Annotated in this window: 58 protein-coding genes (2 of these 58 running past the window's edge); 23 read left to right on the top strand and 35 right to left on the bottom strand. The window is 61.8% G+C overall.

Translation table 11 applies throughout. The annotated features are described in order from the left end of the window. A protein-coding gene (locus F812_RS0110750) for a response regulator transcription factor (RefSeq protein WP_026868035.1) crosses the window boundary here: on the bottom strand, positions 1-423 show its 5' portion. It extends 231 nt beyond the left edge of the window; 423 of the gene's 654 nt are visible here — the first part of the coding sequence; it begins with the start codon at positions 421-423; its stop codon lies off the left edge, out of view. Between F812_RS0110750 and F812_RS26510 the strand changes: the two genes are divergently transcribed. The 12 genes from F812_RS26510 (at position 422) to F812_RS0110820 (ending at position 12,997) form a co-directional block, all read left to right on the top strand. After that, a complete protein-coding gene (locus F812_RS26510; protein WP_020085985.1) occupies positions 422-571 on the top strand; it encodes a hypothetical protein in 150 nt (49 codons plus the stop codon). The genes F812_RS0110750 and F812_RS26510 overlap by 2 nt on opposite strands. A 37-nt stretch (positions 572-608) precedes the next feature. Beyond that, a complete protein-coding gene (locus F812_RS0110760) occupies positions 609-1,658 on the top strand; it encodes an efflux RND transporter periplasmic adaptor subunit (RefSeq protein WP_020085986.1) in 1,050 nt (349 codons plus the stop codon). Positions 1,659-1,663: 5 nt separating this feature from the next. After that, complete coding sequence (locus F812_RS0110765) at positions 1,664-4,825, top strand: efflux RND transporter permease subunit (protein WP_020085987.1); 3,162 nt, start codon at positions 1,664-1,666, stop codon at positions 4,823-4,825. Further along, on the top strand, positions 4,756-5,109 hold the full coding sequence (locus tag F812_RS23490; RefSeq protein ID WP_083929164.1) for a DUF3240 family protein: 354 nt from the start codon (positions 4,756-4,758) through the stop codon (positions 5,107-5,109). Before F812_RS0110765 ends, F812_RS23490 begins: the two co-directional genes overlap by 70 nt. Beyond that, entirely contained in the window at positions 5,106-5,333 is a 228-nt protein-coding gene (locus F812_RS0110775; RefSeq protein WP_020085989.1) for a hypothetical protein, read from the top strand. Before F812_RS23490 ends, F812_RS0110775 begins: the two co-directional genes overlap by 4 nt. An 890-nt stretch (positions 5,334-6,223) precedes the next feature. Then, a complete protein-coding gene (locus F812_RS0110790) occupies positions 6,224-7,210 on the top strand; it encodes a Bug family tripartite tricarboxylate transporter substrate binding protein (RefSeq protein ID WP_026868037.1) in 987 nt (328 codons plus the stop codon). A gap of 6 nt (positions 7,211-7,216) precedes the next feature. Then, positions 7,217-7,756: a tripartite tricarboxylate transporter TctB family protein gene (locus tag F812_RS23495; protein ID WP_020085993.1), complete on the top strand. Its 540-nt coding sequence runs from the start codon at positions 7,217-7,219 to the stop codon at positions 7,754-7,756. After that, positions 7,753-9,255 (top strand): tripartite tricarboxylate transporter permease, encoded by a 1,503-nt coding sequence (locus F812_RS0110800; protein ID WP_020085994.1) that lies wholly within the window; start codon positions 7,753-7,755, stop codon positions 9,253-9,255. The genes F812_RS23495 and F812_RS0110800 overlap by 4 nt, the downstream gene beginning before the upstream one ends. A 16-nt stretch (positions 9,256-9,271) precedes the next feature. Then, a complete protein-coding gene (locus F812_RS0110805; RefSeq protein ID WP_083929159.1) occupies positions 9,272-10,519 on the top strand; it encodes an aconitase X in 1,248 nt (415 codons plus the stop codon). Further along, the gene (locus F812_RS0110810) at positions 10,516-10,944 is read left to right on the top strand and encodes an aconitase X swivel domain-containing protein (RefSeq protein WP_020085996.1); all 429 of its coding nucleotides are present in this window, start codon (positions 10,516-10,518) and stop codon (positions 10,942-10,944) included. The genes F812_RS0110805 and F812_RS0110810 overlap by 4 nt, the downstream gene beginning before the upstream one ends. Beyond that, complete coding sequence (locus F812_RS23500; protein ID WP_020085997.1) at positions 10,941-12,479, top strand: gamma-glutamyltransferase family protein; 1,539 nt, start codon at positions 10,941-10,943, stop codon at positions 12,477-12,479. The genes F812_RS0110810 and F812_RS23500 overlap by 4 nt, the downstream gene beginning before the upstream one ends. Positions 12,480-12,517: 38 nt before the next feature. Next, a complete protein-coding gene (locus tag F812_RS0110820) occupies positions 12,518-12,997 on the top strand; it encodes a RidA family protein (protein ID WP_020085998.1) in 480 nt (159 codons plus the stop codon). A gap of 384 nt (positions 12,998-13,381) precedes the next feature. On the opposite strand, the gene F812_RS0110825 is transcribed toward F812_RS0110820, so the two are convergent. The 13 genes from F812_RS0110825 to F812_RS23505 all read right to left on the bottom strand — a co-directional run bounded on the left by F812_RS0110825 (position 13,382) and on the right by F812_RS23505 (position 27,064). Then, entirely contained in the window at positions 13,382-14,134 is a 753-nt protein-coding gene (locus F812_RS0110825; RefSeq protein WP_020085999.1) for an ABC transporter ATP-binding protein, read from the bottom strand. Positions 14,135-14,140: 6 nt separating this feature from the next. After that, positions 14,141-14,980, bottom strand: coding sequence for an ABC transporter permease (locus F812_RS0110830; RefSeq protein ID WP_020086000.1), 840 nt, complete (start codon positions 14,978-14,980; stop codon positions 14,141-14,143). 13 nt (positions 14,981-14,993) lie between these two features. Beyond that, positions 14,994-15,974 carry an aliphatic sulfonate ABC transporter substrate-binding protein gene (locus tag F812_RS0110835; RefSeq protein ID WP_020086001.1) on the bottom strand — a complete coding sequence of 327 codons (981 nt, stop codon included), beginning with the start codon at positions 15,972-15,974 and terminating at the stop codon, positions 14,994-14,996. A 164-nt stretch (positions 15,975-16,138) separates the two neighbouring features. Beyond that, positions 16,139-17,077, bottom strand: coding sequence for an ABC transporter substrate-binding protein (locus tag F812_RS0110840; protein ID WP_020086002.1), 939 nt, complete (start codon positions 17,075-17,077; stop codon positions 16,139-16,141). A 21-nt stretch (positions 17,078-17,098) separates the two neighbouring features. Then, positions 17,099-17,890 carry an ABC transporter permease gene (locus F812_RS0110845; protein ID WP_020086003.1) on the bottom strand — a complete coding sequence of 264 codons (792 nt, stop codon included), beginning with the start codon at positions 17,888-17,890 and terminating at the stop codon, positions 17,099-17,101. Continuing rightward, complete coding sequence (locus tag F812_RS0110850; RefSeq protein ID WP_245257666.1) at positions 17,887-18,831, bottom strand: ABC transporter ATP-binding protein; 945 nt, start codon at positions 18,829-18,831, stop codon at positions 17,887-17,889. The genes F812_RS0110845 and F812_RS0110850 overlap by 4 nt, the downstream gene beginning before the upstream one ends. An 88-nt stretch (positions 18,832-18,919) precedes the next feature. After that, on the bottom strand, positions 18,920-20,092 hold the full coding sequence (locus F812_RS0110855; RefSeq protein ID WP_020086005.1) for a metallophosphoesterase: 1,173 nt from the start codon (positions 20,090-20,092) through the stop codon (positions 18,920-18,922). A 304-nt stretch (positions 20,093-20,396) separates the two neighbouring features. Continuing rightward, positions 20,397-21,191, bottom strand: coding sequence for a sulfurtransferase (locus tag F812_RS0110860; protein ID WP_020086006.1), 795 nt, complete (start codon positions 21,189-21,191; stop codon positions 20,397-20,399). A gap of 249 nt (positions 21,192-21,440) precedes the next feature. Continuing rightward, positions 21,441-22,232 (bottom strand): ABC transporter ATP-binding protein, encoded by a 792-nt coding sequence (locus tag F812_RS0110870; RefSeq protein ID WP_020086007.1) that lies wholly within the window; start codon positions 22,230-22,232, stop codon positions 21,441-21,443. After that, positions 22,229-22,900 carry an ABC transporter permease gene (locus tag F812_RS0110875; protein WP_020086008.1) on the bottom strand — a complete coding sequence of 224 codons (672 nt, stop codon included), beginning with the start codon at positions 22,898-22,900 and terminating at the stop codon, positions 22,229-22,231. The genes F812_RS0110870 and F812_RS0110875 overlap by 4 nt, the downstream gene beginning before the upstream one ends. A 155-nt stretch (positions 22,901-23,055) precedes the next feature. After that, the gene (locus F812_RS0110880) at positions 23,056-24,126 is read right to left on the bottom strand and encodes a putative urea ABC transporter substrate-binding protein (protein WP_020086009.1); all 1,071 of its coding nucleotides are present in this window, start codon (positions 24,124-24,126) and stop codon (positions 23,056-23,058) included. Between the two features lie 39 nt (positions 24,127-24,165). Continuing rightward, on the bottom strand, positions 24,166-25,602 hold the full coding sequence (locus tag F812_RS0110885; protein ID WP_020086010.1) for an NtaA/DmoA family FMN-dependent monooxygenase: 1,437 nt from the start codon (positions 25,600-25,602) through the stop codon (positions 24,166-24,168). Beyond that, the gene (locus F812_RS23505; RefSeq protein ID WP_198011173.1) at positions 25,562-27,064 is read right to left on the bottom strand and encodes a tetratricopeptide repeat protein; all 1,503 of its coding nucleotides are present in this window, start codon (positions 27,062-27,064) and stop codon (positions 25,562-25,564) included. The genes F812_RS0110885 and F812_RS23505 overlap by 41 nt, the downstream gene beginning before the upstream one ends. A gap of 586 nt (positions 27,065-27,650) precedes the next feature. On the opposite strand from F812_RS23505, the gene F812_RS0110895 reads away from it, so the two are divergent. Next, positions 27,651-27,938 carry an NAD(P)H-dependent oxidoreductase gene (locus F812_RS0110895; RefSeq protein ID WP_083929161.1) on the top strand — a complete coding sequence of 96 codons (288 nt, stop codon included), beginning with the start codon at positions 27,651-27,653 and terminating at the stop codon, positions 27,936-27,938. A gap of 43 nt (positions 27,939-27,981) precedes the next feature. Here the strand turns inward: F812_RS0110895 and F812_RS0110900 are convergent, their stop codons facing one another. Continuing rightward, positions 27,982-28,557, bottom strand: coding sequence for a cupin domain-containing protein (locus tag F812_RS0110900; RefSeq protein ID WP_020086013.1), 576 nt, complete (start codon positions 28,555-28,557; stop codon positions 27,982-27,984). 191 nt (positions 28,558-28,748) lie between these two features. Between F812_RS0110900 and F812_RS27120 the strand changes: the two genes are divergently transcribed. Next, positions 28,749-28,877 carry a hypothetical protein gene (locus F812_RS27120; protein ID WP_020086014.1) on the top strand — a complete coding sequence of 43 codons (129 nt, stop codon included), beginning with the start codon at positions 28,749-28,751 and terminating at the stop codon, positions 28,875-28,877. A 73-nt stretch (positions 28,878-28,950) separates the two neighbouring features. On the opposite strand, the gene F812_RS27285 is transcribed toward F812_RS27120, so the two are convergent. From F812_RS27285 to F812_RS0110925, 6 genes are all read right to left on the bottom strand, one after another. After that, complete coding sequence (locus F812_RS27285) at positions 28,951-29,397, bottom strand: E2 domain-containing protein (RefSeq protein WP_425337462.1); 447 nt, start codon at positions 29,395-29,397, stop codon at positions 28,951-28,953. 653 nt (positions 29,398-30,050) lie between these two features. Then, positions 30,051-31,064, bottom strand: a complete 1,014-nt coding sequence (locus F812_RS25450) for a hypothetical protein (RefSeq protein WP_051113799.1) — start codon at positions 31,062-31,064, stop codon at positions 30,051-30,053. Continuing rightward, entirely contained in the window at positions 31,051-31,812 is a 762-nt protein-coding gene (locus F812_RS25455; protein WP_051113800.1) for a hypothetical protein, read from the bottom strand. The genes F812_RS25450 and F812_RS25455 overlap by 14 nt, the downstream gene beginning before the upstream one ends. Continuing rightward, positions 31,809-33,524 (bottom strand): hypothetical protein, encoded by a 1,716-nt coding sequence (locus F812_RS0110915; RefSeq protein WP_020086015.1) that lies wholly within the window; start codon positions 33,522-33,524, stop codon positions 31,809-31,811. Before F812_RS0110915 ends, F812_RS25455 begins: the two co-directional genes overlap by 4 nt. Before the next feature lie 23 nt (positions 33,525-33,547). After that, complete coding sequence (locus F812_RS0110920) at positions 33,548-34,051, bottom strand: PIN domain-containing protein (RefSeq protein WP_020086016.1); 504 nt, start codon at positions 34,049-34,051, stop codon at positions 33,548-33,550. Further along, entirely contained in the window at positions 34,048-35,130 is a 1,083-nt protein-coding gene (locus tag F812_RS0110925) for a helix-turn-helix domain-containing protein (RefSeq protein ID WP_026868041.1), read from the bottom strand. The genes F812_RS0110920 and F812_RS0110925 overlap by 4 nt, the downstream gene beginning before the upstream one ends. Before the next feature lie 98 nt (positions 35,131-35,228). Between F812_RS0110925 and F812_RS0110930 the strand changes: the two genes are divergently transcribed. After that, positions 35,229-35,453, top strand: a complete 225-nt coding sequence (locus F812_RS0110930; RefSeq protein ID WP_020086018.1) for a DUF2188 domain-containing protein — start codon at positions 35,229-35,231, stop codon at positions 35,451-35,453. 29 nt (positions 35,454-35,482) lie between these two features. Continuing rightward, entirely contained in the window at positions 35,483-35,893 is a 411-nt protein-coding gene (locus tag F812_RS0110935) for a hypothetical protein (protein ID WP_020086019.1), read from the top strand. Between the two features lie 368 nt (positions 35,894-36,261). Here the strand turns inward: F812_RS0110935 and F812_RS26515 are convergent, their stop codons facing one another. Continuing rightward, positions 36,262-36,666 carry a hypothetical protein gene (locus tag F812_RS26515; RefSeq protein ID WP_156827362.1) on the bottom strand — a complete coding sequence of 135 codons (405 nt, stop codon included), beginning with the start codon at positions 36,664-36,666 and terminating at the stop codon, positions 36,262-36,264. Between F812_RS26515 and F812_RS0110945 the strand changes: the two genes are divergently transcribed. After that, on the top strand, positions 36,658-37,566 hold the full coding sequence (locus F812_RS0110945) for a hypothetical protein (protein ID WP_156827363.1): 909 nt from the start codon (positions 36,658-36,660) through the stop codon (positions 37,564-37,566). The genes F812_RS26515 and F812_RS0110945 overlap by 9 nt on opposite strands. Before the next feature lie 246 nt (positions 37,567-37,812). Here the strand turns inward: F812_RS0110945 and F812_RS0110950 are convergent, their stop codons facing one another. The 5 genes from F812_RS0110950 to trbL are packed head-to-tail and all read right to left on the bottom strand — an operon-like array spanning position 37,813 to position 42,450. Continuing rightward, positions 37,813-38,136, bottom strand: coding sequence for a DUF736 domain-containing protein (locus F812_RS0110950; RefSeq protein WP_020086022.1), 324 nt, complete (start codon positions 38,134-38,136; stop codon positions 37,813-37,815). A 53-nt stretch (positions 38,137-38,189) separates the two neighbouring features. Beyond that, positions 38,190-39,455 carry a TraB/TrbI/VirB10 family type IV secretion system protein gene (locus F812_RS0110955; RefSeq protein ID WP_020086023.1) on the bottom strand — a complete coding sequence of 422 codons (1,266 nt, stop codon included), beginning with the start codon at positions 39,453-39,455 and terminating at the stop codon, positions 38,190-38,192. Next, positions 39,452-40,450: a P-type conjugative transfer protein TrbG gene (trbG, locus tag F812_RS0110960; RefSeq protein ID WP_020086024.1), complete on the bottom strand. Its 999-nt coding sequence runs from the start codon at positions 40,448-40,450 to the stop codon at positions 39,452-39,454. The genes F812_RS0110955 and trbG overlap by 4 nt, the downstream gene beginning before the upstream one ends. Then, entirely contained in the window at positions 40,447-41,145 is a 699-nt protein-coding gene (gene trbF, locus F812_RS0110965; RefSeq protein ID WP_020086025.1) for a conjugal transfer protein TrbF, read from the bottom strand. Before trbF ends, trbG begins: the two co-directional genes overlap by 4 nt. A 15-nt stretch (positions 41,146-41,160) precedes the next feature. Next, entirely contained in the window at positions 41,161-42,450 is a 1,290-nt protein-coding gene (gene trbL / locus F812_RS0110970; RefSeq protein ID WP_020086026.1) for a P-type conjugative transfer protein TrbL, read from the bottom strand. A gap of 368 nt (positions 42,451-42,818) precedes the next feature. Here trbL and F812_RS25460 point away from each other — a divergent pair, with 368 nt between their 5' ends. Together F812_RS25460 and F812_RS0110980 are read left to right on the top strand one after the other, a co-directional pair. Continuing rightward, positions 42,819-43,358 carry a hypothetical protein gene (locus tag F812_RS25460; protein ID WP_156827364.1) on the top strand — a complete coding sequence of 180 codons (540 nt, stop codon included), beginning with the start codon at positions 42,819-42,821 and terminating at the stop codon, positions 43,356-43,358. 124 nt (positions 43,359-43,482) lie between these two features. Continuing rightward, on the top strand, positions 43,483-43,932 hold the full coding sequence (locus F812_RS0110980; RefSeq protein WP_020086028.1) for a flavodoxin domain-containing protein: 450 nt from the start codon (positions 43,483-43,485) through the stop codon (positions 43,930-43,932). 198 nt (positions 43,933-44,130) lie between these two features. Here the strand turns inward: F812_RS0110980 and F812_RS23520 are convergent, their stop codons facing one another. The 3 genes from F812_RS23520 to F812_RS0111000 form a co-directional block, all read right to left on the bottom strand. After that, positions 44,131-44,778 (bottom strand): hypothetical protein, encoded by a 648-nt coding sequence (locus F812_RS23520; RefSeq protein WP_020086029.1) that lies wholly within the window; start codon positions 44,776-44,778, stop codon positions 44,131-44,133. Positions 44,779-45,182: 404 nt separating this feature from the next. Then, positions 45,183-45,845 carry a hypothetical protein gene (locus tag F812_RS0110995; RefSeq protein ID WP_020086031.1) on the bottom strand — a complete coding sequence of 221 codons (663 nt, stop codon included), beginning with the start codon at positions 45,843-45,845 and terminating at the stop codon, positions 45,183-45,185. Next, positions 45,811-46,713: a DNA-processing protein DprA gene (locus F812_RS0111000; RefSeq protein ID WP_020086032.1), complete on the bottom strand. Its 903-nt coding sequence runs from the start codon at positions 46,711-46,713 to the stop codon at positions 45,811-45,813. Before F812_RS0111000 ends, F812_RS0110995 begins: the two co-directional genes overlap by 35 nt. Positions 46,714-46,943: 230 nt before the next feature. On the opposite strand from F812_RS0111000, the gene F812_RS0111005 reads away from it, so the two are divergent. The 4 genes from F812_RS0111005 to F812_RS0111020 are packed head-to-tail and all read left to right on the top strand — an operon-like array spanning position 46,944 to position 49,792. Then, a complete protein-coding gene (locus F812_RS0111005; protein ID WP_156827365.1) occupies positions 46,944-47,516 on the top strand; it encodes a hypothetical protein in 573 nt (190 codons plus the stop codon). Between the two features lie 13 nt (positions 47,517-47,529). Continuing rightward, the gene (locus F812_RS0111010) at positions 47,530-47,877 is read left to right on the top strand and encodes a hypothetical protein (protein WP_020086034.1); all 348 of its coding nucleotides are present in this window, start codon (positions 47,530-47,532) and stop codon (positions 47,875-47,877) included. Next, a complete protein-coding gene (locus F812_RS23525; RefSeq protein ID WP_020086035.1) occupies positions 47,874-48,980 on the top strand; it encodes a hypothetical protein in 1,107 nt (368 codons plus the stop codon). The genes F812_RS0111010 and F812_RS23525 overlap by 4 nt, the downstream gene beginning before the upstream one ends. Next, positions 48,977-49,792: an ATP-binding protein gene (locus tag F812_RS0111020; protein WP_020086036.1), complete on the top strand. Its 816-nt coding sequence runs from the start codon at positions 48,977-48,979 to the stop codon at positions 49,790-49,792. Before F812_RS23525 ends, F812_RS0111020 begins: the two co-directional genes overlap by 4 nt. 595 nt (positions 49,793-50,387) lie before the next feature. Here the strand turns inward: F812_RS0111020 and trbJ are convergent. The 5 genes in view from trbJ to trbB are tightly spaced (at most 16 nt apart) and all read right to left on the bottom strand, a layout consistent with a single transcriptional unit that may run on beyond the window. Beyond that, positions 50,388-51,113: a P-type conjugative transfer protein TrbJ gene (gene trbJ, locus F812_RS0111030; RefSeq protein WP_020086038.1), complete on the bottom strand. Its 726-nt coding sequence runs from the start codon at positions 51,111-51,113 to the stop codon at positions 50,388-50,390. Next, on the bottom strand, positions 51,110-53,740 hold the full coding sequence (trbE, locus tag F812_RS0111035; protein WP_020086039.1) for a conjugal transfer protein TrbE: 2,631 nt from the start codon (positions 53,738-53,740) through the stop codon (positions 51,110-51,112). The genes trbJ and trbE overlap by 4 nt, the downstream gene beginning before the upstream one ends. Further along, positions 53,734-54,006 carry a VirB3 family type IV secretion system protein gene (locus tag F812_RS0111040; protein WP_020086040.1) on the bottom strand — a complete coding sequence of 91 codons (273 nt, stop codon included), beginning with the start codon at positions 54,004-54,006 and terminating at the stop codon, positions 53,734-53,736. Before F812_RS0111040 ends, trbE begins: the two co-directional genes overlap by 7 nt. Before the next feature lie 16 nt (positions 54,007-54,022). Next, positions 54,023-54,349: a TrbC/VirB2 family type IV secretion system protein gene (locus F812_RS0111045; protein ID WP_020086041.1), complete on the bottom strand. Its 327-nt coding sequence runs from the start codon at positions 54,347-54,349 to the stop codon at positions 54,023-54,025. A 12-nt stretch (positions 54,350-54,361) separates the two neighbouring features. After that, positions 54,362-55,318, bottom strand: the 3' portion of a protein-coding gene (trbB, locus tag F812_RS0111050; RefSeq protein ID WP_020086042.1) for a P-type conjugative transfer ATPase TrbB. 33 nt of this gene lie beyond the right edge of the window; the window shows 957 of its 990 coding nt (coding positions 34-990); its start codon lies beyond the right edge, outside the window; its stop codon occupies positions 54,362-54,364.

Below are 55,318 nucleotides of genomic sequence, written 5' to 3' on the forward strand. Positions count from 1 at the left end.
GGCCATTCCTGCACCGGTATCGAGCGTGATTCCCCTGTGCGTGAGCGTGGCGCTCGCCAGACCCGCGGAACGCCTTATGAGAGCATTGAGACGCGCGGCCACCTCGGGGATGTGGAACGGCTTGGTGATGTAATCGTCGGCGCCAGCGTTGAGGCCATCCACTTTCTCAGGCCAAGAGCCGCGTGCCGTCAGGACGAGGACCGGCATCTTGTGGCCGCCGGCGCGCCATTTGCGCAGAACATCGAGCCCCGACATCTGCGGAAGTCCGAGATCCAAAACAACGGCATCATACGTCTCTTCCGTTCCCATGATGTAGCCGTCGGCGCCGTTGTCGGCTCGTTCGACGGCAAATCCCGCCGAATCCAGCCCTTCTGCGAGGCGTTTGGCTATTTCCGGGTCATCCTCGATGAGGAGAATGCGAATGGCGCACTCCTTTGGCGATCTCTATCGCGAGGTTGATAGCACAGCCCTCCTGAACTGGCGCTTAAAAGACCGGTCGTTCAGCCAGCCCGCAGCTTCGGTTCAGGCCGATTTCAGCTTGGCACAGCACATCCTGGGTCAGGAATTGTAGTCGGATCGGGGAGTTCGAAATGCGCAGGACTTTGATAATGGCAGCGGCCATCTCGCTCCATTCCGCGGGCGTTGCCGTGAGCGCATCCTTGCCCGCACCAGCCCGCGATCTTGCCGTCTCGCCGACCCAGATCGAGCGCATGGCAATTGAAATCGAGCCTGCGACACCGACAGCCGAGCAGGTTGTAGCGCTGCTGCCGGGAACAGTCATCCCGGCGCTCAATGCCCGGATCGTCGCAGCCGCGCCTTTTGGCGGCACGGTCGCGCAGCTCCACGTGCTGCCGGGCGAGCGCGTCAGCAAGGGCCAGGATCTGGCCACAGTATCCAGCCGCGAATTGCTGGAAGCGGCTTCGAACCTCGCTCAGGCGGAAGCGGAGCTTCAAGCCGCCGAAGCCGTTGCTCGCCGACGGCGGGATCTTGCCGAGAAGAACATCCAGAGTCCCACCATGGCCGAAGAGGCCGAGGCACAGGTCACCAAGATCAAGGCCGTCATTGAGCAGCACAAGCGAATGCTGGTTCTCGGCGGCATCAGCAGCACGAGCCCAGGCCAGTATACCATCAAGGCACCGGAAGCAGGGCGCGTCGTTGAGGCCAGCGTCACGCCCGGCGACAAGATCGAAGCCATGGCTCCCGCGGTCACGATCGATACGAGTGATGAGCTATGGATCGAGGCGCAGCTGCCCGCCAACCTCGTGAGCCGTATCGCGCCTGGAGACCGCATCAAGGTCATGGACGGCCCGGAAGGCAAAGTTGTTTCGGTGGGCGGGTCGCTCGACAAGCTGACGCGCTCGACCAAGCTGATCGCGAGCGTCCCTTCCGAGAGCGGTCTTCTGCCGGGGCAGATGGTGACTCTCAGCATCGTCCAGAAAGCCGTGACGGGCGCGCTCTCGGTTCCCGCAAGCGCGGTGGCTCGTATCAACGGGGTTGAAGGCGTGTTCGTACGCAACGACACGGGCTTCACGCTCGTGCCGGTCGAGGTCGCAGGGCGCTCACCCGCGGCGGCAACGGTGCTCGGCAACCTGCCCAAGGGCGCCGCGGTCGCAGCGAGCGGCCTGCCGCAGCTCGAGCAGATGCTGGGGGCGGAATAGCCCACATGCTCGACCGCCTGATCAGTTTTTCTCTGACGCAACGCGTCTTCATCCTGCTGTCTGCGGTTGCTGCGGCCGTGGCCGGGGCGTGGGCCTTTCGCACAATTCCGATCGACGCCTTTCCCAATATCTCGCCTGTTCAGGTCAAGATGATCCTCAAGGCACCCGGCATGACGCCGGAAGAGGTCGAGACGCGCGTCATCACCCCAATCGAGATGGAGCTGCTCGGCATCCCGAAGCAGACCATCCTTCGTTCGGCGGCCAAATACGCCATCGCCGACATCACGCTCGACTTCGAGGACGGCACCGACATCTATTGGGCGCGTCAGCAGGTCGCCGAGCGTCTCAACGGCGTGCGAGATCAATTGCCGTCGAACATTTCGGGCGGCCTCGCCCCGGTGTCGACGCCGCTCTCCGACGTCTTCATGTTCACCATCGATGGCGGCAACCTCTCGCTGGAAGAGCGGCGCAGCCTGCTCGACTGGACCATTCGCCCGGCGCTGCGCACCCTTCCGGGCGTCGCGGACGTGAACGCGCTCGGCGGTATGGTCCGCACGTTCGAGGTCATCCCTGACGCAAAAGCGCTCGCAGGGGCCCGCCTCGGCGTCGAAGATATCCTGAAAGCCATCGACGAGGCCAACCGCAACGACGGCGCGGGGCGGCTGAGCGAGGGAGAGAAGGCTCTCGTCGTGCGTGCTGCCGGCGCTATTCAGAGGCCACAGGATCTCGAGCAGATCGTTCTCAAGACCGAAGGTGAGTATGTCTTGCGCCTCGGTGATGTTGCGAACATCGGAATTGGAAGCCTCACCCGCTATGGCGCGGTAACCATGGACGGGCAAGCCGAGGCAGTTCAGGGGCTGGTGCTTTCTCTACGGGGAGCCGATGCAAGCGCAATCGTGGCAGCTGTAAGGGCGCGCCTCGACGAGTTGAAGCCGAGCCTGCCGGAAGGCGTGAAAATCAACGTCTTCTACGACCGCTCGGACCTGATCGAAAAGGCCGTCGGCACAGTGAGCAAGGCACTCATCGAGGCGACAGTGCTCGTCGTCGTGCTGCTGCTCCTCTTCCTCGGCAACCTGCGGGCCGCCATCGTCGTGGCTTTGACGCTGCCGTTCGCCGCTCTCGCCACCTTCGTCATGATGAAGGCTTTCGGCATGTCCGCGAACCTCATGTCGCTCGGCGGACTGGCGATTGCCATCGGACTCATTGTCGATGCGGCCGTCGTTGTCGTCGAGAACACGGTCGAGCGGCTCCACCACGAGGGGGACAGCGACATTCCTCTCCTCCACAAAGTTTACCGCGCGGCAGGCGAGGTGGCGATGCCGGTGGCCTCGGGAATACTTATCATCTGCCTCGTGTTTCTGCCTCTGCTGTCACTTCAGGGCCTCGAAGGCAAGCTGTTCGCCCCGGTCGCGCTTACCATCATCTTCGCGCTCGGCGCCTCGCTCATTCTTTCGCTCACGCTCATTCCGGTGCTGTCCTCTTACCTGCTTCGCGGCGGCAGTCACGGCGAGCCGCTGCTGATGCGCATTCTCGCGCGTGGCTACAGAACACTCCTCAAGGGATGCCTGGCCTTTCCGATCGCCGCGTATCTTGTGGCCGCAGCCGGGATCGTCGCAGTGGTCTTTGCCTACGGCGCCGTCGGCAAATCGTTCATGCCCACCATGGACGAAGGCTCCGTGATCATGCAGATCACCAAGCTGCCCTCCATCAATCTCAAGGCCAGCATCGAGGGCGATCTTCGCATCCAGAGGCTCTTGAAGGAGAAGGTGCCGGAGGTCGAGCGCATCGTCGCGCGCGTCGGATCGGACGAGCTGGGTCTCGACCCCATGGGTCTCAACGAGACGGATACTTTCCTCGTCCTGAAGCCCAAAGATCAATGGCGCGTACCGAACAAGGAGTGGCTGATTGAGCAATTGCGCCAATCCATGGCCGATATGCCGGGCGTCGAGTTCGCGTTCACGCAGCCGATTGAGATGCGCACCGCCGAAATGCTGACGGGTGCGCGGGGCGATCTTGCCATCAAGATCTTCGGCCCCGACCTCGCGACGCTTTCCGGCCTCGCCGGCAAGATCCAGGGCGCGCTTCAGAGCGTCACCGGCGCATCCGAGGTCTCGACCGTCGCCAACGACAACGTCGAGTACCTTCAAATCGATCTCGACCGTCTTGCTGCAGGCCGAACGGGTCTCGCTGTCACGCGCGTCGAGGACGAACTCCGGGCGATGCTCGAAGGGGCGCCTGCCGGTCTCGTCTCGGAGCCCGGCCGGCGCACGGAGATCGTTGTTCGCGGTGCCGAGGATATCCGCGATAATCCTCAGGCCTTCACATCGACCCAGATCGCAGCAGGCGACGGCGGCGTGGTGCGCGCGGGCGACATCGCAAAACTCGAGCGCGTGAGCGGGCCAGTCAAGATCGAGCGAGAGAATGCCTCCCGTTTCGCCATCGTGCAGGCATACGTGACGGGGCGGGATCTCGTCGGCTTTGTCGAGGACGCCCAGCGTGCCGTAGCCGAGAAGGTGGAACTGCCGCCGGGCTACCGCCTCGTATGGGGTGGCCAGTTCGAAAATCAGCGCCGCGCTGCTACCCGGCTTTCGGTCGTCGTGCCCATCGCGCTGCTGCTCATCTTCGGCGTTCTGTTTGCGACGCTGCGTTCGATGCGTCAATCCCTGCTCATTCTCGCCAACGTGCCCTTCGCGTTGGTGGGCGGCGTGCTCTCACTCTGGATCTCTGGCGAGTATCTGTCGGTGCCGGCCTCCGTCGGCTTCATCGCGCTGCTCGGCATCGCGGTGCTCAACGGGCTCGTCCTCGTCACCCACTTCAACCAGCTGGCCGCAAGCGGCATGCCCATTGGGCAAGTCGTGTTCGATGGTGCCGTCCGGCGTCTACGTCCGGTGATGATGACTGCAAGCATCGCCGCGTTCGGCCTCGTGCCGCTCCTGTTCGCCACAGGGCCCGGGTCGGAGATCCAGCGGCCGCTCGCGATCGTCGTAATCGGCGGTCTCGTCACCTCGACCGCTCTCACCCTGCTGCTTCTGCCCATTCTCTTCCGCCGCTTCGGGTTGAGTGGCGACAGGGACAGCAAAGAAATCCGGAGTCCCCAATGGATCAATCCCTTTGCAAGCTCACGCTCGTCTACCCGATCAGCGCCGCAAATGACCTCATCGAGCTGATTATGTCTTCAAAGCCTGCAGTCGGTGGTTTCACGACCTTCAAAGCGGAGGGCCACGGCTTCGATTTCTCGCGCGCAAGCATCAGCGAGCGGGTGCGCGGCCGCGTCGAGCGAGGCGTGCTCGTGGCGGTGATGCCGCGACGGAACGCGTCCCTCCTGCTCGAATCCGTCCGCAAGGCGCTGCCGGTACCGCACATGGCCTACTGGATCGAGCCTGTCATCGAGGTCGGCCGTCTGGTGGAGGGCAGCGAGTCGCAGTCCGGGCCGTCGGGAGCGGCACCATGATCGTATCCGCCAGCGCGTACCCTCTCACGGCACTGATCCTGCCGCTGCTCACCTCGGGAGCCGCATGGGCGATTGCCGTTTGGGCCCTGAAGCAGGGCGGCGCACGGATCGATTTCCTTCGGAAAATGAAGCCGCCGACAGGTGCAGGCGGGTATCCGCCTCGTGCAACGCCGCCCGAACGCATACGCACTGACAACACGAAGGAAAGAGAGGACCAGTCATGAGACAATTCGTGTTTGCTACCCTCGCGGGCGCGCTGATCGCCTTCGGAGGCCCGGCCTCGGCCCATGAGATCCCGTGGAGCAATGGGGCCGCGCGCATCACGGGCTTTGGCCACTGCGCGAAGGGGGCGTGCCAGCGGCGCGCGTCATTCGAGAGCAGTGTTCCGCACCGCCATGTTGGGAAAGGCAAATGCGCGGGGTTAGGCGCAGGGGGATACGCTTTTGGCAGCAAGTTTGCCTGCTAGCAGCCGCCTTCCACTCTGCTCGCCAATTCCAATCTGCGCAGCGGTATCGAGACGCCACCGAGCACTCGGCACCGGTCGCCAGGTTGACCGCATTCCGAACAGCCTATTGGTGGTATGCTGTCGGCCCAAAGGTCGAATGGCGCGCCCGAAAGTACGGCGATGGCGATGATGATTCAGATGGTTATTTCGCCAACTTCGGTCATCCTCGAGCCTATGTTTTCATAGGTTTTCGCGACGGATTCCCAAACTCGTTTGATCTGGTTTCAGCTTGGACGATGTCGCATATGCCGAGTTTGCGGACGGTCAGTCGATGGCGAGGATTTCATTGCGCTTCTCACGGAAGTGCATCCGTGTACGCACTGCCGCCAGTCGTGGCTCGACGAGCTGCCGCGGAAGACCACGACTGACCATCCTTAGACATCCCCGGTATCTCGAGAGCGACGAGTTGCTTCGTCGTGGAGTGCAATTAGTTGCTTTATTTTTCTGCTGCGCTTGATCTCCGGCCGCACTGAATAAGCTTCTCATTTTTAGTTTCTTGGTCGCGTGTTGATTTTGTCTAAGCCTCCAGCGTCGAGACGGCGCACACGGCATCATCGCCTCGGCATTCTTACGAGCTCCATTGCCGCTAAACTTCTCGGGGGGATTTCAATGAGACCGGCACTTCGCCATATCGTGTTGACGGCTGGTGCCGTCGCTATCGCCGCAACCGCGGCTTTCGCTCAGTCGGCAGACACCTATCCGAGCGCTCCAATCAAGCTCGTTCTTCCGCTTGGGGCAGGTGGCGCCACGGACAACCTTGCCCGCATTTCGTCGGGTCCTGTCGAAACCAAATTCGGACAGCCGATCGTCATCGAGAACCGTCCCGGTGCGGGCGGGTCGCTCGCGTCCGCGGTGGTCGCGCAGTCAGAGCCCAATGGTCAGACGCTGCTGTTCGCGAACTTCGCGACCCACGCCGTTACCCCGACGCTGTTCACCAACCTCTCTTACGATCCGGTTAAGGACTTCAAGCCTGTGACGCTGATCGCCTCGCAGCCGCACTTCGTGCTGGTCAACCCCGATCTCGGAATCAATACGCTGGCCGAACTGATCGACTACGCCAAGAAGAACCCCGGCAAGCTCAACTTCGCGTCCGCCGGCGTCGGCAGCCCGCTTCATCTCGCGGCCGAATACTTCAAGATCAAGGCCGGTGTCGATCTCGTGCACGTGCCCTACAAATCGAGCGCGCCGGCATTGCTCGACCTGATCGCCGGCCGCGTGCAGGTGTTCTTCGACAACGTGTCGACCGCTCTTCCCCACGTTCAGGCCGGTAAGCTCAAAGCCCTGGCCATCACCAGCTCCAAGCGCTCGCCGCTGGCGCCCGAAATTCCGACGGTGGCCGAAGCCGGGCTCCAGGATTTCGAAACCTACGGCTGGTGGGGTGTGGCCGCGCCGGCCAAGACTCCGCCGGCGGTGATCGCGAAGCTCAACGCGGCCTATGTCGAGGCACTCAAGTCGCCTGAGGTTTCGACCAAGCTCGCGAGCCAGGGCTACGACGTGATCGCCAGCACGCCGGAGGAGTTCGAAGCCTACATCGGCAGGGAAATCGCAAAGTGGGCGCCGGTCATTAAGGCCGCCAACCTGAGCCCGACGAACTGAGACGGCATGGGCAGCGTTTTGCCAAATAAAGACACGTCATCCGTTCCAGAAAATGGTGCAACCGAAGCAAAGTCCTGGGTTCCGACCCAGGACTTTGCTGCTGGTATCGCTCTGCTCGCGCTCGGGGGCTTCGCGCTCTATCAAGGCGCGAGCCTGCCGGCGGGCTCGCTGAACGCGGTCGGTCCTGGGCTACTGCCGCGCGGCCTAGCGTTCGGGATCGTCTTCATGGGCGTCCTGATCATCCTGCTGGATTTCACACGTCCGGGGGAGCAACTGGGATTTGTCAATCTGCGGCCGCCGATCTTCATCTTCGCTGCATTGATGGCGTTCGCGCTGACGATCAAACCGCTAGGCTTGCTAGGCGCGGTTCCGATCACTGTCGGGTTGGCTGGCTTTGCCAGTGCCGAGACGCAGTGGCGTGAAATCGTCGTTCTCGCTGCGGTATTGACGGTCGCGTGCATCGCGGTGTTCGGATACCTGCTGACACTCAGCATCCCTGTTGGACCGAGCGGGTCGGCGGCGGCGTTTGCGGCGTTGTGGAAATGACCGAGCTGCTCGACCATCTGGTGTTCGGGCTCGCGGTCGCAGTGTCGCCCACCAACGTGTTTCTGTGCCTTGCGGGGTGTTTTCTCGGAACGCTGATCGGGGTTCTGCCGGGGATCGGCAGCATCGCCACCATCTCGATGCTGTTGCCACTGACATACAGCCTCGATCCGGTCGGCTCGCTGATCATGCTGGCGGGTATCTACTATGGCGCCCAGTACGGCGGGTCCACCGCCTCCATTCTCGTGAATGTCCCGGGCGAGGCGACCGCGATCATCACGGCGATCGACGGTCATCAAATGGCGCGGCAGGGGCGGGCAGGCGCGGCGCTCGGCATCTCGGCGATCGGGTCGTTCATCGCCGGTACGATCGCCACCGTGTTCATCGCGGCGCTCGCGATACCGCTGACGCGGGTGGCGCTGGAGTTCGGTCCCGCCGACTATTTCTCACTCCTTCTGTTGGGGGTGCTGGCCTCGGCGCTGCTCAATCGCGGCGCGGTCAGCAAATCCATTGCGATGATCCTGCTCGGAATGCTGCTCGCGACAGTCGGCATGGATCTCGAGACCGCGGCGCCGCGCTTGACGCTGGGCTATCCGCAACTGATGGAGCAGATCCCGTTCGCGGTGCTGGCGATGGGTGCGTTCGGCCTGGCCGAACTAGGCCGATCACTGGAAACGCCGGAAAACCGCGATGTGATCTCCAAGCAGATCGGAGGGCTGCTGCCGAGTCTTTCGGAGCTCAGGCAATCCGTAGCGCCGATCCTGCGCGGCACCGCGCTCGGAGGCTTGCTCGGGGTGCTGCCGGGTAACGGCGCGCTGCTGGGGCCGGTTGCGTCCTACGGCGTTGAAAAGCATCTGGCGAAAGAGCCCCAGCGTTTCGGAAGAGGCGCCATCGAAGGCGTGGCCGGGCCGGAGTCCGCCAACAACGCAGCGGCGCAGACCTCGTTCATCCCACTCTTGACGCTCGGCGTGCCCGCCAACGCGGTGATGGCGCTGATGCTCGGTGCCATGACCATGAACGGCATCGTCGCCGGTCCGCAGGTGATCGAGCGCAGCCCGGAGTTCTTCTGGGGCATGATCGCCTCGATGTGGATCGGCAACCTCATGCTGCTGGTCATCAACCTGCCGATGATCGGCATCTGGGTGAAGCTGCTCAAGGTGCCGTTCCGCATCCTGATGCCGTCGATCGTCGTGTTCTGCGCGATCGGCGCCTACTCGATGCGCAACGAGCCGTTCGACGTGGCGCTGGCCGGCTTCTTCGCGATTGGCGGCTACGTGCTGATCAAGCTCGGGTTCGAGCCGACTCCGCTGCTGCTCGGCTTTGTCATCGGCGACATGATGGAGGAGAAGTTCAGACAAGCTCTGATCATGTCGCGCGGCAGCCTCGCGATCTTCGTCGAGCAGCCGATCAGCGCGGGGTTGCTGGCGGTGACGCTGGCGTTGCTGTCGGTGCTGCTGTTGCCGCGCGTGCGGCGCAAGCGGGATGAGGTGATCGTCGAATGAGGTTGGGAACCGCGGAATGTTGAGATTAGACGATCATGAACAAGCCATGCTCGCCGGAGTGGAAGGTCGTGCGCGCCAGTGGGCCATGCAGCAGCTGATCCAGGTCGGCCGGTTCTTCGACGCCAAAGACCTAGTCAAGGTCTCGCAGGTGCACCTTATGGCGGACACCGAAGCGCTGGGCGAGGAGGGTATTCGCTTTCTCGAGGGTATTGCCGCCTATCCAGAGGCGGAGCGCCGGGTTCGGGTGCCGACGGTGACCGACCCGCGCGGCGCCGATTTCGCCGCCTACCGGCGCATCAGGCAGAAAGAGGAATTCGTCGCGTTGGAGAAGCGCGCCGCGGACGCTTTGCGTTCGCTCGGCATTCTCATGACCGATACCTGCATCAATTATCAAACCATCCTGCCGCCGGTTAAGGGCGAGCATCTGGCGTTTGGCGATACCGGATCGACGATCTACGCCAACTCGGTGCTGGGCGCGCGGACAAATTTCGAGGGCGGGCCGTCGGCGCTGTCCGCGGCGCTCACCGGCCGGGTTCCGCGCTACGGCTTTCATCTCGATGAACACCGGCGAGGGACGACGCGGTTCGCGGTCGAGGCCCGGCTCGCGGACTACTCCGACTGGGGTGCGCTTGGCGCCGTGATCGGCCGGCGCATGCGCTCGTACTTCGAGGTGCCGGTCGTCGAGGGCATCGCGTCGGCACCGACCTCGGACCAGATCAAGCATTTCGGGGCGGCACTCGCGAGCTACGGATCGACGCCGTTGTTTCATATGGTGGGCGTCACGCCCGAGGCGGGGCGGCTCTCCGACGTGATCGACGACCGCGCGCCGGCGATTTCGATAACGGACGCGGACCTCGCCGCCTATCGCACCTCGCTGACGCCGGTGGATGACACGCTCCATGTCGTCGTATTTGCCGCTCCGCAATTATCTCTGATCGAGCTGCAGCAGTTGGGGACGCTGCTAGACGGCCGGACAGTTCATCCCTCAGTCAGCCTGATCGCGACCACTAGCCCCGAGATCAAGTCCGCCGCCGATCGGCTCGACATCACGCGGAAAATCGACGGCGCCGGCGGTATCCTGCTTCAGGGCGTGTGCTTCTACCAAATGCACGCGCGCGAGATCGGAGAAGCCAACGGCTGGCGGCGGCTGATGTCGAACAGCGCCAAGCTGGTCAACATTCTCGGCGGCTACAACTACGAGACCGTGCTGGGTTCGATGGAGGCGTGTGTGGAGAGTGCAGTCGCCGGGAGGATCGTCGCGTGAGCCTGCGCCTCGTCAAGGGACGGCCCGGGATCGGCGACCAGGTGGAGGGCATCGCGCTCGTCGCTTCTGACAATTTCTCGGCGCGCTACGATCTAGATCGGATCAACGGCGTGTTCTCGCGGCGCTCTCATGCGCTTTACGGGCAGTCCTACGTCGGGCGGATACTGGTGCTCAATGCCGCGAAGGGTGGAGTCGCGACCGCCTGGATGCTGCGCGAGATGCAGGCGAGACAACTCGGGCCATCCGCGCTTCTACTCAATTTCGCTAATCCGATCCTGGCGCAGGGCGCGGCGTTCGCGGGCCTTCCTCTGATCGACCGGTTCGAGGCGGATATCACGTCGGTACTGAAGTCCGGTGATCGCGTTCGGGTTTCGCCGTGCACGGGGGAAGTTCTGGTCCTCGATCGCGACGCTGCGCAACCATGAGCGGCGCTCAGGATCCCGTCCACAGCAAGGCTGGAGTGGTGGTTGCCGGACACCCGCTTGCGGCCGAGGCCGGGCGCGAGGCGCTCGCCGCGGGCGGGAGCGCGACGGACGCGCTGATCGCATCGGCCGCGACGCTGTGCGTAGTGCTGCCCCAGGCGGTTACGCTCGGAGGCGACGCGTTCGGGCTGTTCTACCAAGCCGCGGATGCGACGGTCCATGGACTGAATGCCAGCGGGCGCGCCTCTCGCGCGCTTGTGCCCGATCGATTGCAACGATCCGATCTCGAACACGGCGCGCTTTCGCCGACGGTTCCGGCGTTGGTTCTCGGTTGGGAGGCGGCGCATCGCAGGTTTGGAAAGCTAGCCTGGTCAGAGCTGTTCGCGGCGGCGATTGCGGCCGCCGATCACGGCGTTCCGGTGTCGCGTATTCTGGCGTCGGCGATCATGCAGCACGAGGCGCTCATCGCGCGCGACGCGGGGCTGGCGGCGCTGCTGATCCCGAGCGGCCGGTCGTTGGTCGAAGGCGACCTTCTTCTCCAGCCGCAGTTGGCAGAGTGCTTTCGTACCATCGCGCGAGGCGGTGCGGCTGCCTTCTATCAAGGGCCCGTCGCGCGTTCGCTCGCCACGCGTATCGCACAGGGCGGTGGTTTGCTCAATGTGGATGATTTTGCGGGCAGCGCGACCGATTGGGTGGCGCCAATCTCGGTCGACTATCGCGGCCATATGGTCGCGACGGTTCCGCCGAATTCCTTCGGACTGCTCGGGCTACTGCAACTCAAGGAGCTCGATTCCCACGATCACGGCCGCGAATTGCCCGGGGCTAGGCTGGTGGCGCAGGTCGCTGCGGCCGAGCGGGCGTTCGTGACGGGCGCCGGCTATCTTGCCGATCCGGATGCGACCGGGATCACCGGCGCGGATCTCCGCTCGCTCCTGGCCAGCCCCATACCCAATGCGTCTGCGGCGCGGATCGGCTCCAGCCCCGGCGGAACCGCGGTTGCGATGGCCATTGACCGCGACGGAAACGCGGCTCTGATCGTGCAGAGCATATTCACGCTGTTCGGCAGCGGTGTCTTCGATGCCGAAACCGGCATTCTTCTCAACAACCGCATGCGCGGTTTCAGCCTCGATCCTTCGCATCCCAATGTGGTCGCTGCCGGAAAGCGGCCGGCGCACACGCTGAGCCCGATGATGATGCTCAGAGACGGGCGGCTGCGTCTCGTGCTGGCGACTCCGGGTGGTCTCGGACAGACGCCCACGCTGGTTCAGATTATCGACGGCCACATTGGTGCCGGGCTCGATCTCGAAACCGCGATCGCGCGTCCGCGCTGGTCCTACGACCTCGATCAGCGTGTAATCGTGGAGGCCGGTCTTTCCGATGACGTCGTTTCCGCGGTTGCTGCATGTGGTGTCTCGGTTTACCGGCCGACACGGGCTACGCCGTTCTTCGGATCTGTGAAGGCAATCCAGATCGCGCCGGACGGAACTTATCGCGGTGTCGCTGATCGGCGGAGGGATGGGGCAGTGGCCGGTGCCTAGTCCCCGAGCTGACACTGACCAAGATGCGGGAGGCAAATATGTCGATTGAAGATCGGTTGCGTGAGCTTGGTATCGCGCTGCCACGGCCGCGCCGCGTGCCGGCAAACTTCGTTCCGGGTGTGGTGGTCAACGATCTGCTCTGGATGTCCGGAACCCTCGGCACCATCGTCGACGCCGAGGACCGCGACGTTATTGCGACCCCTGGCAAGGTCGGAGAGCAGATCAGTCTTGAGCAGGGCTATCAATCGGCACGTCAATGCGCGATCAACCAGCTCGCCTGGATAAAGATGGTGCTTGGGAACCTCGATCGGGTTGCGCGCATCGTCAAGGTCAACGGCTATGTCAATGCCGTCTACGGGTACAACCAGGGACCGTGGGTCGTGAACGGGGCCTCCGACTTGCTCGTCGAGGTGTTCGGCGAGGAGCGGGGATCTCACGCGCGCGCCGTCGTCAGCGTGGCCGGGCTCGCGTTCGATGCGCCGGTAGAGATTGAGATGCTTCTGCATGTGCGGACATAGTCGCGATCACCATTGCGGAACATTTCTCAAAGGCGCGGCGGGCTTCTGCTTGGTCTCGCTCGGCTGGAGGCTCATCGGGAAGTAAGCGGATGCGCGAACCGATTGGCTCGTTCGCACGTGACCATCCCTTACGAGCGGTGCAATGCTCCTCGCAGAAGCGATATGCGCTTGGCGGGCACGTTGATGCGATGGGTCGGGTCGTTGATCGTACGTCGGCGAACTCGTCGCCGAGGTTTGCGCGCGGCTCGAAGGATTGCGATCGAAGCACCGCGCCGCGAGCCGTGCGAGGTGATAGGCCACAGCCGCGCCGGAGAAGCGCCGTCTATGATGGCTACGTCGATCTGTGCGGGCTCCGTTATCTCTCCTGCGCTTGGCGCAGCCATGTCAGGCCGCCGGCGGCGCGCGCCGCGCGAGCGTCGTGTCGAGAGCAGAAAGGATGGCGCGCTTCTCGTCGTCGAAGGAATGCGAGAGCCGGTCGCGCGGACGCGCGAGCTTGACATCGGAGACCTGGGCGACGCGTCCTGGGAACGGCCGCAACACCACGACGCGGGATGCAAGCGCCACGGCTTCCTCGATGTCGTGCGTCACCAGTACGAGCGTCGGACGCGTATCGGCCCAGATCTCGAGAAGATGATCCTGCAGCTCGACGCGGGTGAAAGCATCGAGCGCCGAGAACGGCTCGTCGAGAAGGATGACGCTCGGACGCGCCACCAGCGCGCGTGCGATCGCGACGCGCTGGCTCTGCCCGCCGGAAAGCTCACGCGGCCATCTTAGCGCATAGTCGGCGAGGCCGACGCGCTTCAGCGCCTGGTGGACGCGGTGGCGTCGCTCGGGCCGCGACAGGTGGGCGAGACCGAAGCCTACATTGCCCTCGACCGTAAGCCACGGCAGGAGGCGGGGCTCCTGGAAGACGATGCCGACGGCAGGATGTGGCGCGACGATGCGCGTGCCGTCGACGTCGATGGTGCCGCTCGTCGGATGGTCGAGCCCGGAGATGAGGCGGAGCAGCGTGCTCTTGCCCGAGCCGGAGCCACCAACGACGGCCACGATCTCGCCCGCCCCTACATCGAGCGTGATTTCGCGCAGCGCAGCCGTGCCGTTAGGGTAGGTTTTGCCGATGTTTCTGATGGAGAGCATGGCACCTCAACGGGCTCTGGCGAAGGAATCCTGCCACCTGAGAAACGGAGCCGTGAGCAGGGAAAGTATCCAGTCCGTGATCTGGCCCAATACGGCGAAGACGAGAATGGCGGCGACGATCTGCTGCGGTTTGCCGAGCTGCTGTCCGTCGACGAGGAGATAGCCCAGCCCCTCCGAAGCCCCCATGAACTCCGCCGCTACCACGAACATCCAGCCAAGCCCGAGCCCCTGGCGCAGCGCCACCACGTAGGCGGGCAGGATGGACGGCAGCAGGATGCGTCTCACGAGGCCGAGCGGCGAGAGGCGGAAAGCGCGCCCCACCTCGACGGTCTTGCGATCCACGGCCTCGATGGCGCCAAGCACGCCGAGGTAGACGGGAAAGAAGACGCCGACTGCGATCAGCGTGATCTTCGAGAGCTCGAAGATTCCGAACCAGAGGATGAAAAGAGGAACCCAGGCGATCGACGGCACGGCCCTGAGCCCCTGCAGCGACGGGTCGAGCAGCTGCCGGAAGCGGCGGAAATAACCGATCAGCGCTCCCACGAGCGTGCCGGCGACGGCCCCTGCCGCGAATCCCGCCAGCACGCGCAGCAGCGTCGCACGGATATGCACGTAAAGCTCACCCGTGGAGGAAAGCTCGGCGAGCGTGCGGAAGATCGCCGACGGCGGCGGAACCAGCCGGCCGTTCGCGAGGCCGAAATAGACCAGCGCCTCCCAGACCGCGCCAAGCGCGACAGGCAGCAGGAGCCCCGCGACAAACGGATAGGCTCCGGCGAACCGCGAGGTTCGCCGGAGCGCCGAAATTTCGCTTCTTGCCTCGATGGCGAGACTGCCGTCTGCGGGCATGCGCGATCCCGCCTTATTTCGCGGCCGTGGTGAAGGTGCCGTCGATCAACTGATCGACCACTGCCTGGATGTTGACGTCCTCCTTGATGACGCCGGCCTTCTGAAGTGCGAGGCCTGCTGCGAGGATCGTATCCTTCTGCTGCTGGCCGATCTTCGAGTGGGAGAGGTCCGTGCGCTCCTTGAGCTGGCGCTCGATGACGGCGTCGGGAAGCTTGGTCACTTCGACGAGCTGCTTCTTGAGATCTTCCGGGTGCGCAATCGACCATTCGCGTGCCTGCTCATAGGCGGCGAGTACGCGTTTCACCACGTCGGCGTGCTGCTTGGCGAACGCTTCGCGAACGTTGAGAACGCCCCAGCTGTTCGCCTCCTTGTTGCGGTGGAACAGGATGGCGCCATTCTCGATCTCGGCCGAGGCGGTCAAGGGGTCGAGGCCGGCCCAGGCGTCGACGTCGCCGCGCAGGAGTGCGGCCTTTCCGTCGCCGTGCTGCAGGAGAACAAGCGTGATGTCTTTCTCCGACAGGCCCGCTTCCTGAAGGGCGCGAATGAGGAAGATGTGCGGGTCGGTGCCGCGGGTAGCCGCAACGCGCTTGCCCTTGAGGTCGGCAACTGTCTTGATGCCGGTGTCGGGGCGCGTGACGAGCGTCGCCCACTCGGGCCGGGAATAGACGTAGATCGACTTGATCGGATTGCCGTTGATCTTGCCGACGAGGGCGGCTGCTCCCGCCGTCGACCCGAATTCGAGCGAACTCGCGTTCAGAAACTCGAGCGCTTTGTTGGAGCCGAGCGACTGCACCCACGTAATCTTGATACCATCCTTCTCGAATTCCTTCTCGAGCAGGCCCTGGTTCTTGAGCGCGATCGACACGGGATTGTAGGTCGCCCAGTCGATCTTGATTTCGGAAAGCTTCTCCTGGGCGGAGGCCAGCGCCGGCAGCGCCGCCGTGACGGCAAGCGAGAGCGCGGCGCGCGCCAGGCTCTTGAACGAAGGCGTCATGATGTGGATCTCCACTTTTGATCTAAATCAAGCCCGACGCTATCCGCCGCGGTCGGCCCTGCAAACGAAGAAGAACTGCTGATTATTCCAACGGCAGAGACGCGAAAGCTGCAGTCCAAGCGGCCAGCGGGGAGGCCGCCTGGACTGCGTGCCAGCGTCCCCCGTCAGGGAACCAGCGTGGCCGGATCGAGCTTGCCTTTGACGAAGCCGAAGCTGGTGCCCGCGTCGAGACGCTCGGCCAGAAGCTTCTTGAAACCGTCGTCGATCGTGATCTTGACGTCGTCGCGCGATTTGACCCCGTAAAGCGGGTTCTCGCCGGCGAGGCTCTTCACCACCGAGGCGTCGAGCCGCTGAGTCTCGGCGAACCACGCGGCGGATTCGTCCGGCTTGGTTGCGATGTAGAACACGGCGTCCTTCAACGCCTCGACGAAGGCGTCGACGGCCTTTGGGTTGCTCGCCAGATATTCTGAGCGCACGAGCGCGGTAAAATAGAAGGGCCAGGTGTGCACGCGCTTCGCGCCGAGCTTCGTCTCGAGCCGCTGCGTCTGCGGCTGGCGGATCAGCACCGCATCGACGAGGCCGGTCTCGATAGCGCCCGGAAGCTCGTTGGGCTGCAAATTGACGTACTCGAACGCATCCTTGTCGATGCCCTTATCCTTGAGCAGGATCAGGAGGTCGAGATGGGACTCGGTATTGAGCGAAAGCCCGATCTTCTTGCCCTTGAGATCCTCGATTGTCTTGGCCTGGCTGTCCTTCGGCACGAGCAGCGAGTGGCTAGATTGACCGAGGCTTGCGACGAACTTGATCGACCCTGGCGATTTTAGCGCGAGGTTGAAAGGCGGGATGAAGCTCGTCACGACAGCGTCGAGCTGACCAGACGCGAGGCCCTCCATCAGCGGCGGACCGAACTGGAAGCCCGTGAACTCCGCATCGAGATCGTGCTTTGCGGCCAGCCCCGCCTTCTGCAGGACAACTGGAACCTGACCGTTCATGCCGCTCGGATAGCCGATGCGGATCTTGGCATTCTCCGCTTGCGATTGTCCCTGAAGGCTCAAGAGGCCGACGGCTGCCAGAGCGATTACACGAAGGAGTGAGCGAGACATCTGAAAGGTCCTTTTCCTTTTCTAACGTGGATAGTGCCAGGGGACGATGACGCGCCGCTCGAGCACGCCGAGCGAGCCGATCATGAGAGCGCCGAGAAGACCGATGACGGTCATGCCGACGAGCACGCGGGAGGTCTCGAGGCTGAGCCGGCTGATCTGGATCATGTAGCCGAGCCCCGATTGGGCAGCGACCAACTCGGCCGTGACGACCGCCATCCAGGCCTGCCCGAGCCCGATGCGCAGGCCCGTTGCGATCGACGGCAGCGCGGACGGCAGCATGACGGTTGTGAGCAGCGCGAGCGGCGAGGCGCCGAGCGAGCGGGCCGCATTGACGTGCTCCTCCACGAGCGAGGTGCCGCCTGCGAACGCATTGATGAAGATTGGGAAGAACGCGGCGATCGCGGTGATGAAATAGCTAGGCGGGTCGCCGAGGCCCATCCACAGAATGGCGAGCGGGATCCACGCGATCGGCGGAATCGGCCGTATGAGCGCGATGAGCGGCATCACCAGCGCGCGTAGGATGCGCGAATAAGCCAGCACGAGCGCCAGCGGCACCGCGAGGCTTGCAGCGGCGAAAAAGCCGGCGAACACGCGGACGATGCTGGCCTTGACGTCGCCCGCGAGCGAGCCGTCGGCAATCAACTCGCCGTAGGTCGTGAGAACATCGGCCGGCGGCGGCAGGAGAACGTCGTTGTCGAGCTTGAGCGAGGCGAGTGTCCAGATCGCGAGAAAAATGGCGAGCCCCGCCGCGCCGAGCCCGATCGTCAAGGCGGCCTGCCGGATCCGGTCAAGCCTGTGGTCGCGCCGGTTCATCGGAATGCCTTCCGTGCTTCGATGCGGATCACATCCGCGATCTCGCGGCGGTGCTCGATGAATGCCGGCTGGTCCATGATGGCGTGCGCGCGCGGGCGCGGAAACGGGATCGAAATTTCTCGAGCGACGCGCCCCGGGAGCGATTCCATCACGATCACGCGGCCCGCAAGGAAGAGGGCCTCCTCGATGTCGTGGGTCACGAACACAACGGTGGGCTTGAGCTTGTCCCAGATCGCGAGCAGTTCCTCCTGCATGAGAGAGCGGGTCTGTGCGTCGAGCGCACCGAACGGCTCGTCCATGAGCAGCACGGGCGGGCGCGTCGCGAGCGCGCGAGCGATGCCGACGCGCTGCTGCATGCCGCCAGAAAGGCTCGACGGCCACGCATGCGCCACGTCCTTGAGGCCGACCAAGTCGAGAAGCGCATGCGCGCGTTCCAAGGGCCTGTCCAGCCCGAGCCGCCGCGGTCCGAAGGCCACGTTCTCGATCACGCTCATCCAGGGAAAAAGCGCATGCTTCTGGAAAACGATCCCGCAGCGCGCCGAAGGACCTAGGTGCGGCTGCTCGTCGAGAAGAACGCGGCCGCGATCCGGCGAGCGAAATCCCGCAAAGACGTTGAGCAAAGTGGATTTTCCGCACCCACTCGGTCCCAGTAGGGCGACGAACTCGCCCGCTCCGATCGAGAGCGAGACGTCGTCGACGGCCGGCCGGCTGCGTCCGTAGTTGATCGTCACGTGCTCGAGGCGCAAGCGCGGCTTGGCGAGAATGTTGTCGGTGGCCGATCCATCGGCGCTTGCGCCCGCGACAAGCCGCAAGCTCGGAGGCGCCTCCGTAGCCTGTGCGGAAGCCCCCGCAGGCGCGCCTGCAAGGTCCCGCAAAGACTGCTGGTGGACAATCCCCGCCACTTTGCTCGATGCCCCGATGTGAAAGTCCCCAATCGTCAACGAATACGAGCCCCCAAAAGTCTGGCGAACGAATAATTTATTGGATCGATATGAGGCTCGGCGCTCTTTGCTTGGGAGCGATCTGCGCTCACCCCGGCAGGAAAGGCGTCGAAATTTCGAGCACGCGCTCTGCCGGGCGATACCAGCCCTGCGGCGCGTGGCTGTCGTCGTGCAGGTAGAGGCGCACGCGCACGAGGCGTGAGCCGGCCGTGAAGGTGAAATGCCGGCTCATCGGCGGACACGTGACGAACGAGTGGTACTTGGAGAGCTGCGCGCAGTTGACGAAGTTTGTGTTCCAGCGGCGTTCCACGTGGCTGCGTCCGCTGAGGATGTCGTCCGGATGCGTATGCGTGTGTCCGCCGAGCCAGATGTCAACAGCACCCGGGTTGGCTTCGAGGTAACGCTCGAACCGCTGCGCCTTGGGCTCGTCGTCAACGAAATACAGATACGAGGCGCCTTCCGGTACGCCGTCGACGCCGTGGTAGCGCCCGTGGCGATAACGTCCATCGGGATAGCGCGAAACGCCCTCGAAATCGCCAGAGCCAACCGTCGTCTCACGCAGCATGTGATGGTGACAGCTCACGACGATCTCGCCCGCTTCGCGGGCGGCTTCGACCTTCTGCCGCCACCACTCCCACGTCTCGCCCGTTACCGCGCCGGCCGGTGAGCCGCCGCCGGATTCACGCCGCCCCACCGGATACGGCAGGTCGTTGCGGTCGCTCATCATGAGAAAGCGGATGTTGCCGACCTTGAACGTATAGCGATCCCACACGCCATCGACCGGGTAGGGCCGCTTGGCAGGGTCGACGCCCGACGTCTCAGGATGCTCCCCCAGCGGATCGATCCACTTGCGGAACCACCAGTTGGCGGGCTTGCCCAGGCTCGACGCGGCGTCTCCGGGCGAGCCGTCGTGATTGCCGGCGACCGGATAGATCTGCTCGCGCCGGTGTTGCTTCAGGACGCCGAGCTGGCGCACCACTTCTGCGCCCTGGGTATCGTCCGGGAGATCCCAAAGACCTGCGTTGTCGCCGAGGTCGAGCGCAATGTCCCAGCGGAACGACGGCCCGCCGAGCTCGCCGCCTTCTTCCGACTGGCGCAGCGCATTGGCGAGGCTTTCGGGGTAGCCGGCGGGCGGAATGAAGCCCATGCCGTTGCGGATGGCGGCCGAGACGGCGCGATCGGTCGCTGCGTGGGCATCCGAGAACACCCAGAGATGAAACGTGGCCGCCTCGCCGGCCGCACCGGCAGTTAGATCTGTCATGGAATCTACACCCCCAACCTCCATGCGCGCTTGAGCAGGCGGATTGGCGTCCGCCTGTTGCCGCACATCGCTTTGGAAATCCTTGAAGGATAAGGCGCGGCCAGTTGAAGCAATTAGTTTGCAGGCCGCTTAGACGATTTTCTCATATGAATTTTCATGCGTAGCGTGGCGAACACGACGGTCGTGTCACGCGGGCCTAGATGTTCAGAAAGTGCCTCTCCATCATCATGCGCGTCAGCGCGCCGAGTGCCCCGAATGGCTCGTCCATGGGCAGCAGGTCCGGCGGACGAGCCGTAGCGTCCCGTTACCCGACTATCGGGCAACTCCCGTCTTTCGCCCAATCGGAGAAGCTGAGGTAGTAGACACGCACATCATCACAGCCGGCCCGAACGGCAGCGACAGCGGCCAGCGCGGCGCGGCCTCCGCCGTCGCAATGGGTCACGATATGGTCTCCGGATTGGAAACCGGCATCAGCCAGCAGGCCGCGCAAGTGGCCGGCGGGCTTTAGACGGCCGTCGTCGAGCAGGTCAGAATGGGGGATCAGCCGCGCGCCCGGCAGATGGCCGCCGCGTGCATTACGCCGCAGATCCGTTCCCGTGTATTCGCCGACCGTGCGGGCATCGAAGACGCGAACGTCAGCGCCAAGCTCGGCCTTGAGCGTCGTCCGGTCGGCAAGCCCGACGGGCCCGCTTCCGGGGCGCGCCCGAAACGTCGTGGAATCCCTCGGCTTCGCGGCCGATACGGGCAATAGCGCGCCTCCTTCGAGCGCGGGCCATCCGCCGTTTAAGATGAACGCCTTGGCGCCGAAGTACTGCAGGATGAACCAGACGCGGGCCGCCTCAGTCATCCGGCCGTCGTCGTAGATGACGACAGGTCGTTGTCCGTCCACGCCGAGAGCGGCGATCTGGTGCTCCCAATAAGTGACGTTCTCAAAGGAAGTCTCGCCGGCCTTTGCGGCCGCCTCCCACTCCTCGATGGGCACCCGCATAGCGTGCGCTGCATGGCCAGAGTCGAAGGCGTCTGGCGATCGCACGTCGAGCAGGCGGTAGACGCCGAGCAACGGCACGGCAGCGGGTTCGATGACGGGGTCATGGGACATTCAAATGCTCCAGGGCAACTTGATGATTCGCGATATCCCGCCTTCGTGGATAGGGTGCGATGGTCACGGGCATGGCAGTAATTATTCCAACTGCAGACATCGATGGGAATGTCAGATGAGTTCGACTCAGACGACCTCTACATCCGCTTCCGGGACAGATCAGTCGTGGAGCTGTGTGAGGTCGACTAGGGAGCCATGTCGACTGCGCACCCCACCGGCCCGATAGCGCAATGTTCCGTCCGCCATAGATCAACGGCGATTGCACGCCTTGCGCTTTTGCTTGCCAGGCTTGGGCGTGATCGCTCCTCGCTCCAGGGTTCGCATGCTCGGGGAGCCGGTCGAAACGCTTGGAGGCGCTTGTACCCGGATGCGGGTATGTCCCGTTTCGCGACACGGCTCGAACCGCAGCAGCTTCGTTGCCAGCGCTTTAGCTTCAGCTTCGTCATGGGTCACCATGACAATTGTCGCGCCAGTATCACGCCACAGCGTGCGCACCAACCGCTGGAGCTGAGTTCGATTGGTCGGATCCAGCGCACCGAACGGCTCATCAAGCAACAGCAATTTCGGCCGGGCGATCATAGCCTGAGCAATCGCGAGGCGCTGGCACATTCCGCCAGAGAGTTCGTGCGGATATTTCCGTGCCGCTGTCTCTAGACCGACGTCTGCGAGCGCTTGCATGGCTCTTTCGCGGAGGACTTTCAGTGCGTGCCCGAATACCCATCCCGTCCGTGGCGCATGCTTGAATTTCAAACCTAGAAGGACATTATCCAGAGCCGTCTTGTGTGCGAAGACCGAGTAGTTCTGGAATACGATGCCGCGGTCCGGCGTCGGGTGGTCCGGCATCGGCGCACCCTCGAGCAGCACCCGGCCCTCTGTGGGCCGGAGCTGGCCGAGAAGAAGCCGCACGAATGTTGATTTGCCGCTCCCCGACGGTCCCGTGATCGCGCAGAAGCTCCCCTTTTCAACTGTGAGATCGACGCCCCGCAGGACCCACTGATTTCCAGCCTGGACGCCGACGCCCTGCACATCGATCGCACTCATGGGGTGGCCCTGCTCGCATAGATCCAAGGCCCCATGTATTCGGCGCCGCGCTTGAGGACGTAATCAAGCGTGAACGCAATGAGCGTGATCCAAAGGACGTACGGGATGATGACATCCATCGCCATGTAGCGGCGCACCAGAAAGATGCGATAACCGAGGCCGCTCTGCGCGGCGATCGCTTCTCCTGCCAGCAAAAACAACCACGCCGAGCCAAGACCCACCCGAACGCTTTCGAGAAGGCGCGGCAGCATCTGCGGCAGCACGATGGTACTCACAATAAGATGCGTGGACGCCCCAAGCGTCTGCGCCTTGATCAGCACCTCAACCGGGATTTCCTGCGTTCGTGTCGCGATGTCGCGCGCAATGAATGGAGCGATGCCTAACACGATCAGGAAAATCTTCGAAGCTTCCCCTAGTCCCATCGTGATGAGAATAATCGGAAGTAGCGCGAAGGGCGGAATGATCGAGACGACTGCAACAAACGGCGAGAACATTGCGCGGATAAAGGGAAACAGACCGAGGGCGATGCCGACGGCTAAGCCGATCAACGCTGCAAGTCCTAGCCCAATGACGAGCCGCTCCAGACTCGAAAAGGTATCTGCGGCAAACACACTCAACCCCGAGTGGGGATCAATCGCGCCACCGATCCGCTTCACACCCTCGTACATGGCAAAAGCGGATGGCAACAGATTTTCGCGCGCGTTCTCGGCAAGCCGCGATGCGGACGCGCTCGCATAGGCTATCGCAGCTACGACAAACGGGACCGCCCCGAGAGCCAGTGTGGCTCTACGGGACGGCCTTGCGTTGACGAGACGCGTCTTGCTCACAGCTTGCCGGCCGCCGCTTGCGCGATGAGGTCACGATCGAAGCGAAGCAGAACGTTGTCCTTGCTTCCCACGACCTCGCCGGTGGGGAGTTGGATGCCGATTGAGTCGGCTTCCTTTACGTCCTTGCCGAGAAGCTGATAGCGGTGCGCGAAATCGCGAACACGAACCAAGGTCTCTTTCGTCTGCGCGCGATCCGCGAAGGCCAGAGCATCTGCACCGTTCGAGAATAGGCCGACAGACGTCAGCTGCTGCTCGTAGGTCGCCGGGTCGGTCGCGGAAGCCTCGGCCAGCGCCTTGATCACTTCCGGGCGCTTGGGATCTGCCTTGTTGTTGATGATCGCGGCCACCTCGTACCAGGCACCAAGCAGGGCCTTTGCGTAGTTCGGGTTTTCCTTGAGCTTGCTGGTTCGGATGATGATCGACTCGAACACCTCACCCGGAATATTCGACGAATCGAACACGATGTGTGCATCGCCGCTCTGCTTGATCTGGTCGATCTGTGGTTGCCAGGCGACCAGCGCCGAAAGCTCGGGAGCCTTGTAGGCGGCGACGAAATCTGCGTCGCCAATATTGATCCGCTTTATGTCATCGAAGGGAATATTCGCAGTCTCGAGCGCGCGATCAAGAAGGTAGTGGGAGACTGAATACTCGACCAAATGGGCCGTCTGCCCCTTGATATCGGCAAGCTTGTCCTTGCCTTTGAGCACGATGGCGTCTGCCCCGTTGGAGTAGTCGATGGGGAAGATTGTCGTATCGACGCCGTTGGCTACGGGGATGGAGTAGACATCTGCAATGCTTGCTAAAACGCCATCAAGGCCGCCTGCCGAATACTGGTTCACGGATTCGACATAGTCGTTGAGCTGAACCAGCTCGATATTGACGTCGTACTTGTCAGCCCACTTTTTTAGAATGCCGCTCTGCTGGGCATAGCTCCACGGCATCCACGGCGTGAATACGATCCAGCCGAAGCGGAAAGTGGGTTTGTCTGCCGCCGTAGCCCCGCCTATGGACATTGCCACTGCCGCAAGCGATGCGATCAGCATCGCAAAAAGTCGCGCATTCTTCATCTTCAACTCCGATTGTAAAAGGATAGCTTCAGTCAGCGATCAGAACGCCAGGAGGTTTTCTCTCAGCGTCTTGTGCGTGTATTCGGTTCGCACCAGCCCGCGCCGCTGCAGTGCAGGCACCAGACCGTCGGTCACCGAAATTACGTGCCGGCGATTGGTCGAAAGCGCGGGCGTGGTGATGAGGAAGCCGTCTCCGCCGACCTCCTCCATCGCGGCTTCCATCTTGTCCGCCACAGTGTCAGGCGTGCCGACGAGTTCGATCGACGCGCAGATTCCGCCGGAGGCTTCGATGACGAGTTGCCGGAGCGTCTTGTTTTTCCCCCACTGCTGGAACTTGTCGAGCGATCCCTGCTCACCGTTCGTGGTGAGCTTCTCCGGCAAGGGCTTGTCGAGATCGAAAGCCTTGAAGTTGATGTCAGTGATGGCAGAGATCAGAGCCAGGTTCTGTTCGATGAAGGTCGCGTTATGCGCGGTCCGTTCGTACTGCGCCTGCGCCTCAGCGTCCGTCTCGCCGAGAACCGGCGTGATCAGGAACAGGACTTTGACATCATCCGGATTGCGTCCATGCTTCGCCGCGCGCGCGCGGATGTCGTCACGATAGGCCTTCATGCCTTCGATGCCGTTTTCGACAGCGATGATTGCGTCGGCGTGCTTGGCCGCAAAGTCACGGCCCGTCGGAGATCCACCCGCCTGCAACAACGTCGGACGCCCTTGTGGAGACCGGAGCGTGTTCAGCGGCCCGCGGCATTTGAAATACTTGCCCTGGAAATCAATCGTCCGGACCTTTGTGTGATCCACGTAGGTTCCGGTCTCACGATCCCGGACGAGCGCGCCCTCATCCCATGAATCGATCAGTTGGTAAAAGAGATCCATGTACTCGTGGGCCACCTCATAACGCTTCTCGCGCGGCGGAAGCTCGTCGAGACCGAAGTTCTGCGCGGCAGCGTTTTCCGCGCTGGTCACGATGTTCCAGGCGAACCTACCGTTGGTGAGATGGTCTACGGTAGACGCAAGGCGAGCGAGCAGGTACGGCGGATATCCAAGCGTGGACATCGTCGCCACGACACCGAGACCCTTCGTGTGTGCCGCCATCAGAGTGGCCAAGGGCACTGGATCGTGTTTCGGCGCCATGCCGAGGCCGAGCTTCAGGTAGCTCTCGAAACTGCCGCCGTAGGCTTCGGGAATGGCCAGCTTGTCCTCGAGCATGATGAAATCGAAACCAGCGCGGTCGAGCGCGCGCGCCATGTCGATGTGAAAGCTGCCGTCCCAGCTGTTGCCGCCGTTGGAGAACGGACCGTTCCATTCGTCGGCCGTGAAGTTGGTGAACCACCCAAGGTGAAACTTCGTCTTCGTTCCGTTTTTCGTCGTCGAGTTTGACACGTTGTAGTCCTCATGAAGCGAACAGTTCGCGTGCAACAGTTTGGCTGCTGCACGCTCAGGCGAATGAAGGATCGGGAGTGTTGCACGCCGGGCCATGCACCCGAGTTTTCAGACGCTCGCCTGTTTCGCGCGCGCTTGCGGCCGCGATCGTCTTGCGGGCTTTCTCAAGCGCCACCGCCGATTTGATCCAGCCGTAGGGATTCTCCGGGCGCGCCGTGATGCGTTCCGACGCAAGAGCGGTCGCGAGATTCGTCCAATCGGAGCGGATGGCTGCTTCGATAAGCGTACGATCGAGAACGTCGCGCTGCGCGGCCGAACCGCCGAACTCCACTGCATGGCCCCGCGCGTTGAGTATTTCCTCCGCGGCGTCGCGATAGCGTTGCTCCCCGAACGCGAGAAACGCCTTCGCGAGAGGGATGCCGACACGTTGACCGTTGGCCCGGTTGTTCGTCTCCGCACCATCCGACGCGACGAAAGCTTCGAGGTTGGCTAAGACGCGGCGCGCTTCCCCTAGGTTTTCTGCGCCCACGTGGGCCATCACAGCGTGCACGTCGTTAAAGACGTAGTGCGACACATCGGGAAGAACGGTCTCCCACGCGGCAGAAAGTGTCTCAAAGCGCGAGCGAACGTCCACACCTTCAAGATGGGCCCGCCATAACAAAGCCGACGCATCGAGCAAGACGAGCGCTATTTTCGGGCTGTCGTCATGAAAGAGCGCCCGGTCGTAAACCTCGAGTGCGCGCCCATAGTCGCCAAGATCCAGATGGAATAGGCCCTTGTGCCACCAGTTATGGGCGCTGAAGAGATTGCCGGCCGCCCAACTGTCCTTGCGCGCGTTCAGGAACGAAAGCCCGGCCCCGATCGCGCCGCGCATTTCAAGAGAATGCGTCACTGCATGGATCGCCCACACGTCATCAGGCCGATAATCGAGCGCGAGACGGCCATGGTGTTCCGCCCGCTCATATTCGCCGTTTTCCTCGAGGCCGAACGCATAGCAGCCATGGACAACACCATACTGGGCATCGCTGCGGTGCCACTGTCCGATCTGTCGCGCGACACGATCTTTCAGGTTTCGCGTGTTGCCCGAGAAGAAGTCGAGCTCGTGCCCTATGCGAAGACCGAGAATGTCGCGCGGTTCGTCGATCCCCAACCTGTCGAGAACACGGGCCGCCTTTCGCATATCGCCGCCAATCCAGGCATCGATCGCTTCGGCGTGCGCCCGCTCGCGGTCCGACCAAGACGATGCGGGAGCATGCGTCTTCAAGTTCGCGATCGTCTCGACAGCCAATGCCGTCGAGGCAGGCTCGGTCATGAACAAATGCAGGTAGGCCTTAGCGAAGGACGCCATCGGAAAATTCGGCGTTGCCGAAATAGCTTGATCTAGCGTGTCGAAGACAGTGGTCTTGAACAGCACCAGCTCGTCGACGCCCTGCCTATAGAGCGCGGCTGAATTGGCGTCCGCGCCAGTCAGCGGCAGACCTTGCAAGTCAACCTGCATCGGCTTTCTCACCTTGTCTGAAATGGCCAAAAGTTGCCTGAGGAGTGGCGATTGCGCCAACGGCGCGCTCCCGCGTCCTGGTCAACGACCGCCTCCCCGTACTTCCGCGTGCCCGTGGCCGCGACGGATCGGAGGCCCTTGATCCCGAGCTCCGGGCAAGGAGGAACTTCAGCCGCTCGGTAACGGAGCCGGCGAATGCCGATACGATCCACGGGTCTTCGCGGCTCGTGCCGGTGGGAACGAGTACGCCCTCATGCCCGAGAGCATCAGCCGCCAGAACGACCTGCTCGAGATATGTAACATCGGGCTCGCGTCCGCTGACATCGACGCTGAGCGAGCGGCTGTCTCTATGCGTCGGCAAAAACCAGGAGTTGATGATTGGTGTTAGCATCGCTGAAAGCCGCAGGTGAGCAATTCTTCGACCCAGGCTTCTAACGAGCGCTCAATTCAAAACAACGTCGTATTTGTGATAAGAAAATCAAGCCACTTGAATTGCACTCAAACGGCTTGACTTTTTACGTCTGAAAAAAGCTAATGAATTTTTCGTATTTGCCCGCTGTCCCCCAGGTTAAGTATCCACCACAGGAGCCGCGCCCGCCGTCTACAAGACGAGCCGCGTCGTTTTGCGGCGCAAGCAGAGGCTTCCATGGTCGCCAACTCATGCCGTCGTCTGAAAGGTTCATTCAAAGTCGCAGGGGTGTCCGCTGGCGTCCGCGCTCCTTCTCGAACGCGCACCTTGGCGTTAGCCATCGGGGCCGCTGTCGGCGATCGCGTGGAAACCGAGACATCGGTCGTCGATGTGTCAACGCTTTGGAAGCAGATCGCGGTAGTCGCCAACCCGAAAGACGCCGATCAAGAGGCACAGGCCACGTTCCGCGCCATTGAGGATGCCGACCTCGTCGTCACGGCATCGCCCACCGCCATCGCAAGCTGATCAAGCAAGCAGAAAGCTCAATATCCCGAGGTGACTGCCCCCCTCAGAATGTCGCCGGGGTGTTGAACCAAAGCACCCTCAACGTAGTCTTACCGGCGTTCCGATAGCCATGCGGAAGCTCTGACGGAAAATAGAAGGTATCGCCGGCTTTCAGCGCATAAATCTGATCCCCCACTGAAAGCTCCAGCGTGCCCTCCAGCACGTATCCGAAATCCTCACCCTTATGGACAATCCTGCCATCGCTCCGGCAGCGCGGAGGTACCGTATGAATATTAGCCTGGAACAACACCGGACCCGGAGACGGGGTCAGCAATTCCAGCGAAACGTCGCTTCCTTCCGCGCCAGCGTTCCGAACGATGAATGGACGCTCCCCTTGTCGCGTAACCACTCGGGCGGCACTCGGCTCAAATAGGGCCGTCATATTCGTTCCTAGACTGGCGACGAGCCGATGCAGCAAACCGATCGATGGCGTAATGCGGTCATTTTCGACTTTTGAGAGCATACTTTCCGAGCAATCGGCCCTGCTTGCCACCTCTTTGAGGGTTAGGCGTTTCGCGAGGCGAAACTGGCGAAGCTTGGCGCCCATTTGCACTGCACCTGCCAGCCCCTCAACTGCCATTGCCTTTCTCTCCTGCCAATCGCAGCGCTAAATATACATTCTTCGATGCAACGACAATCCCTAACACTGATTATCGCTTCCACTTCATTCTCATATCGAATGCAGAAATTTAGTGACTGCCTTTGAGCCGCTGGGCCGGGAGAAAGCCGGGTCAGTTCCTATTCGCAAGCCGAGGCGATATCTCCCACGGAATGACGACGGGCAGTACGCCCGGCTCGTTCACCGGCGAAATTCGGAACGCACTCCTTGCGACGTACCAAGGCGGTGTTGATCTACCAGCGCACCGGGCCATCGCGATCGCCGAGAAGATCGACATCTGACGCGATACCCTCAATAAGCAGACGTGGTTGGCGACGGCCTTGGCCTCGCCGACCATGGGGACGCCGATCGCCGCTATTGGGACGGACCGCATTTATGCGACGCATCTGACGCCAAACCGTTGATGGCAGCTTCTGACCTAAACTCCGATAGTTTATGGACGGCTTGGGACCATCGTGACATCAATCCGTCGCGCCGGGCGTGATCGTCGGTCGGTCCCAGAAACTGCCGTAAACACAGTTGCCTGCTCCTCGTAGAGGTTCCTGTGGTAGAGGTCTTCGAATCCTGGCCTCTTGGCCGCCTCCAGTGCACGTTGATGATGTGGACCCGCTTCACCGTGTGACAGCCACTGCTGCGCCGGCCACTGCCCGGTTCGCGCGACGCCCGTTGCAACGAAAGATGGCGGTGTAGCAATTGCCACCAGACCTTAGCCTCGTCCATGGACCGAATGGTTGGCGTGGGGTGGCAAAGGCAGAAGGAGCCATCATCGTTGATGTGACGCTCCGGACAGGCGCGTGGCAGAACCGTTCCGGGAGGCCTCCCTCACCGCCGCGCGGTCGGTGAAGCCCTCAATGCTCAGCTCGACCGTCAGTCCGCGCGCTGCGCCAGGCGGCAGGTTGCTCAATATACACGCGCTGCGGAACAGAAGCGGCTCGCATGGTCTGCTATCGACCGCCTTACGGGTGCGCCACACGCAATCAAAGTGCCAAACCGGTTTGGCGGCTTGGGAAAAACCGGCGCAAAAATTAATGAAATCAATGCTGAAAACGAAGAATGGCGCACCCGAAGGGAGTGTATTCGAACGGGTTGTTCTGCGTTCTCGAGGAGTGGAACAGCTATCTGCAGCAAGAGAGGATTAATCCGGCAGTGTATCGGTTGAGCCCGTCTATGAGTGATGCCAGTAGAATTACACAGAGCTGATCATATCCGCTAAGATGTGGTCATGCGCGGTGCTAGGGTTCCAACAGTTATGCACGCAGCATACTCTTATCATCAACGCATCGAACACCGACGTTTCCTGACTGCAGTCCTTGCTTTGTCGCTTCACCAACTAATGCGTCTAGACTTGAGTGTCTGGATAGTACTGAATGCCTTCGCGTCTTGAAAATTGGGAAACCCTGCAAAATCCAGGAAGAAGCGGGGATTTGAGGGAGGCGCCAGGACTGCGGACTTACTTATTCTTTAGCTTCCCGCAGGCCATCAGCAGGTTGGCTTGGTTCGTCACCACGGCCCGCACCGTTGTTTTGCGCGAAGAAGGTGCGCAAGCTCTCAATGTAAAAGTTTGGCGGTACGGGTAGGCGCCAGTGACGACATGCCAGAAGAATTATGGGCCACATCGAGGTGCGAGCTGCAGACAGAGCTTGAAATCCACGCTCGTCGGTACAGGCATCTGCAATGGTTTCCAGCAGATCCTTGCCTTCATCTAAAATGGGTAAGTCACAAATCGCCCTCCCGTGAATATCTGAATTGATGTAGAGGTGCTCTTCGGAGTCCTCGCCCGGCGTCCAAAGCTGCATGGTGCAATGCTGAAGCTTATCTGACCTCAGTGTTGCCAGTCGTGTTGCGAGGTCCAGACATCCAAGTCCCACAGCCCAGCTCGCGAGAAACGGCACCAGCGTGCTGCCAGCTGTCGCCTCCTTGAAATATTCATCAGACTTATGTCGCGGATGAGCAACCAAATCAGCGTACTCAGAAAATGAGGTGGGGTACCTGCTTCGACTTCGAATACTAAGATCATACCGCTCCACCATGCTCGTCAACCACGACGTCAGACGGCGCCCATCGGGAGCACCATGCAAACAGAACAATCCAAAGAGCGCTATGTCGGTCGTTTGATCATCGCTCACAGGCAGTCTAAGCGCGCCATTATTCTCGATGATCGACATGCCGATTTCGAAAAACTGACCCAAGCTCGATGCGATAGCGTCCGTGCGCACGCCTTGTTGCTGCTCAGCGAGCCAAATGACCCAGAAGCCCGTCATTGCGATGCGGCCGATGATGTCGAACAGCTTTGTATTGACATCCACCGACGTCCGAGAGTTGACCGCCATGGCAAGCGCGTCTCGCGCCTGGGCCCCCGGCGCAATTCTTCTTGCAATGAATTGATCGGCAATGATCAAGTGAAGCTTGATAAGCTCGTCCAGCACACGCGCGAGTGCAAGGTGATCTGCATTTTCAATGCCGATCATTTGGTCGCAGTAGTTCCCACGCATTCAGTATGCACAGCTCGCTGGCCAGATAAGGGGCTTCGATATTGTCGATATCGCGCCCCCAAACGTAAAGAATCCACAAGCAGATGTAGAGCTGGCGCGCCGCACGCACACGACTCCTGGCATTCATCGCGGCATTGGTCCGAAGCTGCTCTGCAAGCTTCGAGAAATGCCGGTAAGAAACGTCAGGCTCATCAAGGAGGGCGACCGCCTTCTGGAAATGAGAGCGCAGCGGCTTTGGTAGTAGATCCTCTCTGAGGACTCCCTCCAAGAGAAGACTCGCAAGCTTGTCTCCGTTCCACTCCTCAAAAGTTATCGTGTCCGTCGTGTGGGCTTTGATAAAGCCCTCGAAATTGGCCCGAACCTGCTCTTGAATATCGCCGCCCAGACAAATGCAGACAACGATGCGAAGCCCCCGGTGTTCGGTGGGAATTCGGGTCGGGATATAGGCATCTAGGATCTCATTGAGCGAACTTCTCAGTGCCTGGGGCGTGCCATCCCAATCCTGGCGCGTCAGGTCCCCCCTTTTAATCGAGAACAGGCACACCTTGCGCTCTTGAGCATTGTCCGGGCTGATCGCTGCCACGTCCACGCCGTTCTGCGTCGTTCCCCGCTGCGGGCGTGAGTAAACGGCATAGCCCAGCTCGCTCAGGAGGTCGGGCAAGATTGCATCTAGTTCTTCGCGCTCCCGCAAGGACGACAGGTATTCCCGTAATATCAGCTTCATGGCTTGATCTGCTCCGCGCGAAACACGAGCAACATCAAGTCCAGCCTTGCTGGGTCGATCGTTTCCATGCGAGGCCACTCGGTCGTCATCGTATGATGCTGTAGCTTCATCTCCACGGGACGCCGCGCACCGTCGGCATCTTGGACGTATGTGACCGAGTGGCTTCCGTGGAGCAATACAGACCGGTGAACAAGATCATGGAACACCGATAATTTCTCGGCCTTCTTCATGACCTCGCGGTTGAAGTCCGCCTGGCGAATCCGCTCAAGCTGGCGGCGGTGCTCTGAAGGATGAAGCTCCTTCACTACGCCAATGGTACTGAGACCAGAAAGGTACGCCTCGGCGCGAGCCAATAACTCCGTAGCATGCGGAAAGGCAGGATCCGTTTCGGGTATTTTCGAAAGGTAATCCCGCACAGATCCCCCAAAGTTGACCATGAGCGGATCGAACAGCAAATCTTTGATCATCCGACCCAGCGTGGCGTTGGCTGAGCGCAGCTTTGATATAAGGATTGAGGCCGCCACCACGGGGTGCGTAAAGAGGTAGCCAACTGCCTTCCGGCAAGTGAAATAAACGTCCCGGTCCGCAATCGTCTCACTAGTCAATGCCGGTTCAAGCGGCGTGTTGTCTAGCTGACCTTCTGAGATTAACTCTTCGGCTCCTTGACACAGCTCGCGTTTGCCCGTCGCCAACCACGCTACGATTGTATTCGATACGAGTGTCAGATGAGCCTTAGCTAGCTCTCTGGCCAGACTGTCGAAAGGCTTCATAGTGAGCGCATCAGTCTTCTTCGTCAGAACGTGGGTTAGATAATCAACCACCAAATCTCCCTGTCCGACCTTGAGCACGTGCGATAAGCCGACGTCGATCTCCTCAAGTGTTCCACGACTATCAGGCTTGACCCAACGGAGGGCGTCCAGCAGCAGTGTCGTCAGAGCGCGCGAGCAGCATTCTTTGGCGCGGAACAGCACTTGCGCCGCAACGTGGACGGTACCCTCACCGGGGTCAGAGAGGGCCCTGCTCACGAGAGCAAGTGCCGCCGGCGTCAACTCCTCTCCTGCCCTCTCGAAGGGATAAACTGCGGCCGCAAGCACGTGCGCTTTCAGCGCGTCATCAGGCTCGGCATCAAGTAAGGATGAAAGCGCCAGAACGGTATCTGCTCGAGTGTGTACGTCCTGATGCGGAATTCGAGATAGTGCGGTCAATGCGGACAGACGCCGTTGTCCGTCAAATTCTAGCGCGATCTGGCGCGCAATCTGGAGATCCTTTGTGGCTTCGAGTGCGAAGGTCAAATGATCGATGGCTAATGTCTCATCAGAGCGCGCCGCTTCGATTACGGCTTCTGCTCGTTTGCTGTCGACCTCGCACCATGCCCGAAAGGCCGAATTGGGCTGGTTAGCAAGAAGATCGTTCCCACCCTTAGCGACAAGCTTTGCTACGTAGCGCATCATTCGTTCCGCGGATACGCCTTCGAGGCTCGGGATGAGCCTGCATATGAAGCGCTGCGCTACGAAGAACTCGTGACCCGAGAGGTCGTCGAAGCTCGGGCTGTCGATCAAATTTAGAATGTCTCCACGTGCGCTATTGTGCAGATCAATGCATTCTTGAAGAAGCTCAGCTCCGTCCTCGTCGTCGACTCCATGATCCAGAATGACGGCTACTAACGTGCCGTTGGTATATTGCGTCTCTAGAGAGGTTTTATCCCAAGCCATGAAGTGCTGCCCCGGTGCTGATGTTATCCGATGCGCTGCAGGCGCAGCTCAATCTCGGCGTCAGGCACAAACACGCTCGGGTCATCACGCCAGATTTCCAGCGCCGCGCGCAAGAGTGCTTTCGGCGCGAGGTTGCCCGCGTCCAGTAGGTCTATGATCCAGAGCACGCCGTGGACCTCAACCTGCCGCAGCTCAGCGGCGCGACGCAGTTGCCCATCTCCGGTCAGAAGGACGGCCTCTTCCCGGCGAAGCGTCGCAACAAGGCAGAAGCAATCATTGGCTGAGAGTGCAGGATGCTCGGTCTTGATTCGCAGGGCATCGGCGACGGCGTCCGGCTCAAGATCGTAAGTCTCAACCCCGCTGTCATCGAGCGTCTGCCACTCCTGCGGCGTGAAATCGAGGAGTTCTGAAGCCCGTACCGGAAACGGAATTACAAACTGAAACGGAAGGGACAGCATGGCGTGCAGAAGCCGTCCCTTTCTTAAGTCGATCAGACACGACGCGTCGTTGACAATGACCCTGGTCACGACCCTTGCGGCCCTCTCAAACCAATCTCCACTTCGGACAATGGCTTGGAGATCAGCTCTGCCGCTCGGATCGGTGAGATGAGCTTCTCCGCAAGGGCGCGATAGACGAGCCGCTCGAACCGCCGCGGTTTCTCAAAGTCACCGAGACCGATGCCATCCTTGATCGGGTCAGGCTCCTCGGTCCGCCAGCTTCGCGCGGTAGTCCGGAACGCATATGCGACAACGCTTTCCGAGAGGATGCCGACTTGCAGCAATCGCATCAGCATCGAGCTCGCGGACACTCCGTAATAGTGCTTGAGGCGCTTGATCTCCTGATAGGCCACGCCGTGACGGCACTCGCCGATTTCCTGGCGCAGATGATCGGCCGGGACGAGGAACGCGCCGGCAAAGCGGTCGATCGCCTTCTCAAGCTTCAGCTCGTCCGAGGCGGTTCCCCTGATCACGCGATGGCCGAGCTCGTGCGCCAGAGTGAACCGCTTGCGCTCGGTGTTGATGCTGCTCGAAACGACGACCAGCGGAATAGCATTGTCCCTGCCGCTGCGACGAACGTGGCACGCCATTCCCGACACGCGCTCCGGAAGGTCCGCCTCGATGACCTTGATTCCCTTGTCCTCGAGGAGGCCGCACATGCTCGGAATGGCATCATTGCCGAGATCCCAGTCGTCGCGGACTTGATCGGCAAGGCATTCGGCCTCCTCCAGCGATGCAACGCGATCGGTGCGAACCCTGGCGAAGGGATCGGCCTCGTCTGGCAGCCCGAGCACATCCTCGACCGCGAAATACCGCTCCAGCCTCTCGGTGACGATCGCCTCGACACGTGCCCGATCCTGAGCGGAAGTTCCGGAGTGCTTGCGAAACTCCACGCCTTCGAGTTCCGCAACTTGGCCGCTCATCAGATAGTCGAGTGAAGTGCCGAGCGCCTTGGCCAGCCCCACGAGGACGCGCGAACTGGGCACCATCTGGTTCGATTCGTATTTGCTCAACGCCTGGGCGCTCACGGGGGGATCAACCTGCTCGGCGAGCGCACGCAGAGATAGCCCCGCCTTCTTCCGGGCAATCTTCAATCGGTTTCCAAGCATGGCTGCCTCCGCGCCAGTTGACGTTTTATCTTTGTTCCTATAAATTGTAAACCAATGCACCATGTGGCGTCAAGTGATCACCTAGGAAAGACATTGAAATGTCGAGGAAAAATCAGCACGTCGTCCCGCACGAGTCGGGTTGGGCCGTGAAGGGCGAAGGAAATCAGCGTGCCTCCTCCGTCCATCCCACGCAGCGCGAAGCGATTGAGGCCGCCCGCCAGTCCGCCATCGGTCAGGGCACGGAGATGTTTGTCCATGGCCAGAACGGCCAGATCCGTGAGCGCAACACCTACGGCAAGGACCCCTACCCGCCCAAGGGCTGAGGGGCACCTCTCAAAGTTGGAGAAAAGCGATGCTGAGTAATAGGCCGCCGGCCAACAGTCTTCTAGGCCTCTTTGGGCTCGCGCCGATCCCCCTTGCAACCGTAACCGGTTCCGACGGCATCGACACCAGGTACCGGTTCGATGTCTACGGAATCTATGACAGGCCGTCTGGCGTGAATGCTGTCTATGTGTTTGCGCGACAGTCGGCACAGGCCTATGAGCCGCTTTATATCGGCCGCGCAGAAATCTTGAGCGAACGCCTGACCGGTCACGAGAGGCTGTCGGAGGCCATCATGCTCGGCGCGGCCCATCTCCTTGTGCACATCCCCGGCCCGCGCGACCGCATTGGGTTTGAGGACGCCGAGCGTCGTCTGATCTCCAGGTTCGGCCCTCCCCTCAACGTGCAGCACAACGCGATGCGGTCGTTCCTTGGCGCCTGAGGGAATGCGACCGCTCTCACTGCGCCACATGCTTGCCGCTTGCAGCGAACGGTCTCGGCAGGGCATCGGTTGCGAGGGAGCCGATGAGCAACAGACCGCTCAATAGCGATGAGCTTGGCGCAAAAGGCGAGGCCTTCTTCGACGGGATTTGCGCAGACGCCAAGCTCGTCTGCAACGCGTCCAATCGCGATCGTACAGGCTGGGACCGTATCGTAGAATTTCCTCTGCCGGAGGCCCGCACCGCATCGCTCGACAAGAGGCCGGCACCAATATCCTGCCACGTACAGGTCAAAACCATATGGGCGGACAAACGCAGCGTCTCGCTGCGGCTCTCCTCAGCAGAGCGTCTGGCCAAAGATCCGAAACCCTCATTCATCTATGTGCTTGCTGTTAGGCCCGATCTCTCGCTTGAAGCCGCCTTCCTCATTCATCTCACCAAAGAGTAGCTCGGAAAGATTCTGAGGCGCCTGCGCAAGGAACATCAGAAAGCGGGTGGTCCTGCGGCCATCAACAAGAAGTTCATCAGCCTCCACCTTTCCCTGGCCTCGGAGATCGACACGACGGGCAGAGCGCTCAAGTCCGCGATAGAGAGAGCTGTTGGTGGCCCTCTTGCGCTGCGCGACTACATCGCGCGCAAACGCGATGAGCTGGCCGCGCTCGGCTTCAGCGGCGCTTCCTACACGGCCAACGTCACGTTCAAAGCCGCACACATCGACGAGTTGGTCGAGGCCTTTCTCGGTATGCGGCCGATCGGATTCTCCAAAATGGAGCATTCCGAGACGCGGTTCGGGATCACCCTTCCTGTGCTGGATCTCAGCGGCCAGACCGGAGAGATGACAATCACCCCGACCCAGCCCAAGCCCTGCCGCCTCATTTGCCGCAACGGGACCGCCGATACGCCGGCAACACTCGATGGAGAAATCAGGTTGCCGGGCATCCCCGGCCTACCGCCCGAACATCTTCGGATGCTCTTCCGCCATCCACTCTTTGATATGATTGTGCCGTTCTCCAGCGAGAGGCGCTTCACCCTCAAGGGAAGCGAGACGGGGTGGAAGGGCACGCACCCTCCGCAAACGTGGCTTCATTTTTTCCGGATGCTGTGTTTTCTCGCGGAGCCAGGCGCTGTCCTCCAGCTTCAGACCGAGGAACTTCCGCCGCTTGAGTTCCGCAACAATGGTGCCGAGGGCTCGATTCTTACCCGGGATCACCGTCAAATCGAAGCCCTGGCGCAGCGCATTTGCCGCGTTCTGGAGCTTGCCGCTATAGACGCTGTCGCCATCACATGGGTGGAGCTCCTCGACAGTCAGGAGGACGTCGATCAATTCTTGGGCTTCCTGCAAGGCGATCTCAAGGATGGATATGTCAGGTTTTCTACCGGTCCCGTTCCCGATCTACCGGGTGAGGCCGCCCCCTGTCATTATTTCAATGTCTTCCCACTCGGCGCTCTTTTCATAGCCTATTCGGTGATATCGGCAGCAACCGCGCAAACCGACGAAGAAGGGACACACTGGGAGCTGAAATTCCAAAAGGTCGGCGAAGTCACAGCGTTCTCAGACCTTGAGCGGGACTATCGCGGATTCCAGACTCGCGTCATGGAGCGTTCCGGTTTGAACAACGCCGTGACACACTTTTCCACGCATTCCGCCGGCCGCTTCCTCTTCCTGAGATCGTGAATCGCCTTGCCTTCGACAGTACCGTTTGTCGACGGCGTATCCCGAATGGCTGCGAATGCGTTGAGAGACCTGAGAATCTGCGGGATCTAAAAGGAAGTTCCAGGAAACGTGGCGCGCCCGACAGGAGAGAATTCGAACGAGTTGTTCTGCGTTCTCGAAGAGTGGAATACCTATCTGAAGCAAGAACAATTCGATACTCGTTCGTCCGCCACGTCAGATCATCGAATATAGGTCTGGCGTGTTTCTTCACTGGGTGTCCTCCTTTCTATCTCGTCGCCAAAGCAAGCGCGCGTCGCCATCGTCTCCACCTTCGATCAACGCTCCCCAGATTGGCCGGGGCAGCGTTGGATCGTCGATTTTGATGCGCAGGTAGGTCTCCTCGGTCCCGTTGCGCTTGCGCCGCCAGGCGACGCCAATCTCGTTGGTGCCGGTCGTGATGCGGAAATCAGGACCGCTGTCCCCTTCCTTCCGGTCGTTGGCCATGATCAAGACTTTGGCGTTGATCATGAGCGTGCGAATTGTGCCGGCGTATCCGTCCTTGACTGCTGAGAAGGTTCCTATGACTGGCATGGTGGCTGAGCTCCTGTGCGATATGCGTCTGTCTCGATGGCGAATGGCCCTGATCAGTCCATAACGGCAGCGCGGTAGGGTCGGAGGACGATGTCCTTGTGAACGATGACGCGGAGCGGCCAGCCAGGACGCACGGTGATGGTCGGCTGGACGTTGAGATTGCGCTCGATGAGCCGCTGGCCAGCGCGGTTCGTGGTCGTCTGCGTCGAAAGCTGCAGGGCGCGGATGAGATCGCTGTCCGATGAGCCGAAGGCGAGCTCGCTGCCGACGCCAAGCACGGTGGCCAGCGCCACCCCCTTGAGGAGCTTCCAGGTGTGCAGATCAACTTCGTCGGCGAGGCCTGCGTAGCCGCCGGTGTCGGACGCGGGGAGATTGTCGATGACCACTGAGCTGCCATCGGGGAGGAGAATGCGCTGCCAGACGACGAGCGCCCGTTCCTGACCGAAAGCGACGACATTATCGTACTTGCCGATCAGTCTCGCCCCTTGGGGGATCAGCAGGAATCGGCCGGAGACGGTGTCGTAGATGTTCTCCGTCACTTGGGCGATAACGAATCCGGGGAGATCGGAGTTAAGCCCGGTGACGAGGCTCGCGGCAATGACGGTTCCAGCCATCAACTGATAGGGCGAGGCCGGCGTCTGCAGGCTGTGCGGATTGTAGATGTCTTTGTCCGGTCCCGACTTGAGAAATGTGAGCTTACGCGTTGCCTCGGTTGCATCAGTGCCGGTGTATTCGAGCTCGCCTGTTGTGAGCGCTTGTGCCCGCTCCGTGGCGCGCAGCAGGGAGAGCGTGGCGAGTCCCCCATCGGCTGTGGTCGTGCTCGAGCGCGGCGTCGATTCGGATTGCGCAGCGCTCGACGTCGAGTCCTGGGGCGGCTGCTTGAGCTGCAGACGAAAGAACACCTGCGATTCCCGGGCCTGCCCAGCCATGCGGGCAAGGCGTGCCTTCTCCGCGCTCTCGGCATCATCGAGCGGCGAGCCGGTATCGGGCAGGATGAGCTTGGGCGCAGCCGGCGTCGTGCTCTGGGGCGCGGGGTTGGCCGGCTGCACGCCTTCGTAGGTGGCCGGCAGTTTGCTGAGCCCGTCAGTGATCGGCTTGTTGTCGACGTTGATCAGCTCCTGCCGCTCCGCGACCTTGAGACTTGGCGGCTTCAGGGCCACGAGCACGATCCCCGAGAGCAGTATCAGGAACACCGCCGCGCCGCCGATCAGTACCTTGCGGTTGATGCGTGTCACCGGCTGCGGGCGCGCACGCAGTTCCAGCGTCTCGGGTGCTGCCTTCTTCTTTTCCGGTTCTTGGTCTTGGTCGGTGTCGCTCATGAGCGTGTCTCCCGCCAGATCGCATCCGTTCGGACAATGCGAACGACCCGCTGCGGCTCGGTGCCAAGCCTCAGCTCTGCGGCGGCGAACAGCCTGTCGACGATGTAAGTGGTGCCGCGGACACGGTAGTTGACGAGGGCCGACTTGCCGTCAGGGCCGATGATGAACAGCGGCGGGGCTTCGCTCTTGGATATTCCGGATGGGAACTGGATATAGACTTTGTTGCCGTCGTCGAAGACCTGCCGTGGCTTCCATGGCGCCTCGCCTTCGATGCGGTAGCGGAAGCGCAACTCGTCGATGTTGACGCCGCCATCGGCGATCGCGGCTACGGCGAAGGCGGCTTCCTCGCTTTGCTTGCGCAGAGACACGAGCTCGGCAGCGGGGTAGGTCCACGACACAGAGGCCATGTACGTTGCCTCGGAGGAGCGCATCTCGAGGTGGTAGGTGCGCCGGTCGGTGGTGATGACGATGTTGGTCTCGAGGTCGGCGCCAACCGGCTTCACCAGGATGTGGACCTGGGCATCCTTGCCCTCGCCGCTGCTCGTATCTCCGACCACCCACCGCACAGTGTCGCCGGCAGAGACCGAGACCAGCTTCTCGCCCGCCTCGAGTGCGATGTCCGTGACCTGGTTGACGGCAGCGTAGAGCTGATAGAGGGCACCCTTGGTGTAGGGGTAGACCTGGATAGCATTGATATAGCCGTCCTTGACCGGCTCGAGGCGCGCAGCCTCGTTGGCTCCGGTCACGCGATCCGCGGGTGGCCGTGTGTCCTTCTTCTTGCCGGCCTCCTTGCCGATTGGCTTGAGTTGGCCGGGAAGAGGAAGGGGTGTTGGAACCTCGACGTAGCGGACCGGAAGCTTGGGATCTGGCTCGCGATGAGCTGCCATCGCGGGATTGTCGAAGATCGGGATCTCGGGGACCCTGATGTTGGTGGCGCAGGCGCCAAGCCCGCTCGATGTCATGAGGAGGGCGACGAGGGTGCGGTGGGTACTCATTTGGACTCTCCGGTGGTGACGTCCTGTGACCAGTTGAAGGCGTGCACGTAGATGCCGAGCGGGTTTTTGCGCACGGCGTCGACGGTTCTTGGTGGGGTGAGCGCGATGGAGAAGAGGCCGGTGAGGCGCTTGGTATCCTTAAGCGCGCCGCCCTCGAACGTGCGCTCGGTCCAGCGGACCTGGAACGAGGTGTCGGAAGCTCGCACAACGCTCGTGACCTCGACGGCCACGGTCTGGCGGCCGATACGGGCGAAGGGATCGTTGTCGCGGGCGTATTCGTTGAGCGTGACTGCCGCCTTGTCGGTGACGAAGTCGTAGGCCTTGAGCCAGTTCTGCCGCACAACCACGGGATCGATCGACAGCGCGCGCACGTTGTCGACGAAGCGCGCCAGATGATAGGCGATCTGCGCGTCGCTGGGTTTGTAGCTCTCGTCGGCGGGTCCGACGGTGCGGGCGCCGCCGCGGGAGTCGACTTCGACGATATAGGGCACAACGCCGCCGGTGCGCCCCACCCAGAACAGGATGCCAGCCAGCAGCAGAGACATGCCCAGATTGCCGAGTGCCATCAGGCGCCAGTTGTGTGCCTGGACGCGGGCGCTGCCGATCCGCTCGTCCCAGGCTTGGGCCGCCTTCTGATAGGGCGTGACCGGCTCCGGTGTCTCGCCGTAGCGCAAGGCCGATCGTTTGAACACCATGGTCGACGTCTCCTTCTAGCTCTTATTCTTGAGATCGGGGCCGCCGCCGCTCGCTGGGCGATCGCCGTCGCGAAGAGCGTGTGCCGCCATGAGGCCGGCTTGGGTCGCACGCTGGCGGCGGGCGAGGCTTTGGGCCCAGGCGGGCGGGCTGGAGGCAGCAGTAATTGCCGCTGCTGCGTCGCTGCCGCGTCCCGAGCTATCGGAGCCCGAGCGGGCAGCGGCATCCCGGTATCCTTGCGCGGCGCCTTGCCGGAAGGCCGTCGTCACAGGTGCCGCGAATGCGGCGGCCATCCTGGATGCCGGTGCGGCCATGGTCGTACGTGCGACGCCGGCCATGCCGCCGGTCTCATAGGCCGCGCCAACACGCCCCGCGAGCGAGGCTGCGGCTCTGGTTCCGCTGCCGGCCGCGTTGCCAGCCAAGCGCGCAGCACCACTGGCAGCCAATCCGCCGGCGACGCCTGCGCCTCCGAGCGCTGCGGTCGTGGCGACCGCCGCGCCGGCACCGAGTTGTGGCGCACCGGAGATCAGCCCGGCGGCAATGGCGGGCACGTAGATGGCGAGGCCGAACACGGCGATCGCGGCCAGGATGCAGGAGGCGGCCTGCGTCAGCGTCACCTCGCCGGTTGGACGGATCACGGTTCCGAACAGCGAGGCGCCGATGCCGACCACGATGGCCAGCACCATGAGCTTGATGCCGGACGAGATGACGTTGCCAAGAACGCGCTCGGCCAGGAAGGCCGTCTGTCCGAACAAAGCGAACGGTACCAGCACGAAGCCGGCGAGCACGGTGAGCTTGAACTCGATGATGGTGATGAAGAGTTGGACCGAGAGCACGAAGAAGGCGAGCAGGACGATCAACCAAGCCAACATCAGGACCACGATGGTGACGAAGTTCGAGAAGAACGTCGTGAAACCGATCAACTCGCCGGCTTTTTCGAGCAGAGGTTTCGAGGCGGTGAAGCCCGTTGAGGCGACGAACCCCGGCCGCATGAGATCGGCGGCCGTCAGCGAGGCGCCTGAAGCCTTCAAGCCCAACCCGGCGAAGGACTGGAAGACGATGTCGGCGAGGCCCTGGAAGTTGGAGAGGAGCAGCGCGAAGAAGCCGACGTAGAGCACCTTGCGGATAAGCTGGGCGATGACGTTGTCCTCGCCCATCAAAGCCCAGAACAATCCGGCGAGCGTGATGTCGATTGCGATCAGGATGCTGGTCAGGAATGCGACGTCGCCGGCCAGGAGACCGAAGCCGCTGTCAATGTAGCGGCTGAAGGTCTCCGTGAAGCGGTCGATGATCGCCAGGTCGTCCATGTCTGCGCGTGCCCCGTGCTATCGGCAAGGCTCCGCCATCGGCGCAGCAACGTTGGCCGTTGGGGACATCAGCGAGAGAAGATCAGGGCGGCGGGTCAGGCGAGCATCACTGTTCCGGCGCCACCCGATGCAGAGGCGATCGGGCAAGGCCATGATGCTCAAGAGGTTGATCCTGAGTGAATGAGGAAACGGCGCAATTCGCGGGAGCGAGCGGGAGTTCTAGGTAGAACACAGGAATCCGTGAGGGACCTCAGCTACCCAACTGCATGCCCCATAATCTTGAATATTATTGTACAGTATATTAGGGGTTGGGTTTTCGTCCTGTCGGTTTAGGCGAGACCTCGCGTCTTGGACGAGGACCATATCCTGTGAAGAACCTCATGGGTTCTGGCTATCGAAAAAGGACAAGGACTTTGACTGAGTGCCAGCATTCCGAGTTGCCGCTTTTGTCTGAGCTGGACCTTAGGCCGATCGAACGCTTGATCCTGGACATCTTGAGAACACTCTGTGCAGGACTCGCGCACAGTCGGTTGGCGTATTGGATACGCGCTTTCGATACCGCGGACGAGCGCCTTGGCGCGATCGACGGCCCCGTGCTCGTATCGGGCTGCGTGTCACTACTGCGCGCTCTTCGTGCCGAGCGCGCTTGCGGCTTTGGCTACATGACGACGGAATGCCCTCACATTTCCGAGGAGGAACAAGATTTGATGACGCTGGTCCGGGCCGGAAGCTGCCTGCAGTGCGATGATACGCATTTGATGGATGCTGCTTGTGAAGTTGCGACAACCAGTAATCCGTCCCGACTCATCGTTGCTGCCCGTACGCTCGGTGCGGTGTGCAATCGTCATGAAAGCTTGCAGGAGCTTGGTTCAAACGCACGGCAACGGCATCCGATGCACCTGAACTAAGCCTAAGCAATCGGATCAGCCATCGCATGTGCGCGCGGCAACTGTTCCGGCACTGAATGTGCGCGTGATGCCCTCGCACGCGCCAGAGTCCCCGGCCTCCAAGCAGCGAACTGAATAAGAGCACATGAAAATCCACTTTCTCTACGGCAGCCAAAGCGGCACCGCTGAAATCCTGTGTGACCACATGATGGACAGCTTGAGCGATGGTTTCGACGGTGAGGTCTCGAGCCTGGACGAGGTCGATCCAACCGATCTTGACGGGGATACATTCTACGTTCTGGTCAGCGCGACCTTCGGGAGCGGCCAGGTGCCAGATAGCGCCCAGTCGTTTCTTGAAACTCTGGAAGAGCGCAAGCCTGACCTCAGTTGTATTCGCTTCGCCATCTTCGGCCTTGGCGATCGCTCATTCGGGGAGACGTTCAACAATGGTTCGAAGCTGCTGATGACGCAAATGCTGGCGTGCAATGCGCAAATGGTGGGAGAGCGCGGTCTGCACGATGCCTCGTCCGAGGAGCTACCGCAGAACGTCGCTCGGCCTTGGCTGAAAGGCATTGTGGATCAACTCTCGGCGTGATCGTTCAAGGGCACTTTGCGTTGTCCGGCGACAAACGTCACCTCGACGCTAGGTCCTGATCGCTCACGGCCAACTTTCCGAAGGCTGCGCGCGGGTTGTGGCTAACGCCACCGCGGCTCCGGTTTGTATGCCATCTCGGCAATCACCTTGGTCGCATCACCTCGCCCCCGGTATCGGCCAACCAAATCTCCGTTCTCATCATCTTTGACGGCGTCGACACGATATAAAGTTCCATTTCTTGTCGTCAGTTGGTGACAGCCGGTACGTCCGGCCATTTGTCCGGAAGTACCAGTGCTTAGATCCTCGGATCTGGGTCCACTTACAGTCGGCGCCGGATAGGAGGCGCTGTTCGCGCGCCACTTGTGCTTCTTCACTTACCTTCTGCCATTGCGCTCGTTGCTCATCGCGCAGCCTTGTTTCTTCGTGTTCAACGTGCTCACGTAACCTGCCCAGAATTGCCGGCATATCTGTGCCGGCTTCTCGTTCTTCTGCGTAAATGGCCAGACAGTCGTCCTTCAACTCCTCATTGGCCCAGATGCGGCTCTCCAGCTCGAAGTCTTTCAGGCGCTGATCGACATCCGTCATCGTTAGTGGGGTCCCGGGCATCGCGTTGAGAAACGTTCGTAAGTCAGCGATGGGAACCCAACAACCCACTGCTGATTTCAGCAACATCTCTCGATGCTCCGTCCACTTGGTCCAGATGATGTTACCGCGATCGAGCCTGCGCACGATTTCGCGTGCGAGCTTTGTGATGGAGTGCGGATCGCGGATGTGTTTCAGTGATGGGCTTTTGACGTAGTCGAACAATATGTGCTTGATTGCCCAAGCGCGTTCCTCATCGATCATGCCTGATGACCATTGTTTCGCTAGCGCGATCTGCGTGATGATTCTTCTACAATCCAGTGGTTCGAGCAAGTATGACGATTTTTCGACGTACCCAGCAAATCCATTGATCGATCCTTCACTGATGTGGCCTCGACTTCGCCTTGCTCGGCGAGAACCCGTCGTCCTAGTCAACTTCATGCTGGCACTGGCCTTGACGAACAAACGGGCTAAGCGCGGCGAGCGAATACGCAACGGTCATTTACAACCGCTCCCGAGACGGGCCGCCTCGCCGAGAGCGAGCCCTCGTACTTGTGCGGAGGCGTGCGGATGCAGGGCGTCACCGTCAGCTTGGAGACGATGAAGATCGTTCGCGGCCTGCCTAAGCTCGACATTCATAGGCTCGACAGCGCGTTGTCGCGCCAGACCTAAAACTCGATATCGAAAAACTGCTCGGGATCGGGCAGCGCACGCCGGGCAAGAAAGATCCCGTAGATCTTCGCGTTGGGGAATTGCGCGGCGAGAACGCGCTTGGCAGCGACGAAACTCGCGCCTGTCACCAGAAGATCGTCGAAGATGCCGATCGCTGAAGGCGCAGGTGCCACAAGCCCTTTATCGACAACATAAAGCTTGCCCAGTTCGTCGGGACCGAGCCGTTGCCCGTCATGCGCCGCCGCTTCGCGTGTGGCTGTCTGCAGTAGAACCTCTCGAATGTCGAGCTTGTCGGCCCCGTCCATCTGCCGCAGCATCCGAACGAGACGATCATCGTAGCGGGGATCGCCTTTCCCTTTGGAAGGCGGCATCGGAACGAGGGTTGCCTTCTCCAGGAATTTCGGATTGAGCGCCTTCGACAGCGCGGCGGCAGCCTCCGAAATGCTTCGCTCCTTATACTTCCACTCCGCCTTGCCCTTTCGATCCGTTCCCTTCTTGAAGTTATGAATCAGATCATTCGTTGGGCCGGCGGCATATCCAGCCCGCGCCGTGTATTCGCCGAAGAAGTAGCATTTATCCTCCGCGGTCAGATAGCTGTGCTGAGGGAGCGTGAGCTCATCGATCTCAGTTAGAAGCTTCGGAAAGGTGCCGTTTGACATCGCTGTATGTCCGCACCCGAATGGCGCCCATGTCTTCAAATTTCTTCGGCCAAGTTATTTCTTTCCGGCCGAAATTGCTGTCGAGGATGAACAGCTTACGGCCCTGCTTAAGCGCAGCGCGCGCCTGGATTAGCGTCCCGGAAGTCTCGCCCGCTTCGACGATGACCGTCGCTTCGGTCAGCGCCGACATTGTGACATTGCGGGCCGGAAAGAACGCCCGGTTCCAACGATGATCCTGCTTCTCCCACCGCTTCACCGGTACCTGGCTGATCACCAGGAAATCCTGCCCGATGCGTTCCTGCAAAGGAGCGTTAGTGCGAGGATAGGCAAAGGAAAGCGGCGTGCCGATCACCGCAATCGTACGGCCGCCTTCATCGAGCGCAGTTTCATGCGCCTGCGTATCGATACCGGCCGCCAGGCCTGAAACGATGGTGAAGCCGTCGGCGACGAGCTTGCGCACGAGAGTGCGCGTGCGCGCCAAGCCCTCGGGACTGGGATGGCGGGTTCCGACGATGGCAACGCAACGCGAATAGACCAGATCCCAATAGCCCCGGTAGTAGAGCAGCTCGACCGGATGATCGGCATCACGGAGCTTTTGAGGGTATTCCCCGGCGCTATGCACCCTGACGCCATAGTGCGTCACGCCCTTCTCCTTGAACCGGCGGACAACATAGTCGGCATACTCCTCGGCCTTGGCGCGCGAAACAAAGTCGGACGGCAGCGCGCCGGGCTCCTTTTCGAACTTCTCGGACAGCGTCTTGAACGAAGCCCCCTCCTGGTCCCACAACGCCTCATAGGCGCCGAGCTCCAAGAGCGGCGAGACGGCATTGGCAATACTGTCGGGGGCACTCAAGTGCAGTCGATCCATGGTTCCACTCCAAGGGCCACGCTAGAACAAAGAAGGAACTACCTCCATGTTTCCATGCCCACCCGCCGATTCGATAGCTTTTGCGGGCGGCAGGGCCTTGTAACACCCCTAATAGGAGCGCTTTTCCACAGAATTTGCGAGCGTAATGCACCAATTCCCCCGTGCCGGCGCCTCCTACCCCTTGACGAGTCCTCGATTCTTCACCAATCTCACTGACGTTCATGAGGGTGGTGACGATGCAGACCGATATCGCTGAACTGAGCGGCTCGACCGTGCTGGGAGGAGCCCTGCCCGGACAGGCCCTGTTCACCAAGCTGGCGGCCCTTGCCCGCAGCGGGCCCTCGATCCCCACCGGCTGGCTATGGAATATGCAAGGGGTGGAGGTGGTCTCCCCGAGCTTCGCCCGCGAAAGCTTTGTGTCCATTCGCGCCCTGCTGCGCGCGCAACGCTCCAACCTCGTCCCCGTCATCGTCAACGCCAACCCCGACGTGCGGGAGGATCTGGCGCTGACGCTCAAGACCGCACAATCGGCGATCTTGTCCTGCACGCGCGACAGCGAGGGAAAGCTCAACGACTTCGAACTCATCGGCGACCTCGATGCCCACTTGCAGGCAACCTTCGATCTCGTTGCCGAGCGCGGCGAGACCGACGCCAAGGAGCTCAAGGAGCTGACCGATGCCAGGCCGGGTAGCGCGCCCATCGTGCAAACCGCCTGGAACAACCGGCTCGCCAAACTCGTGGAGCTTGGCGCGCTGATCGAAATCCCGCATGGGCGCTCGAAGCGGTACCGCCCCGTCATTTGAGAAGGATGAGACCATGGGCGTCGATTTTTTGCAGAAGATCGGCAACACCATCGCCATCGCACGCGACCGGGAACTCGCGGCCCTCGCTCACGGCGATCTGTTCGCCCGCTGCATCGAGCGCGCCGCTCAATATGAACTGCTGAAGCTCGAGCCCGGCCAATCGCTCGCTCAGGGCGACGAGGTCAATATTGAAGTCCATGCCGATGAAGTCGTAGCGGTCGTCGGTGACCGCATTGTCGGGAAGATCGAAAACCCCTGTAAGGCCCTCTCTGCGATGCTCGATCAGTACGGCATCGTCGGCGGCCGCGTCGATGAAATTCACCAGAGTGCGCGCGTTGCTGACATCGAGATCATCGAATGAAATCTGCCGCAACGCCCCAGGTTCCCTGGAAGGCTCGCAACCTCTATCATGACGAAAGCCGCTACTTCCGTGCGCCTGGATGCGCCACTTGCATCGATCGGGAGCGCTGCGGCGGTATCAACTCCGAGAGCGGCCTCCTCGATTGCTCAATCCATTGTTGCGGCGATCCAGGCGCTTGCAAGTGGGTATGCCGGAGCAATCCGCACTTCCGGCAGCAGGTGCAGGAGATCGGCGGATTTTCTCTCACCAACGTCGCTCTGAAAGCCACTCCCGCCCCGCCGCAGCTGCCGGGGCTCGCCATCCAGATCTATCACGGCTCCCGGCGCACCGAGCCGTTCGAGGCTCCGTGCGTCGCGATCAAGCTCTCGCAGCTCTTTGACAAGCGCACCGGTGCGCCGCTGTTCGCCTCGCGCGCCGAGCTCAACCGCGTCTTCATGATCGCCGACACCGCGAGCCTCATCATCACTGGCGTCGACAAGGATCCGGTCATCGAGCGCTGGTGGCGGATCGGCCGCTCGGCCCGGCGGCGCCTGATCGCCCACCTCGTCGACATGAAGGTCGGCATTGCCACAACGCCGAACTACACGCTCAGCCTGAATTGGCCGCGGACCAGCGACCTCTTCGCCATGAAGCGGATCTTGCTCTGCGCCGCCGAAATGATGGAAGGCGGCTTACCCACGGCGCTCCATGTCAACGGGCGTAGCCCGCACGATTTCGAGCGTTGGGGTGAAGTCCTGCTGCTCAATCCTGCGATCACGCACCTCGCCTACGAATTCACGACGGGTGCCGCGCACGGCGAGCGCCGGGACCAGCACATAGGTTGGCTGTGCTCTCTTGCCGCCAGCGCCGGGCGCCCGCTCCATCTTGTCGCCTTTGGCGACATGCGTGTGGTTGCACCGTTGAAGACGGCGTTCGCCGAGGTCACCTGGATCGACACGAGCACGTTCATGAAGACTATCAACCGGCGCCGCGCCACGCGCATCAGCAACAACCGCCTCGCATGGAAGAGCATCCAAACGCCGGCGCGCTCTTCCCTGCACGAGCTTCTGGCGCACAACGCCACCGAAAACGAAGCCTATTTCAACATGCGGATCGCCGCATGACCGCGATGCCGGGTCCCGTCATGAAAGGCCCGGCGCTGAGTTTTGCCTTGGTGGACGACTACGCCTTCTCCTGCGCGCCCGCCAATTCGCGTCAGCCTCTCAGTTTTGAGCCGGCAGCCCTCGGACCGCAGATCGAGTTCGCCCTGCTCGCCGCCCAGGGCGCCGTTCCTGCCATCCAGTCCGGGTTGGACACGGTCTACATGCGCGCGATCGGAGACGGCCCGCCCAATCGCCTGGTCGCGCTGGGCGATCACGCCGGCACCCTCAAGCTTTCAGCCGATCCCATGGTGGGAACCGAGTGGACCCGGCTCTCGCTCCACACCAAGCGCGCGGCCGTGGTGGCCGGCTTCGCTGACCGGATCGCTGCCCAGCTCTCCGCCGCCATTGGCGAGTTGGCCTCCAACATCTACGAACATTCCCAAGCGCCCGAAACCGGCATCGTGGCGTATCGGGGCACGCACGGCCTGTTCGAGTTCGTCGTCGCCGATTCCGGCGTCGGTGCGCTAGCGACTCTCAGGACCAATCCGAATCTCAAGGATCTCGCCACCGACAGGGAGGCGCTGCCGATGGTACTGCAAGAGGGCTGTAGTCGCTTCCTCGACCCGCTCCGCGGCAATGGGTTCAAAGACCTCTTCCGCGGGCTTGCCAATCACGAAGGAAGCCTTCGCTTCCGGTCCGGCGAAGCCGCAGTCTTGATCGATGGGCAAAGTCCGTCGCCGCTGCGGCCCAAGGTCAAACCCAAGGTCAGGCTCAACGGCTTCATGGCCAGCGTCAACTGCCGCGTTGCAATGGCGACCCCGGCCCACGGATAAGCCTATGCACGTACGCTTCTCGATTTGCGATCAAGAAGGGCGAAAGCCGCGCTCTCGGCGAGCGTGTGCAGCTGATCCGGCCATGTGTCGAAGGTATCGTTCTACACCTAGAAAATAAGAACGGAATTTCCGACGTTGCCCCTCACGACTAGACTACTGGAAAATCCATCCGCCCTAGCTTGCGCAAATCCATTTCGCCCTTGACTTAGGGCAAAATCCTTCCGCGCGGTGCGTTTGACCCCAAGCAACAAATCACACCTTCATCGCCCGACAACCAGGAGGGCAATATGGATTTCCTTGTCAGCCTCGCCACGCAGATCGTCCTCATTGCCGGCGGTCTTCTCATTGTCGCCAATCTCGTCTGTGCGTGCCTGCGCATCTATCTCGACTGGCCCCGGCGAAGGTAGTTCGGCCTAACTCAACAAACATGAATCAGGCGCGGAGTAAGGTCGATGTCCGCTGGCAAGGCAATGCAGACTGCCAGTCGTTCTTCAGCAGGAATTGGCTCCATCGGGTTTCTGATCCGCAAATCTCGGCTTTGCGTCGATATCTGGCCTGTTCCACAACGGCGCTGGCTATCCTGACTTTGGGACGCTTATTTGCTTGACGCATATCCTGTTCCGGTTCCGACAAACGACTTGAACCTTTGCCGGCCTTCGTCCTCGGTCGCGAGCTCTCGTGCGCGCTCGATGGTCTCGGCTCTCGCCTGAGCCGCAACCAGGCCTTGGAGTGCGAGCGACTGTTTGATCCCGAGTCCCGTGAGCTCGTTTCCGGCTTGCGTTGCCTCCAGCGCACCGGCCGCGTCGCGCGAACGGCTCAAGGCGTCGCCCAACACGTGCGTGTCGTTCTCGATCCCGTCGGCGATCTGGCCTTGCAGGAGAGCGGTGCGCTGGAAGGCAGCGTAGCTCTCTTCCCATCGTGAGCGCGCATTGCGCAGGGCATCGTCGTAGGTCAGCGCAGTCGATGCCTCCTTCGGAAACATCTGCTGGTAGTTGTTCTGCGTTTCCCGCAGCCGCATCGTAATGCCCTCGCCGGCACGAAGCTGGGCTTGGATGTCCGTGAGTGATCGCTGAAGGTCGGGCGACAGCGTACCTTGAAGGCGCATGAGGTTCTGATCCATGCGCAGGATCATCTGCGCTTCGTTCTGAAGGGTGCGGATCTGATTGTTGATCTGCTCGAGGGCTCGCGCTGCCGACAGCAAGTTCTGACTGTAGTTGCTGGGGTCGAAGACCGTGTATTGCGCGAGCAATGGTGGTGGGAAGCTCGCCATCAGTCCGAGCGCGATCGGTATGGGGGCGAGAACCTTGCGGACGGGCTTCATCGATTGTTCCTCCTTGATTTGCTGGGCACAGCCCGGAAGGGAGAGAGGCGTTGGGGCATGGGCGGACCTCCCGGCAGCCCCGGGAGCGGCGTCTGATCAATCGCCAATGCCGGCAGCTCGTGGTCGCCGGCATTGGCTGCTTCCGCTGGCGGTCTAACGGACGGGGCTGGGTTCCGTGCGGCAAGTGATGCCGAGAGAGGCGGCGGCGTTGCCGGCGGCTGCCACTGCTGGATCAGGTCGGCGGCCCAAGCGAGACCTTTCGCCATCAAAAACCGTGCCGCGAACCCGATGGTGGGATCCTCCTGCATGCAGTGGTCGACGAGCTTCTGGTCGTCGGGCGAGGAGGCGCTGCAGAGCGCCAGCGCGACAGGGCCGAGGCCGAGTTCGAACAGGCGGTTGCCGCGTGCTGTATGGGCGTAGTAGTCGCGCTTGGGAGCCGCGACGGAGAGGATCTCGATCTGTCGGTCGTTGAGACCGAAGCGCTCGTACACCGCTCGTGCTTGTGGCTCGCGGGCGCGATCGTTGGGTAGAAAGATGCGTGTCGGGCAGCTTTCGATGAGTGCCGGTGCAATCGTCGAACGCTCGACGTCGGCTAGGGATTGGGTAGCGAACACGACGGAGACGTTCTTCTTGCGCAGCGTCTTCAGCCACTCTCGGATGCGAGCTGCGAACAACGCATCGTCGAGGAAGGTCCAAGCTTCGTCGAGGACCAGAAGCGTTGGCCTGCCGTCGAAGCGCTCCTCCAAGCGATGGAATAAGTAGGTGAGGACAGGCGGGATCAGCGCCTTATGTCCCATCAGCGCCTCGAGCTCGATGTGCAGAACATCAGCGGCGGCGATTTGTTCGGAAGCGCCATCCAAGAGCCGGCCGTAGGCGCCTTCCAGCGCGTACGGTGACAGGGCGGCCACTAAGGGCGCCGATTGGATCAGCACGGCAAGGCCGGTCAGCGTACGCTCGGCCTTGGGCGCCGAGGCGAGACTTTGCAGCGCTGTCCACACGGCATCCTTCACGTCCGGCGTCACGCGCACGCCTTCGGCTGTGAGCAGAGCCGTCACCCACTGCAGGGCGAAGGCAATCTCGCCGGGCTCGTCTATGCGGGACAGCGGCTGCAAGGACAGCGATCCCTCGAGGCCGAGCTCGACGGTGGCTCCGCCCATGGCCAGCGTGGCGGCGCGTGCGGAGCGGCCGCGGTCGAACATGATGACCTGGGCGCCGATGAAGCGGCGGAATTGTAGAGTGAGTAGAGACAGCAGTACGGACTTGCCCGATCCGGTGGGACCGACCACGAGCGTGTGGCCGACATCGTCGATATGGAGATCGAGCCGGAACGGTGTGCTGCCGCGTGCCTCCGTCACCATCAGTGGCGGTGCGTTGAGGTGCCGGTTCATGGTTGGTCCGGCCCAGACGGCTGAGACCGGCATCATGTGCGCGAGGTTGATCGTATGCACGATCGGCTGGCGGATGTTGGCGTAGGGGTTGCCAGGAAGGGAGCCGAGCCAGGCTTCGACGGCGTTCAAGGTCTCGCGAATGGTGGCGAAGCCACGGGTGTTGATGATGCGCTCGACCGCAAGCAGCTTTTCGTTGGCGAGCTGCAGGTCGGCGTCGGCGATCACGATCGCCGTGGTGATGTAGCCAAAGGCAACGTCGTCAGCGCCGAGCTCCTGCAAGGCCTCGTCGGCATCCATGGCCTTGTTGTCGGCGTCGGTATCGACGAGGGCCGTCTCGCGGTTGAACATGACCTCGCGGAGCACGGCGGCGACGGACTTGCGCTTGGCAAACCACTGACGCCTGAGCCGAGACAAGTTGCGTGCGGCTTCGGTCTTATCGATCCCGATCCAGCGCGTGGTCCAGCGGTAGGAGAAGCCGAGGTCGTTCAGAGCGTCGAGCAGCCCCGGCACGGTCGCGTTCGGGAAGCCGAGCACGCTCAGGATGCGCAGGTGCTGACTGCCGAGTTTCGGATCGACACCGCCGAGAAACTGCCGATCGCAGATGATGGCGTCGAGGTGAGCCGGGATGTCCGGAACGGCCACGGGATGGCGCGTGTCGGAGATCGTGCCATGCAGGTAGGTCAGCGTTCCCATGTCGTCGAGCGCTTCGGCCTCGGGAAGAATAGTCGCAAGCATTTGTAGGGCGCGGTCTGTTTCGGTGATGAACCAGGCGAGCTGCGCGTGGGGCGTCGTCTCGATGGTCGCCTCGGCGCTGCGTTCGTACAGGAGCCGCTCGGCGCGGGCTTCGCGCTCCGGCGGCGGCAGGTAGAGGAACGTGAGGTAGTATCGGCTCTCGAAATGCATGCCATCAGCGCTGAAGGCGGCATGACGCTCTTGGTCTACCAGCCAGGATGCGGCGTCCTCAAACCGCGCTCCCGGATATTGGTTGGCGGGAACCCGTTCTGCCTCGAAGAAGAGCGCCCATCCGGAGCCGAACCGCTTCAGGATGTTGTTGAGCCGCGCCGTGACCGAGACGAGCTCGGCCTGCGTGGCGCTGTCGAGATCCGGTCCGCGATAGCGGATCGTCCGCTGAAATGATCCGTCTTTGTTCAACACGACGCCGGGCGCGACCAAACACGCCCACGGGAGGTAGTCGGAGAGGCTAGTCGTCTGCTTGCGGTACTCGGCAAGGTTCAGCATGAGAGGGCTCCCTTGTGACGGGCGTGACGGGACAGGACGGTGAGGAATGCTGGGTCCTTGCGGGTGATCCAGACGGTGGCGGCGTGGCCGGCGAGCCAGATCAGGAGCCCGGCAATCCACAGCCGGAGTCCGAGCCCGATCGCAGCGGCCATGGTGCCGTTGAGGATCGCGAAGCTGCGCGGGGCGCCGGCGAGCAGGATCGGCTCGGTCAGAGAGCGATGCAGGACGACCTCGTAGCCAGGTACGAGATTCGATGGGTGACGCATGAGGCGGTTTCCTTGATCAGTGGATGAGGGCGCCGCCGGCAAAGGAGAAGAACGATAGGAAGAACGAGGTGGCGGCGAAGGCGATGGAGAGGCCGAATACGATTTGGATCAGCCTGCGCATTCCGCCGCCCATGTCACCAAAAGCGAGGCTCAAACCCGTGACGATGATGATGACGACGGCGATGACCTTGGCGACCGGGCCTTCGATCGACTCGAGGATGCGCTGAAGTGGGGCTTCCCAAGGCATGCCGGAACCCGCGGCGTATGCGGCGGTGCTCAACACGGCGACGTGGCTGACCTGGGTGGTCAATGCCACCAGGAACCGGGCTTTGGATCGAATCATGTGCGCCTCTCATCAGATGGTGTGTAGGGTGGGCCGCCCGATCGGCGTCACTTGGTAGTTGCCGTCATCATCGAGGCCGGTGAGCTCGAGCAGCGTTTCGATGCGTCGTGCGTTGCCGCGGCCGGCGATGAACACGATGATGTCGATGGCCTGGACGATGAGGTCGCGGGGGACAGTGACCACGGTTTCTTGGATCAACTGTTCGAGGCGGTAGAGGCCGGCCTCGGCCGAGTTGGCATGGAGCGTGGTGATGCCCCCGGGGTGTCCGGTGTTCCAGGCCTTGAGCATGTCGAGCGCCTCGGGGCCACGCACCTCGCCGACGATGATGCGGTCGGGCCGAAGGCGCAGCGTTGAGCGGACGAGGTCGGCGAGCGACGCCACGCCGGGCTTGGTCCGCAGCGCAACGCAGTCGGTGGCGTCGCACCTGAGTTCGCGGGTGTCCTCGAGGATGAGGATGCGCTCGTTGCAGTCGGCCACCTCTGCTAGGAGCGCATTGACCAGCGTGGTCTTGCCGGACGACGTGCCGCCGACGACGAGGATGTTCTTGCGGTCACGGATTGCGGCCTGCAAGGCATCGGCCTGCAATGGGGAGATGATGCGGGCGGCCACGTAGTCCGGTAGGCGATAGAGGACGTTTGCAGGTTTGCGCACGGCAAAACACGGTGCCATGGCGACGGGCGGCATGATGCCCTCGAAGCGCTCTCCGGTCTCAGGCAACTCGGCGGAGACGATCGGCGCATGCGCGTGGACCTCGCGGCGGACGTGAGCGGCAACCAGGCGGATGATGCGTTCGACTTCGGTGCTGCCGAGCCGCTCGCCGGTGTCCTGGCGGCCAACGCTGGCGCGTTCGATCCAGAGCTTCCCGTCGGGATTGACCATGACCTCGATCACGGTCGGATCGGCCAGCGCCGCTGCAATCGTGGCGCCGAAGGCGGTGCGCAACATCTGGCGGCGCCGGCCTTGCGCTTC

Origin of the sequence: Hyphomicrobium zavarzinii ATCC 27496, assembly GCF_000383415.1 — a bacterium.
GTDB lineage: Bacteria > Pseudomonadota > Alphaproteobacteria > Rhizobiales > Hyphomicrobiaceae > Hyphomicrobium_C > Hyphomicrobium_C zavarzinii.

Coding starts and splice junctions, on each gene's coding strand:
- F812_RS26510 (WP_020085985.1), top strand. CDS start 422: ATGGCGCACTCCTTTGGCGATCTCTATCGCGAGGTTGATAGCACAGCC.
- F812_RS0110760 (WP_020085986.1), top strand. CDS start 609: ATGGCAGCGGCCATCTCGCTCCATTCCGCGGGCGTTGCCGTGAGCGCA.
- F812_RS0110765 (WP_020085987.1), top strand. CDS start 1,664: ATGCTCGACCGCCTGATCAGTTTTTCTCTGACGCAACGCGTCTTCATC.
- F812_RS23490 (WP_083929164.1), top strand. CDS start 4,756: ATGGATCAATCCCTTTGCAAGCTCACGCTCGTCTACCCGATCAGCGCC.
- F812_RS0110775 (WP_020085989.1), top strand. CDS start 5,106: ATGATCGTATCCGCCAGCGCGTACCCTCTCACGGCACTGATCCTGCCG.
- F812_RS0110790 (WP_026868037.1), top strand. CDS start 6,224: ATGAGACCGGCACTTCGCCATATCGTGTTGACGGCTGGTGCCGTCGCT.
- F812_RS23495 (WP_020085993.1), top strand. CDS start 7,217: ATGGGCAGCGTTTTGCCAAATAAAGACACGTCATCCGTTCCAGAAAAT.
- F812_RS0110800 (WP_020085994.1), top strand. CDS start 7,753: ATGACCGAGCTGCTCGACCATCTGGTGTTCGGGCTCGCGGTCGCAGTG.
- F812_RS0110805 (WP_083929159.1), top strand. CDS start 9,272: ATGTTGAGATTAGACGATCATGAACAAGCCATGCTCGCCGGAGTGGAA.
- F812_RS23500 (WP_020085997.1), top strand. CDS start 10,941: ATGAGCGGCGCTCAGGATCCCGTCCACAGCAAGGCTGGAGTGGTGGTT.
- F812_RS0110820 (WP_020085998.1), top strand. CDS start 12,518: ATGTCGATTGAAGATCGGTTGCGTGAGCTTGGTATCGCGCTGCCACGG.
- F812_RS0110825 (WP_020085999.1), bottom strand. CDS start 14,134: ATGCTCTCCATCAGAAACATCGGCAAAACCTACCCTAACGGCACGGCT.
- F812_RS0110830 (WP_020086000.1), bottom strand. CDS start 14,980: ATGCCCGCAGACGGCAGTCTCGCCATCGAGGCAAGAAGCGAAATTTCG.
- F812_RS0110835 (WP_020086001.1), bottom strand. CDS start 15,974: ATGACGCCTTCGTTCAAGAGCCTGGCGCGCGCCGCGCTCTCGCTTGCC.
- F812_RS0110840 (WP_020086002.1), bottom strand. CDS start 17,077: ATGTCTCGCTCACTCCTTCGTGTAATCGCTCTGGCAGCCGTCGGCCTC.
- F812_RS0110845 (WP_020086003.1), bottom strand. CDS start 17,890: ATGAACCGGCGCGACCACAGGCTTGACCGGATCCGGCAGGCCGCCTTG.
- F812_RS0110855 (WP_020086005.1), bottom strand. CDS start 20,092: ATGACAGATCTAACTGCCGGTGCGGCCGGCGAGGCGGCCACGTTTCAT.
- F812_RS0110860 (WP_020086006.1), bottom strand. CDS start 21,191: ATGTCCCATGACCCCGTCATCGAACCCGCTGCCGTGCCGTTGCTCGGC.
- F812_RS0110870 (WP_020086007.1), bottom strand. CDS start 22,232: ATGAGTGCGATCGATGTGCAGGGCGTCGGCGTCCAGGCTGGAAATCAG.
- F812_RS0110875 (WP_020086008.1), bottom strand. CDS start 22,900: ATGTACGAGGGTGTGAAGCGGATCGGTGGCGCGATTGATCCCCACTCG.
- F812_RS0110880 (WP_020086009.1), bottom strand. CDS start 24,126: ATGAAGAATGCGCGACTTTTTGCGATGCTGATCGCATCGCTTGCGGCA.
- F812_RS0110885 (WP_020086010.1), bottom strand. CDS start 25,602: ATGGCCCGGCGTGCAACACTCCCGATCCTTCATTCGCCTGAGCGTGCA.
- F812_RS0110895 (WP_083929161.1), top strand. CDS start 27,651: ATGGTCGCCAACTCATGCCGTCGTCTGAAAGGTTCATTCAAAGTCGCA.
- F812_RS0110900 (WP_020086013.1), bottom strand. CDS start 28,557: ATGGCAGTTGAGGGGCTGGCAGGTGCAGTGCAAATGGGCGCCAAGCTT.
- F812_RS27120 (WP_020086014.1), top strand. CDS start 28,749: ATGACGACGGGCAGTACGCCCGGCTCGTTCACCGGCGAAATTCGGAAC.
- F812_RS25450 (WP_051113799.1), bottom strand. CDS start 31,064: ATGATCGGCATTGAAAATGCAGATCACCTTGCACTCGCGCGTGTGCTG.
- F812_RS25455 (WP_051113800.1), bottom strand. CDS start 31,812: ATGAAGCTGATATTACGGGAATACCTGTCGTCCTTGCGGGAGCGCGAA.
- F812_RS0110915 (WP_020086015.1), bottom strand. CDS start 33,524: ATGGCTTGGGATAAAACCTCTCTAGAGACGCAATATACCAACGGCACG.
- F812_RS0110925 (WP_026868041.1), bottom strand. CDS start 35,130: ATGCTTGGAAACCGATTGAAGATTGCCCGGAAGAAGGCGGGGCTATCT.
- F812_RS0110930 (WP_020086018.1), top strand. CDS start 35,229: ATGTCGAGGAAAAATCAGCACGTCGTCCCGCACGAGTCGGGTTGGGCC.
- F812_RS0110935 (WP_020086019.1), top strand. CDS start 35,483: ATGCTGAGTAATAGGCCGCCGGCCAACAGTCTTCTAGGCCTCTTTGGG.
- F812_RS0110945 (WP_156827363.1), top strand. CDS start 36,658: ATGGAGCATTCCGAGACGCGGTTCGGGATCACCCTTCCTGTGCTGGAT.
- F812_RS26515 (WP_156827362.1), bottom strand. CDS start 36,666: ATGCTCCATTTTGGAGAATCCGATCGGCCGCATACCGAGAAAGGCCTC.
- F812_RS0110950 (WP_020086022.1), bottom strand. CDS start 38,136: ATGCCAGTCATAGGAACCTTCTCAGCAGTCAAGGACGGATACGCCGGC.
- F812_RS0110955 (WP_020086023.1), bottom strand. CDS start 39,455: ATGAGCGACACCGACCAAGACCAAGAACCGGAAAAGAAGAAGGCAGCA.
- trbG (WP_020086024.1), bottom strand. CDS start 40,450: ATGAGTACCCACCGCACCCTCGTCGCCCTCCTCATGACATCGAGCGGG.
- trbF (WP_020086025.1), bottom strand. CDS start 41,145: ATGGTGTTCAAACGATCGGCCTTGCGCTACGGCGAGACACCGGAGCCG.
- trbL (WP_020086026.1), bottom strand. CDS start 42,450: ATGGACGACCTGGCGATCATCGACCGCTTCACGGAGACCTTCAGCCGC.
- F812_RS0110980 (WP_020086028.1), top strand. CDS start 43,483: ATGAAAATCCACTTTCTCTACGGCAGCCAAAGCGGCACCGCTGAAATC.
- F812_RS23520 (WP_020086029.1), bottom strand. CDS start 44,778: ATGATCGATGAGGAACGCGCTTGGGCAATCAAGCACATATTGTTCGAC.
- F812_RS0110995 (WP_020086031.1), bottom strand. CDS start 45,845: ATGTCAAACGGCACCTTTCCGAAGCTTCTAACTGAGATCGATGAGCTC.
- F812_RS0111000 (WP_020086032.1), bottom strand. CDS start 46,713: ATGGATCGACTGCACTTGAGTGCCCCCGACAGTATTGCCAATGCCGTC.
- F812_RS0111010 (WP_020086034.1), top strand. CDS start 47,530: ATGGGCGTCGATTTTTTGCAGAAGATCGGCAACACCATCGCCATCGCA.
- F812_RS23525 (WP_020086035.1), top strand. CDS start 47,874: ATGAAATCTGCCGCAACGCCCCAGGTTCCCTGGAAGGCTCGCAACCTC.
- F812_RS0111020 (WP_020086036.1), top strand. CDS start 48,977: ATGACCGCGATGCCGGGTCCCGTCATGAAAGGCCCGGCGCTGAGTTTT.
- trbJ (WP_020086038.1), bottom strand. CDS start 51,113: ATGAAGCCCGTCCGCAAGGTTCTCGCCCCCATACCGATCGCGCTCGGA.
- trbE (WP_020086039.1), bottom strand. CDS start 53,740: ATGCTGAACCTTGCCGAGTACCGCAAGCAGACGACTAGCCTCTCCGAC.
- F812_RS0111040 (WP_020086040.1), bottom strand. CDS start 54,006: ATGCGTCACCCATCGAATCTCGTACCTGGCTACGAGGTCGTCCTGCAT.
- F812_RS0111045 (WP_020086041.1), bottom strand. CDS start 54,349: ATGATTCGATCCAAAGCCCGGTTCCTGGTGGCATTGACCACCCAGGTC.